The organism is uncultured Agrobacterium sp., from assembly GCA_913777615.1.
Lineage (GTDB): Bacteria > Pseudomonadota > Alphaproteobacteria > Rhizobiales > Rhizobiaceae > Agrobacterium.
In genome coordinates this window covers 288,358-346,028 of record CAJYTK010000007.1, presented here as the reverse complement: position 1 = coordinate 346,028, position 57,671 = coordinate 288,358, and the positions used below count along the sequence as shown (strand labels likewise).

The window sequence follows — 57,671 nt, the reverse complement described above, 5'->3', positions numbered from 1 at the left end:
AAGGGAGTGCGCGGACTGCATGGCGGCGCTCGATATCGGGACCGAAGCAATTGAGCTTTCGCGAGAGGCGAGTATCGCGGCAAGGCTGGAAGCAATCATTATCCAACAGAGGCTTCTCTCGACGTCACTGGAAAATCTGATGCGTGTCTCCACGCAAAGACTTGAGCCGAGACTGCTGGAAGCCAGGGCCGATGCCGGTAACGACCTGCGCTCAAAAATCGAACGCAAGGACTGGCGCGGTATCGTTTCAAGGCCTGACTATTGGGATTTTTACAAGAAGCAATTCGAAGAAAACGGTCGTCAGTTGTCGATCCGGCAATTCCTCCAGCGCGCAGCGCTCGGCGGAGCATACGAGCAGGATGACATAATGCGTGAAAAAGCAAGGTATCAAGGGGTAGGCAAGCAACATGAGGCATGAAAATCGCGTTGCCTGGAGCGAGGGCATGTTCCTTCGCGTTCAACATTTCCAGCAGGCCGATCGCTGGACCGAGCGATTGGTGCGTAATACGACGCGCAACCTTTCGGCCTATCCCTGGGGTGTCGCGGAGATTGGGGTCGACCGTAGCGCCCTTGCAATCGGCCAATTCGCGTTGTCGAATGTCCGTGGCATCCTGCCCGATGGCACACCGTTTGAAGCGCCTGGCGATACGGACCTGCCCCCTCCCCTTGAACTGGATGAAACGGTCAAGAACGCTACTGTTTATCTGGCGCTTCCTGCCCGCCAACCCGGCAAGGCTGATATGTCCTCGGCTTCAAGGCAGGAAACCAACAGCGTGCGTTTCGTCGCCTCAAACTACGAGGCGACTGACGCCAATGTGGATACCGATTTTGTCGCGCCGATCGACGTCGGTCGCCTCAGTCTCAAATTCCTGAAGACCGGCGACGACGTCTCCGGCTATGACCTGATAGGGTTGGCACGCGTCATTGAAGTGCGATCCGATCGTGCAGTCATCCTCGATCCCGACTTCATTCCACCCAGCCTGAATTGCGCAGGATCATCCCGCCTCACCGAGATGATGACGGAGCTTCTGGGTATCGTTCGACATCGCGCCCAGGCAATTTCCGAGCGTATCGGCGACCCGACGATCCGCGGCACGGCTGAGGTCGGCGATTACTTTCTGCTGCAGATTCTCAACCGAGCAGATCCGCTGCTGGCCCATCTTGGCGCAAACGCCACCCGCATCCATCCAATCCGCTTCTATGAGGAGTGCCTGCAGCTTGCGGGTGAGCTTGCCACCTTCACGACGGAAAAGAAGCGCGCAACCGACTTCCCCCCTTATCGCCACGACGATCTTAAAGCGAGCTTCGGCGCGGTGTTCGATGACCTTCGCGCGTCGCTCTCCGCAGTTCTCGAACAGGCTGCGGTCGCAATCGATCTGGTCGAGCGTCGACATGGCGTGCGGGTCGGAACTATTCACGACCGTGGACTTCTGCGCGACGCAGGCTTCGTGCTTGCGGTACGGGCCGACATGCCGGCGGAGGACATTCGTCGCAGGCTGCCAGCGCAGATCAAGGTTGGCCCGGTCGAGCGAATTTCGGAACTGGTCAACGTTGCGCTGCCAGGTATTCCGGTACGCTCTTTGCCGGTTCTTCCGCGCCAGCTGCCTTACCGCTCCGGCACCATCTACTTCGAAATCGATACCAAAGCACCTTTGTGGAAACAACTCGAGACCTCTGGCGCAATCGCTCTGCATCTTGCAGGCGACTTTCCCGGGCTTGAATTGGAAATGTGGGCGTTACGCGAATGAGTGACCAAAAGTCCTCCTCTTGGCAGGATCTGCCGACGGTGGTCGAAATCACCGAGGAAAGCCGTCAGCGCAACCAGAACGCTCGTAATATGGCGGCGTTACTGGACGATATCATCGAGCCGAACGAGGCGAGTGAACGAGCACATGGCCAGATGGGCGCCCTGCCAATAGACGCGCTCCTGACAAATTTCCGTTTCGGCGGCGAAGACGTGCCGACGTTGGTCCAGTCTGCCGCACCACTTCTCAATCTTGCCCATATGCTTCGTTTCAGCGAGGTGCAACCGGATCCGGATCATCTGCGGCGCGCCTGCCTTGAGGCGATTACCCGCTACGAGCGCGACCTTGCCTCCGCACGCATCGGCCCGGAACGGGCAAGAGCCGCCCATTATGTGGTTTGTGCAACTGTGGACGACGTGATCCTTAGCAAGCCTTGGGGCGTCAGGGCGGGCTGGGCTCGCTCGGGCCTCGTCTCCACCTTCCACAATGATGTGACGGGAGGTGACAGGGTTTTCGACATCCTCGATCATTTTCACCAGTCGCCTGGCGCCAACAAAGACCTGCTGCTGCTGATCTATCTATGCCTTTCGCTTGCATTCGAAGGGCGTACCCGCGTTTCTCCCAAAGGCGCGCTTGAGCTCGCCCGCATTCGAGACAGTCTCTACAAAACCCTGATCGGCCAGTATGGCGTCTTCGAACGCGAACTTTCTCCCCATTGGCAGGGTGTCGAAGCACGACATACGCCGCTTAAAACCATGTCGGCACTATGGACATTGCTGTCGGTCCTCGCGCTTGCCTTCGCGCTTGGCTATCTGTTCTTCACGCTGTCTCTCAACGACGCGTCCGATGCAACCTTCGAGCGGCTTGCAAAGCTACCGCCATCGCAAACGCCAAGCGTGCTGATCGCTCCACCGCCCGAACCGCCTGCAATAAAAGAGCAGCCACCGAAGGTTGCAGAAGTGCCTCCTGTGGTGAAGCCGCCTGAGCCTTCCAGACTCCAGAAGCTGATGGAGTTCCTGGAGCCTGAGGTTCAGGAGAAGTTGGTGACGCTGGCCGAAGTCAATGGGCGTCTGCGGGTACGCATCAACAATTCCGGGCTCTTCGAGACCGGCAGCGCCGAAGTCAGCCCGAAGTTCCGAGATCTGATCCAGCGTATCGGCGGCGCGCTGTCGGCGGAGAAATTCCGCGCCGTCGTCATCGGCTATACAGACAATGTGCCGATCAAGACGGTTCAGTTCCCGTCCAACTGGCATCTATCCGAAGCGCGCGCCAAGGCGGTGGGTGATATTCTCTCGCAGTTTACAGGCCCGGAGGCAATTCTCACCGAGGGGCGCGCAGACAGCGATCCAATTGCAGATAACGCCAGGCCCGAGGGTCGCGAGATGAACCGCCGAACTGAAATCATGGTGCTGACCAATCCGGATGAAAAACTGAGCGATGCCGGCATTCTCTCGCCGACCATCACAACGACGCCCGGACAGCAGCCAGGAGCCCAGCAATGAACCCGCTGAGTTACTTTTATACGATCCGAGCTTATGTCGAAAGCTATGCCTCACTCGTCGGGCGTCGCTTCATATCGCTTCTCTGGGCCTTAGCGCTTTGCGTCGTCATCTGGTTTTACGGCTATCTGGTTGCATTCGGTGATTTCAAGCCGTTCGGCACCACGCAGGCGCGGCTTATCGCTATTGGCGCAGTCCTCGCCATTTGGGTCGTCTATATTGCGCTCGCCATGTTCCGTGCCCGCAAGCAGGACAAGGAACTGATCGATAGCCTTGAACAGGAAGCGCTTGCCAATCGCAACGCGGAAGTGGGCGAGATCCAGACGCGGCTCAAAGAAGCACTGGCGCTTCTGCGGCGCATCACCAAAAAGCGCTTCGGCTATATCTACGATCTGCCATGGTACGTCATCTTCGGCGCACCTGGATCTGGCAAGACCACAGCACTGACCAACTCCGGCCTGCAATTTCCGTTGGGCGATGCCCTTGGCGAAAATGCCGTGAGAGGTGTTGGCGGAACGCGCAATTGCAATTGGTGGTTCTCAGATGAAGCAATTCTCATCGACACAGCCGGGCGCTACACGACACAGGACGATCTAGACGGATCTTCGAAGGCCGGCTGGGAAGGTTTCCTCAATCTTCTGCGCCGCTATCGTCGCTCTCAGCCAATCAACGGAGCCCTCATCACACTTTCGATTCACGATCTTATGACGCGCGATCCGGAAGAACAGCGGCAGGAATTGCGTTCACTTCGCCAGCGCCTATCCGAACTCGACGAATATCTCCATGCCCGCGTACCGGTCTATCTGGTGCTGACCAAGGCCGACTTACTGGACGGTTTCGTCGAGTTCTTCGACGGCTTCAACAAGACCGACCGCCAGCAGGTTTGGGGTGCGACCTTCAAGCTCGATGAGAGCTATACGTCCCAGTCTCTGCCCCAACGTTTCCTGGAAGAATTCGAGCTTCTTCAGCAGCGCGTGGATGCCATGCTCATCGAGCGGCTCCAGCAGGAGCAGAATGCGGAGATCCGGGGTCGCATCTTCCGCTTCCCGTCAGAACTCGCCAAGTTAAAAGACCGGCTGCACGACGCCTTGAGCGAGCTTTGCGCCAGTTCGCCCCTCATCGAAGCTCCTCTTCTACGCGGCGTCTACTTCGCCTCCGGTACCCAACCGGAGTTGGACACTGCCACCACACGGGCACGGCGCAGCTATTTTCTTTCACGGCTTTTCAAGGACGTCATTTTCCCGGAAGCCGCACTGGTGATGCGAGACAAGCGTCTTTCGGGTCGGCAGCGGCTAGTGCGTCGTCTCGCCTATGGCGTTGCGGCAGTCTTCATCGCAGTCGTCTTTGCCGGCTGGATCAGTACCTATTACTCCAACACGCAGGCTCTTGCTGAAGCAGACCGAAAGCTCGATACCTACGAGCGGCTCGTACAGGGCATTCCCGTCCGGGATGTATCCGACGCAGATTTTCTGCGCATCATGCCTGCCCTGGACAACTTGCGTGATGCCAGCTCCGGCTTTTCCAGGGAACGCCTCTGGAACGTCGGCTTCGGTCTCGATCAGAAAGACAAGATCGCCGGACGGCAACGCGACGCCTATCAACGCGCCCTCAATGCACTCCTTCTGCCGCGCATGATCGTACAATTGCAAAAACAGCTAGAGGATGAAAAGGACGTCACGCGAACGTTCAATTCGCTAAAGCTTTACGGCATGCTGGGCGGATTGGGCACTTTGGATCGCGATTTCCTGACCGTCCAGGCCGAGGACATGTTCGCGTCCCTTTACCCAGGGGATGGTAGAGCGGCTGCACGTGAATCTCTCAATGCCCATGCCCGAGCCCTTGCCACTGGCAATCTCGCCCCGATCGAACTCGACGCGCGGCTGATAGCCAAAGCGCGTGAAACTATCGAGGGACAGAGTATTGGCGCACGGGCATACGATATTCTTGCAGGGCTGCCACAAGCACGTACGCTGCCGGAATGGACTCCGGCCACGGCATTTGGACCTCTGGGTGAAAAGGCTTTCGAGCGCCGCAGCAAGACGCCCATGGTGGATGGCATCGAGGGATTGTTCACGGCAAATGGTTATCGCAATGTCGTGATCCCGCAAGTCGCTTATGCCTCTCGCGTGGCGCTCTCGGAAGCGTGGGTTCGCGGCTCGGACGATGCCGTGCGTGGCATAAGCGTCGAACAAGTAGCGCAGGCCGCGTTGCAAATCTATTTCGACCGTTTTGAAAAGCGTTGGGCCGACGTTCTGTCGGACATCCGCGTCAAGCCATCGCAGACGCTGGGAGATGCTGTCGAGACGACGCGCATTCTTGCCAATGACCGCAATGTCGTAATGGAGGCCGCAAAATCTATTGCGGACGCGACGGACCTTCGTCCAAATGCCGGCGAAAACATCACCACGCTTGCCTCGACGGCGGATGGCGATACGACTGCGATGATCCTTTCAGCGACGGTTAGTGCCGTGGATCCCTATGCGCAACTGCGCGAAATGCTGGCTGAAAAATCCGCAGCCTCTCAGATCGAGGCGCAATCGCCAGACAATAAGACGGCTGGCTCTCCTTCCGAACAGTTGCTTGGCAACCTCAAGACGTTGAACGAGCAGCTGGCTCGCTCCTCCACCACGTCCGACGAGGTGGCGAAAGTCTTCGATGTCGATAGCCAGTTGACGAAGGCAAATCAGGACCTGTTGCAAAAGGCGCGCCAGCTGCCTGCACCGCTCGATATATGGATCGCCGGGGTGTCGGCGGATGTCGGATCGCTAGCCGTGAAATCGGCAAGGAGCCGGATCGCTGATCTTTGGGCGGCGGACTCCGCATCCCTATGCTCGTCTATCGTTTCCGGAAGATATCCGTTCGACCGCGCATCTCCGCGAGATGTTGCGATGGCCGACTTCACACGTCTTTTTGGACCGAAGGGCGTGTTCCAGACTTTCTTCAAGCAGCGCATGGAGCCATTCGTAGACAAGACCACAACACCATGGAGCTGGAAGGGTACGTTCGGCTCGGCTGGCATTCCCAGCGAAGCCATAGCCCAGTTCGAAAACGCAGATAAGATTTCCCGCGCTTTCTTTCCAAACGGCAGCGAGGTTCCGGCTGTGTCCATCAATGTGAAGCCAGTCTCGCTCAGTGAGCAATCAAGCGCGGTGATGCTGGAAATAGAGGGAGAGCGGGTGGTCTATTATCACGGCCCAATCCAGGCGAAGTCAATTGAGTGGCCATCGAAGGAAAACTCCGCCAGCTTGTCCCGCATCGCCTTCCAACCAGGCGGTTGGCAACAGGCGAAAATCGAGAATGGCGACTGGTCTCCGTTCCGCTTATTCGACGACGCAAAAATCGAAACGCAAACGGGTGATATCATGAGGGCGCGTTTCGAGAATGAGGGGCAGACAGCAGAGTTTGACATTCAGTTCGGATCGGTCCTCAACCCATTCAGACTGGATGCTATCTCGCGCTTTTCCTGCCCAACACAATTCTGATCTGGACGCGCAAGAGCTTATAAGGAGGGGAACATCATGAATAATGGTATGGATCAAAGACAGGTCATGCCCGGCTGATGATCAAGCCAGGCCAGAAGCCTGCCGTTGCGGCGTCAGAAAGCGACCGCATCGGTTTCTTCGGTAAAATACCAAGCCACGGAGATTTCATCTCCGAGGGCATTGATCGTGAGTTTGTCGCGAGGCTCGACGAGTGGTTGCGTGCCGGCATGCATGCCTGTGCCGACCATTACGGTGCGTCCTGGTCTTCGATCTTCTCCAGCTCTCAACCCATACGCTTTATCGTGGAAAGCGGCGCATGGAGCGATAGCGCCTATGCCGGCATCCTACTGCCAAGCCGTGACCGCGTTGGTCGAAAGTATCCATTGGTCGTTCTGGCGCAACTCGCTATGTTTCGACTGCACCCACGAACGCTTTATCTGGATGAAACCTGGTTCATGGCTGCTGAGGCCTTGGCTGAAACCTCGATGAATGAGGATTTCGACATGCACCGATTCACATCTGCGATAAGGCGGCTACGCTTACCCAAGCCAAAAGTAGACGAGGATGCTCCTGCTGCCATTGCAAGACCTGATAAGCCGACGAGCCTCTGGTGGCGGATCGATGAAGAAACCCGTCGACCGAAAGGCGTGAAGCTGGATGGAAGACCTGGCACTGAAGATTTCGTCAGACTTTTTCAGGACAGCGCTCACTCACCTGAAACCGCCACGCACTCGCAAGAACAGCATCGGACAATAGACGCAAGGACCTCAGTTACCAAGCTGAGCACGCCAGCCGCACGAGCCCTGGCGCCTGAGCCGAATGCGCCAGCCTCTATAGTCTATAGCTACGCAACGCATGCGGGAACGAAGTTGTCGAACAACGCCGACTCGCTCTTTGTTTCCAGCAGGCCTGCTCTCTTTGCCATTGCGGATGGGATCGGCGATGGGCAACCGGCGGCTGAAGCCGCCCGTTTGATCGTTAACCTTCTTGCGGATGTGACAGAAAGGGGCGATCAAGACATCGACCCGCAGTCGATTAGAGGAAAACTCGGGACGGCCAACAGCCTCCTTCTTTCGCGACAGGTCGCCGAGGGTGTTCCGCGGCCTGGAGCGAGTGTCGTTACAGCCTTGATTTCAAATCACGCGATCGCGGTATTGTGGTCGGGCGACGCCAGGGCCTATCTTTTGCGGGACGGCACGATGCATTCGCTCACCCGCGACCACGTCATTGTTGGGATGAAGAAAACACTCGCGCAATATATCGGCCATTCCCAGCAGTTCCGGCCAGACATCAGTCGAGAAAGCTGGGGGAGGAACGACAGGTTGCTGTTGTGCAGCTTCCCGCTTGTCCAAAAACTGAAAGAGAGAGCGGTGGCTGAAATCCTGTCCGGGACCGCGCTGGAGGACTGCGCGAATGCGCTCGTCCAGGAAGCGCTGATCGAAAATGTTAAAGACAACATCAGCGCCATTGTGATTGGTCACGACCTTGGCCAGCGATAAGCGCCCCGACCCCACCCTTGTCGCACAGCGCTATGCCGACCTTTGGCAGGCCATCCAATTTGATGACCAGGCAAGACGTGCGCCCAATGAAGAAATGGAGTTGATCGAGCAGGTTCGAAATGCGCTCGACCGAAAGGCACCGAACCTGCTCCCAGAAAGTCATATCCGGATTGCAAACAGCTTTCTTGTCGAGGCCGTTGCAATTGCAAGCGATCAAACGGAAATACTGCATGTACGACACATAGATCTTGGCTCGTCACACGGGCTCAAGACCCTTCGCCAGTCCTGGTGCGACGACATCGTCCTTACGCAGTCGCTCAGGCGAGAGGCAGAAACCGGCCTACGTTTTCGGCATCCAAACATCATCGAGACATCGGCTTTGCTGAGGCTGGAGGACGGCAGACCAGGATTGTTGATGCCATGGCACCCCGTGACGCTCGCTTCGTTACCAAGCGACCAATTCCTCGATGAACAAGAAGCCTCCATGATCCTGCGGAGCGTTCTCCTTGCGCTCCATGCGATACATCAAGAGGGACTTGTGCATTGCGACGTGACACCAAGCAACATCTTCCTGAGAGAAAACCATTTCGAACGATCGATGCTGGGAGATTTTGGCATCACCATACCGATCGGAACAAGGCATAAAGATATTGGCCTGGAACGCGCTGGATCCCCGGAATTCGCCGCGCCGGAGCAATGGCGAGGTGAGCAGGCCCACCCAGCGCAGGACATTTACGCTCTAGGAAAGCTGGCAGAAAAAATCGCAAGCAGGATAGCCGAACGTCGGATGATATGGAGCGAGCTGATTGAGCGATGCTGTCAGACGCGGCGGGAGGATCGACCTCAAAGCGCCTGGGAAGTTCTTCAAATGATACCGGAATGACGGCCCAGCCTCACCCGCTCGCTATCCGAAAACTTTCACACTGGAACCGCATTGTGACCGGTCAAAGTCACACCTAAAGCGGTCGCCCTTAACGCCCATCCATGGTCCGCGCAAAACCGCATCAGTTCTGCGCGAATGGTGCTTTAATTCAAGTTTCCTGGCTGAGGCGCAGCTGCCGTCGGCACGCTCTTCTGGAACACGGTGAGCAGCTTGGCAGCATCAACAAGTGGAGCGTTGCTCGCATAAAGAACATCGCCCTTCTGCATCTGGAACATCTGCATTAAAGCAATGCTGGAAGCGTCACGCATATTCACGCGATAGATCACAGGACGCTTCTGCGTCAGCACTTCGCCGCGCTCCTTCGACGCGGTAGGACCGACAGAGCGGAGTGGAACCTCTTCGCTGCGGAAAACATAGACGTTACGGGAGTCCGCTCGATCGTCGAGGAGGCCGCCCGCGCGACCGACGGCCTGCGCCAAGGTCAACTTGCCGGTTTCGAACTGAAACTCGCCAGCGCTCTTGAAAGCGCCGAGCGCCGTGAAACTGGATGCATCACCGTCGATCATGATCTGGTCGTCGGGCGACAAGCGAACATTCTGCCGGTCCTCACGCATGACCCGATCAAGGGTGGCGCTCGCTCTCTGCTGGCCGCGCACGATCGTGACAGTCGCAGCTCCCGGCGCTACGCCAGCTCCACCCGCCTGGCTTATGGCATCGAGAACACGCTCCTGCCGCGCTGTCAGTGGGATTTTACCCGGAGTCTTAACCGCACCGCTCACCATAACAGCACTCGTCGGCTTGTCGACAACCGTTACGACCGCCTGCGGATTGACCGCAGATCCCTTCAATCCCGCAACAACTTGGTTCTGCAAGCCTTCCGGCGTTGAATCAATGACCCGCTTTTTGCCCACGAATGGCAGATTTACGCTGCCGCTTTGATCGACAGTGAAGCGCCCGAGGTTGAGCGTCTTGCTCTGTGTGGAGGAGAACAGACCGTCTTCGCCAGTGTCGAGCACAGTAATATCGACAACATCGCCGCGTCGCAGACGCTGAGCATTATAACCTGTATTCCGCAACGCCGCGAGACCTGGGCCAGCCGAATAGGACATGATGCTCGCCGTTGACGTCGAAGCTGGCGCATTCGCAAGATCGATGACAGGAATTTTCTCATGCGTATTGGGTAGCGTTGCGGAGCGAATGTTTCCTGCCGTGGGTCCGTCAGAAGGCCTTGCGCATGCGCTTAACACGGCCAAAAGAAGCACACAAACAATCTTCTTCATCCTCAGTCCCCACGAAAGAATCAGCTACACGCAGGAATAGCATCAAAGGAAGAAGCCGCAATATCTTTAAACCCCAAAATTGAAAAAGCCTTTCAATCTCCTCTTGTCTGTGTCGAACACGCAACCTCAAAGTCGCCAGCAGTAACATCGATCTCACAAGGTTGGCCTAACTCCTATTGAGCGCGGGACGAGGAAGATACTCCGCAAGCGGTCCGCGCCGCTGGCCGCTCCACTTGGAGCGACCACGCGGCTGGCACTTTCCAATCAGAATTCGTCCCACCCTGCTTCTGCGACCTGCCTCCTCTGGCCGCCGACAGAGGCAGCAATCTTCGTCACCATCCTGCGGGCTGGTGAAGCGACAGGTAGATCGCTCCTGGATGCCAAGGCGATCGGCTTCTGGCTCATCGCCGCTGGCTGAGCGCCGAGCTGGAAACCTTCTACGAGCCCGCGAAGCCGCGCCGTCTCTTGCGCGAGAGAAGCGCTTGCTGCATTGGTTTCCTCCACCATTGCCGCATTCTGTTGCGTGACCTGATCCATCTGGTTTACGGCAGAATTCACCTCTGAAAGACCGACAGCCTGCTCTTTCGCAGAGCTGGCGATCGCCTCCATATGCTGGTTTACCGTGCTAATGTTCTCATGAATGATGCGCAGAGCGTCGCCGGTCTCGCTGACCAACTTTACGCCGGTACTGACCTCTTCGCTTGAGTTTCGGATCAACCCCTTGATTTCCTTTGCAGCCTGAGCAGAGCGTTGAGCAAGTTCGCGCACTTCCTGCGCGACAACTGCAAAACCCTTGCCCGCCTCACCCGCGCGGGCCGCTTCGACACCAGCATTGAGCGCAAGCAGGTTGGTCTGAAAAGCGATCTCATCGATCACACCGATGATGTTCGATATTTGATTGGAGGAGCTTTCAATTCTCGACATGGCCGCTACGGCATCGGCGACAACCTGTCCCGACCGGGTCGCGTTGCTGCTGGCGACGATCGCCGCATGGCGAGCATCATCCGCACGTTTGGAGGCATTGTTCACGTTGACGGTGATCTCATCGAGAGCGGCTGCGGTTTCCTCAAGTGACGCGGCCTGCTGCTCGGTCCGCCGCGACAGATCCTCTGCGCTTTGGCTGATTTCCCGTGTGCCGCCGTCAATCTGGTCGGTGGAATGCGCGACAGCACTCAGCGCGTTGCGCATCTGGCTCAGCGCTTCATTCATCGTCCGCCGAAGCTCTTCGAAATCGGACGCGAACGGTTCGTCGACATTGAACGACAAATCACCGGCCGCCAACCGTTTCAGTGCCTCACCGATGGTGTTGACGGCATGAACACGGTCAGTCACATCGGTCGCAAATTTGACGACCTTAGTGACCTTCCCCGTCGCATCAAGAATGGGATTGTAGGCAGCATTGATAACGACGACCTTGCCGTTTTTGCCATAGCGGGTGAATTCTGCTGACTGCACCTCGCCTTTTCGTAGCGCTGCCCAGAACTCCTCATATTCGCGTGAATGTCCGTAGGAAGGCTCCACCAGGATCTTGTGTGAACGGCCCTTGATTTCTTCCAGCCGATAGCCAAGCGCTTTCAGAAAGTTTTCGTTTGCAGTGACGATCTCGCCGTCGGTGGTGAACTCGATGATCGCCTGCGAGCGGCTGACCGCTGCCATCTGATTTTGGTAGTCCAGGTTCTGCAGTCGCTGCTTGGCATCTGCCCACTCGACCGCGAAGCCAGAAATCTTGCTGCCGGTACGTAACGGCGTCACGAGCAGATCAAAGGCTCGATGTCCGATCCAGATGGTTGCCTTGTGCTGGTTCTGCAACTGAGCAAGCATATTACGCTGGTGCGCGGGATTCTTGTGAAAAATGTCGATATTGCTGCCGATCAGCTTGGAGAAGTCGAAGCGAGGCAATTCCTTCTTCAGGTCCGACTCCGCCTCTTTCAGCAATTCCTGCACGGCTTTATTCATATACCGGATATTGAGACCAGCATCGGCGATCATGATGTTGGCGCTAATATAGTTGAGCGACTCTGTCTGCATGGTCGTGGTGTTGGAGAAGCCAAACATGCTGTGATACCTTTTCGTGGTTGTAGGAGGCGACTTCGAGCCGAAGTCCTGAGGTTTCATCGATTTATAAAATTGAGCATCCATAAGGGCTGGGCGACGCGGCGTTCGCACCTGACCAGAGGCATGGTTAGCCTGGAGGATGAGATGGGCGCCAAGGACGGCAAAGGCTTTCTGGTCGGCTGATCATCCACCGTCCTAACAGCCAGTTAGCTCCAACCTCATTCAAAGTCGTCTGCGTTATGCCTGCATCATATGCGAGCCAGGCGGCCCCGTTATGTTGGCAGCCGGCCTTCCCAGGAAGTATCCCTGCCCTATGTCACAGCCGAGCTCCGTCAGCTTGCGCATCTCGCTTTCGCGCTCGATGCCTTCCGCCACGATCGTCATGCCGAGCCTCGACCCCAACGACACGATCCCCTGCAAAATCTGGTTCTGCTTCTCGCTATGTTCGGAACTCGAGATAAAGCTTCGGTCGATTTTGATCTTGTCGAATGGATATTGAGCCAGTTGCGACAAGCTGGAGTAGCCTGTGCCGAAATCATCGAGCGCGATCCTGATCCCGGATCGGACGAGACTGTCGAGGACAAAATGCGCGCTTTCCGCATCTTGAATGATGGCGCTTTCCGTCACTTCAAGTTCCAGCCTGTGAACGGGAAAACCCGTTTCATCCAAAATCTTGAGAATACGGAGCCCGAGTTGGCGGTCGTTCAGCTGCGCGGCCGATATGTTGAATGCGAGTGTCGTCTCCGCAGGCCACGATGCGGCATCGCGGCAGGCACGCAGGAGTAGACTGCTGGTTAGGCGCGTAATCAATCCCAACTCTTCAGCGAGCGGGATGAACTCTGAGGGAGGGACGAAGCTTCCGCTTGGCGTCTTCCAACGTGCGAGCGCCTCGTATCCCACGATCGCCCCGGTCTTGAGATCGACAAGGGGCTGATAATAAGGAAGGATGGCGTCCGCATTGATCGCTGCTTTCAGGCTCGCTTCCATCTTTTCACGTTTACGGGTCAGGGCAGCCATGGCGGAAGTGAAAGCAGCGGTGACGTTGGGACCGTCTTTCTTGGCAACATACATCGCACATTCCGCAGCGCGGGAAAGACCTGGTCTGTTGTCGATGTCACAAGGATAGGCGGCGTATCCGAGATTGGCAGCAATCTCGATCGAGGCACCATATTCAACAATGGGCTGCCCGATCGCCTGCATGATCTTATCTGAATGAAGATCTGGCGCTGCAATATTTTTGCTCAAGACGATGAATCGGTCGCCACCGAGGTGAAATACCAGATCTGATGGCTCTAATTGAGATAAACGCGAGGCTGTTGTCTGAATGACAGCGTCGCCTAAACTTTGACCAAGTTCGTCATTGACCTTTTTCAGTCCGGTAAGATCGATACTATAGGCAACGCACGCTTCGTTGTTTGCCTGCCCGCCGGATGGACCAGCCAAGTGCAGATTGAGCATCTGCCTATTCGGGAGTCCGGTCAGACAATCGTGGAGTTTTGCACGATCGACTTTTGCCTCCGCCTCGCTACGTCGGTCCACTTCTTCCAGAAGGTCCCTGACGCGCAATAATGAATAGACCAACCCGAGAGCACCACCGACGTTCAGCGCGACAAAAAGCTCGTCGAGCTGGTAGGCGTCATATTGGAGAAAGAAGGCATCGAGCGTCTCGTGGGCATTTAAAAGGACAGCTAATCCGGCGATCGCTAGAAAAGCAGTCCACCAGACCACGATGGCAACATGGTATCGACTACGAAAATACGCCATGACACCTCTCTACCGGGCTTGGCTTCATGCCGTTTAGAGATGCCTCCATCGGCACCCTATTGGACGCGACAGAGCAACTGGCCTTGCGTTATCGCAAAGTCTCTGTAGGGCGCGGTCCGGGCGATGTGTGAGCAGGGCGCGGAGTGGCAGCGGAAGCAGATCGTCACCTGTCGAGACGCTTTGACTTCGCCTCTCGTACGGCTCCAAATTTAGGGCCAATTCATGAAGAAATGCTTAATTCGAATATTCAGAACACATCATTTGCCCATCAAAGGAGCAAAAAAATCAAATCTTAAACTATCGTCTAAGGTGGAGCACTATGGCCGCGACGCTATACTTGGAAAAACGCCATCTAGGGAAGAAAATTAGAACCTTATTCGATCAGGCCCCTACGGATCGCCTCCGCGATTGCATGACTGCGGTTCTTCGCGCTTAGCTTTTTCGTCGCTGCCTTGATATAACTGTTCACGGTATCCGTGGTGTAACGGCAAGCAGATGCGATCTCTTCGCTGGTCTTTCCCAAGCTCGCTATTCTCAAGCAGTCGAGCTCGCCATCTGTAAGACGCATTTCCTGCGCTGCGAAACGCTCCATGATGGGCTTTGTGATGATCGTATGCATGGTGCCCGAAATATCTCCCAGAAAATCGATCTCTTCTCGATCAAAAGGCGTCGAGCGGGAAAATGTCACTGCACCGAAAATGCGTGAAAGGCGCCGGATGGGAAAGAGCGTACGGTTCAGCACGCCAAAGGTGTGAGCCAGATATAGCAGCCGTTCCGAGGGCGGATCTTGCTTATATATCTCCTGCTCGATCACGACGCCTGTGGCTGTCGATGAAGCCTTGACGAATGGATCTGAAGCCAACAATCCATCGCCATAATAGGCATCGAGATATGCTGGGGGAACGTTGGTGTCGATCGAATGGCCGCTGCCGAACCGATAGCCATCAAGGTCCAGTCCGGAAACGGCAAAAAAGTCAAATGGGACCGCTGCGCGAAGTCGCTCTACGAAGGGATGAGATGGCAAGTGCCGTCGCACAGGCAGTGAGCTAAGATCTACCGCATGATCGAACGAAAGAGTGGAAGCAAGCGTTCGCGAAAATGGCATAGTAAGCTCCGAGATGAACCCTAAATATCAATGCCAAAACTTAACAAAGGGCAAATGATCGCCTTATCCACTTGAAATTGCTCGCGGTGCGCACCACAACTGTTCTTCTCAAGGGCGAGCAGAGGCCACAATACGGGCCGAAACCTTGCGGTTCTCAGCCCTAGCGGTTCTTTATTCCGTTGCTGGGGTTACGCCTGATTATATCGCCGCGCAACAGCAAAGCATCAAATGCGAGCGCTGGCTTAGCCAAAACCACGGACGGTCATACCGGCATAAACGATATCTACGTGAACTGGTTGACTATATCGGTCATTAGACGAGTAAGCGAGGCGCAGGAGCCGAATGGCCAGCTCGGAGCGCCAGTCAGCCGGACATGTCCGTTTTTGACAACGGGAAGCAGGGGCCATAGCGGGGAGTTGCCGAGATCGTCGGGAAGTTTTTCAGATAGAATAGCCAAAGTGCTATCGCCATCCAACGCCGCCAGGCCTTCAAGATCGATCGTCGTAAAGCCAAATGGCTCGGATGGCAGATCCATGGGGTCTGCAAAACCGAGTCTCTTGAGTATCCCGCAAATTGCAGCATTGGGCGCGAATATCCGCAACCGCGGAACACCCGGTAATGGTTGCGCAACAACCAGTTTTCTACCCACGATGCGTGATGCATAGCGCGACTTTAGGTTCTCGATGTCGTCGTCGAAGCGCATGAGAAGGTCGTTTGCATTCGAAGTTCGAGAAAGCGCTTCCCCGACTTGCCGTGTACTCTGGTAGACACTCGCCAGCATTCCGCCATCCTTCGGCTGATCATCGATCAGATGAGTGGTAGCGATTGAGCCAAGAGCCTGCTCGATAGATGCATGCCGGTAATGTGATGTCAGAATGATATCCGGCCGCAGCCTGCGGATCGCTTCGAGGCTCGGCTGCTGTCTCCGGCCAACGTCGACCGCATTGGAAAGGCGCTCCGCAGCGATATCAACCCAGGTTTTGTACCCGCTAATCTCGGCGCAACCGACCGGTGATAGTCCCAGCGAAAGCGCAATTTCGGCAACAGTCCATTCGAGCGTGACGATACGAGCCGTTCCAGCAGACGCGAACGCCCTTGGCGCTGCGATCATTGCCGCAGCTCCACCCAGAAACGACCGCCTGTTCGAAGTGCCTACCACTTGACGCTCAGAGTTCCCACGACCGTCAGACCCTGTCCGTAATAGCATTGGGTCGGCGTGTTACAACCAGCGACATAGGTCTTGTCTCCGAGGTTATATCCATTGAGCTGGAACGCGTAACGGTCATGGTCGTAACGGGCGAAAGCATCCACCAGCGTATAGCCTGGCACGAAGAAAGTGTTTGCCGTGTCGCCTGCTGTCTTGCCGATGTGGCGAACACCTGCTCCGACGGTCAGCTTGCCCTCCCAGTTGTCCGGCGTCGGCATGTCGTAGCTGACGAAAAGTGACTGCTGCTGCTTGGGGACAGTATAGGGCATCTTGCCCACCTGAGCCGGCGTCCGGCTTTCGGTGACCTCCGGCTCCTGAAAACTTGCCGCCGCGGTCAGGTTGATGCGATCCCAAAGCGTCGCACTCCCCTCCAACTCTATCCCGCGCACCCGCACTTCATCGGTCTGGTAGTACACACCCGACACGCGATTGACGACATTTTGCTGTGTAGCCTCAAAGCCGGAAAGTGTGATGCTGAAATCCTCGCCATCTGGCGCATATTTGAGGCCGATCTCCTTCAACTCGCCCTTCGTAGGCTTAAGCGGCGTTGGTGCGAGCGTCAGCACTGGCGCAAAAGACGTGGAGTAGAGGGCATAAGGAACGAAGCCGTTATCGAAAACATAAGCGGCGCCGACTCTACCGGTGAAGGCAGAGTGGTCCTGCTGGTAACGCGTGGTAATACCTGAGCTTATAGCCAGACTGTCGGAATCATTGCTCACGAAGTCCTGGCGAGCACCAAGGGTCACGCGCAGGCCACCCCATTCCATCTGGTCCTGGAGGTAAACTCCGACTTGCTGCTGAGTTTGATCGAGATGAGTGGTGATTGGCGCTGGCTGCACGCCGATGCCGTAAACCGGATTGAAGAGGTCGAGGTTAAGCGTCGTATCGGTCCGCGAACCCGTTCTATTGACTAGATTCTGCCACTGGAGATCAATCCCACCGAGAAGCTTGTGAGCAACCGGCCCGCTGTCGAATTGATATTCGAGGTTCGTGTCGAGTGCCAGTGCGTTCAAAGTTGGCTGTGCATTGTAAGCGAGGCGAGAGAGCGTACGCTGGTCCGCACCAAGACCATTGCTGAAAAGATTCTGGTAATTCACATCCAGATAGGAGTATCGAAAATTCTGCCGAAGAACGAGATCCTCATTCAGCGCGTGCTCAAAGCGGTATCCGATATAGGCGGTTTCCTTATCATAGATTGCCAGTGAGGGATCGCCGTCTGAAAAGTTGCGCGGAATTTTTAGTCCGAGGCTATTGGGAAAGATCGTTCCGACAGCGGGAAGAAGCGATGGTACCTGGCCCGCTTCATCCTTCATGTAAGCGCCATATATCGTCAGGCTCGTATCTTCGTCCGGTGACCACTTGACGGTTGGGCTGATAGCCGTTCGGTCATTCTTGCCGAAGTCGTTCATAGTTTCTGCATTGCGGACTACCCCTTCCAGGCGATAGGTAAAGTCGGAGTCCGCCCCGAGAGGGCCAGTTAAATCGAACCCTAATTCCTTCTGCTTATAGCTTCCAAAGCGGGTGTAGACTTCTCCTTTAGGGGTTTCCAACGGGTCCTTGCTGACCATGTTCACCACACCGCCGACGTTTGTTTGCCCGAACAGCGCTGAGCTCGGCCCGCGCAGCACTTCCACCCGGTTCAGGAAATAAGGTTCGACACGAAAGCCCGCGTAGCCGCCTGTCTGGTTGGCGATTTGCGGAACGCGTAGCCCGTCCAGATAAAGATCAGCACTGAAACCACGGATACTGAAGTAGTCAGAGCGCGGGTCGTTGCCGTAACGCTGGCCGTTGACATTCGCGCTGTAAAGCAAGCTATCGGCCACCGTTTGCACCGCCCGATCGGTCATCGCACCACGCGTAATTACGGATACCGATTGCGGCGTTTCGGCAATCGGCGTGTTCGTCTTGGTGGCGGAAGCGGAGTTGCTTGCCACATAGCCGCGCTGTTCCACGCGAGCACCTTTTTCTGCAGCACCTTGAATAACGATTGTCTTGAGGACTGTTGCACCGTCAGCGTCTTGCGCTTTCGCATGCTGAGGATGGAATGCGATTGCACCCACGGCGGCAGTCGACATCATGAACAGCAAGCCCCTTACACTAACCTTGTGGTGAGGCGTCATGGGGAGGCGGAGGGCGGCGTTATGCATTGCGGGACCTGTTATAAACTGTTGCCGAAGCGGGACGCTCCGGAAAGTCCGTTTTTCATCACATCCCGCGCGCTCGGTGGCTTAAGTAGACTTTTTTTATCAGCATTGTCAGGTCAAAATCGAACTTCGATGGGCCACTTATTGACCCGTTTTCTATTTTCATGCCTTTAGGCATGAAATGGGCCATTCTTTCGTTTTGAAAAACTGACATGATGTGGCTATGGCTCTCCCGTCACCATCCATTGAAGCGTCCGCGCAGAGAACCGACTTGCACGAAGCCGAAATCCGAAAGCCGCAAAGAGCAGCCGATCTTCAAAACGTGCAGCGGCCGATCGCCGCCATGGCACGGACTTATGAACAGAGCGTCGATTTTGGCTGGCACAGCCATCGTCGCGGCCAGCTTTTGCAGATCGTCGACGGCTTCATGACCGCACGAACACCTGACACGTCATTCATCATTCCCAGTGGCTACGGCTTGCTGATCACACCGGAAATCCCCCACGCGGTCCACTCTCATGGGAGGGTATCAATGCAGTCGATTTACATTGAACCGCACCCCGGCGTTTCGCTTCCATGGGAACCGGTTCGCGTGATCGCGACATCCCCACTTCTATCCGCCACCGTCAGCGCGTTTCTGGAACAGCCGACGCTTTATGACGAGGATGCTCGTGGTGGACACCTGGCTGCATTGATCCTTGAAGAGATCGCTCTTGCCCGCGAGGGACCGTTTGCTCTACCGATGCCGAGCGACAGGCGGTTACAGCGGCTTTGCCGCGATCTGACCGAAACCCCATCAATCGATCTCGATATCGATCAATGGGCAGACAATCTCGGCATGAGCCGACGAACCATGACACGGAAATTCCGAACTGAGACCGGTATGAGTTTTGCCGAGTGGCGGCGTCGCTTGCGCACAGCGCATGTCATGCGCCGTCAGGCGGAGGGAGCCAAGCTCGAAGAAGCGGCGGCCGATGTCGGTTACCGCAGCCTGTCCTCTCTGCGCAAAGCTTTGCGCGAGGCGTCGGTGTGACGATCCTCATGAGTCATGCGCCAGCCGACCCAATTGCGGCCGAAGCCGTCGACGTGAGCGTAACCTTTGATGAAGCCACGGCGCTGAAAAACGTGTCCGTCGCCATGGTTAAGGGACGCATTACCACGATATGCGGCGCAAACGGCTCTGGAAAAAGCACTCTTCTGAAATGCCTCGCGGGGCTTGAAAGACCGACTTCTGGGCACGTGCGTCTGGCGGGACACTCGCTGGAAGCGATGCCCCGACGCGAAATCGCCCGACATATCGCCGTGATGAGCCAAACGCCGGAAACTCCAATAGGCCTGACAGTCGAAGAACTTGTCGAGCAGGGCCGGTACCCTCATCGTCCCTGGCTCGGGCGGCTCTCTGATCACGACTTCACGATTGTCGACAGCGCGATTTCGCGGGTCGATCTTCACCATCTGCGCCACCGCCAAATAACAACTCTCTCTGGCGGCGAAAGACAGCGAGCCTGGCTGGCGATGGCTCTTGCGCAGGAGCCGCGTGTTCTGTTTCTCGATGAACCGACGAGCTTCCTCGATATCAGACATCAGGCGGAACTTCTGACGCTCCTTCGTAGCCTCAATCGAGATGATGGGCTCACGATCGTTGCAGTCCTCCACGACCTCAATCACGTAATGGATATATCTGACGACGTCATACTGATGCGTAGAGGTCAGGTTCTCGCAACAGGTTCGACCAACAACGTGCTTCAAACCAGCCTTTTGCGGCAAGCTTTCGAATGCAGGGTCGATATCGTTGCGCACCCGGATGGAACGGGCAGACAGTACTGCATGGTCGACTGGATCGATGCGCGCTATCGCCCGAACAATGCGGTCTCAACGTGACGGCGAGTTTGCGTTTCATCTCGCCGTCCGCAATGGCATCGGCGATCGCGTGGCCGGTAGCCTTGGCATTTTTTCTGGTGTTGGCGGCCCTTGAACTTCGGGCGGGAAGCAGTCTGGTCAGCTGGCGCGACATCCTGGTGTTTCCATCACAGCCAACGACGCTGGCGCAAGCAATTCTGGAGACTGTCCGTGCGCCTCGTCTGATCGCTGCCGTTCTGACCGGCGCTGCGTTGGCAGTCGCGGGCTCTGTCCTGCAAAGCGTGCTGCGAAATCCTCTGGCCGCGCCGGATATATTGTCCGTTACAAACGGCGCACAGCTTTTCCTCGTGATGGCCACTTTATTGCTGCCTGTGGCCATGCCGCCCCTTATCGCAACCAGCGCCGGCGGTCTGACGGGCGCAATCGCATGCCTCATTCTGGCCGGTGGATTTCGTGCGCCTGCCGGACGACTGGCCCTTGCAGGTGTCGCGATTTCCCTCTGCTTCTCGGCCTTGTCGTCTGCAATCGTGCTTCTGGCCGACGAACGTTCCTCGGGCTTGCTGCTTTGGTCGTCCGGCATTCTGGACCAGACCGGGTGGGGAAAGGTGTTAACGACAGCGCCGGTCATTATCATGTGCGCCGTCACCTTGGTGCTGTTGGCCCGTCAACTCGATCTCCTTGGACTGGGCGAGCAGACCTCCGCCAGTCTGGGCATGACACGGGCTGTCACTCTTATTAGCCTTGCATGCGCCGTTCTCCTGTGCGGCTGCGCCGTAACCCTGGCTGGGCCTGTCGGCTTTATCGGGCTTGCTGTCCCGAATATGCTTCGCGCACTCGGTCTCGCACGGCACCACCGCCACTTACCGCTATCGATGCTTTGGGGTGCCAATATGTTGGTTCTTGCCGATGTGATCACCCAAACGTTGGCAAGCGGTGGCACCATCGTTCCAACAGGTGTGACGGTCGCCTGCCTCGGGGCGCCCATCATGCTGTTTCTTCTGCGCGCCGCGAAGATCGGCGGGGAACGTCGCATTGGTTTGCCAGCGGGAACGACACGCCCGCCCCTCTTCCGCGTTCTTGTCGCTCTGGCCGTGGCAGCTTTTATCAGTGCAACTGCCGGCCTCGCCGCCGGTAACAGCCTTTCCCTCTCGATGAGCGAGATCGTCATCAATCTCGACCTTCGTCTCCCCCGCCTCCTCGTCGCGCTTGGATGCGGGGCATTGCTGGCTGCCGCAGGCAGCGTCATTCAGGCCGTCACACGCAATCCGCTTTGCGGACCGGAAACGTTAGGAATCACACAGGGAGCGGCCTTTTGCAGCCTTCTGGCACTCCTTTCAGGACTATTGCCAGCAACCTTGCCTTTTCAACTCGTGACCTTGGCGGGCGCCTTGGCCGTTGTCCTGAGCTTGAACGTCCTTGCCCCCAAGCAGGGGCCTGAAAAATTCGTTCTGGCGGGGGTGGCTATCGCTGCAAGTATCGCTGCGGCGTCAACGATCGTCGTCGTTGAAGCGCGCTTGCAAACTGCGCAGGCGCTTTCCTGGCTGGTGGGCTCCACGCATGCGCGCGGCTACGACGACGTATTCATGTTGATGCCCTGGGTCGTCGGCCTCCTGGTGATCGGCACACTATACACACGCCACCTCGACACTTTTTTGCTTGGCGATGAAAAAGCCAGATCGCTTGGCCTAATGACAGGCAACGCTGGCCGCTACGCCATGGTCTACGCCGCTGGTGCAGTGGCAGTCGCCGTATCGTCCATTGGCGCTATCAGTTTTATCGGCTTGCTCGCTCCCCATGCCGCCCGCCTTCTCACCGGACCGCGCCATACAAAGAGCCTGCCCGTTGCAATGGCGATCGGTGCTGTTGCCCTTGCGCTGGCAGATACCGTCGGTCGCAGCATCATCGCCCCACTCGAACTCCCAGCCGGGATCGTCACTGCGATCATAGGGGCGCCGGCCTTCACAGTGTTGTTGCGCAAAACGCATAACGACCATGTCCGACGACCGACCGTTCGGAGGTTACGGAGGTCGAATGACATTGAGCCGAAAACAGCTGCAAGAAAACGCCCCTGAGAAAAGGGAGCTTTCGGCTTCGCCGCAGCACTTTACTAACATCAAAACAAAACATCGTAGTCGGAAGAGGAGACAAGTTTGAAACGGCTTTTGAAACTGCTGATCGGACTAGCATTCGTCATGGCGTTCGTTCCGAGAGCCTCGGCGCAAACAACAGAAGAAGATCATAACGCGACCGTTGTGAAGATGAATGCCTATGTTGCCTTCATGAACCGTGCGATCCGCGCATCGGACTCGCTCGCTCGATATGAAAGTTGGGTCAACATGAAGAAAGGACCAACTGGAAAAGAACGCATCATCTACGGCCTCTATGCGCCGTATGACGTACGCTCCGAAATCGCAGAAGCCGAAAAAGTCACGGGTGCCGATCCGAAAATGCCCGAGCTGGATACTGCGATGACACGGTTCATCACTGTCTACAAACAGCTAGCGCCCGTCCTCGAAAAGGCCAGCAAATATTATGATCGCTCGGACTACAAGAGCGACAAGATGCAGGGTGGCAAAGAGTTTCACGCCGAAATCATCAAACATGCCGACGAATTTTCCAAGGCACGGTCGGAAGCCGACACGCTCCTGGCGAAGGAGAAGCGAACGATCGATCTGCAGGAATTGGCCGCGCTTGAAAAGGCCGAAGGCAAGACGTCCCGCTGGCATGTCCGCAATATCATGATCAAGGCTCAAGCCGTCATGGAGACATTGCCGAGCGGCGACAAAACGAAGGTCGACCTCGCGGCCTATGATAGCTCGCTCAAGGACTACGCGGAGGCCGTCAAAACGTTCGACGACTACGCAACCGAGCATCCAGGCTCATTCCACGTCTTCGAATCCAGCCCTGGAACTCTTCTTAGTAAACTCAGGGATTTTCAGGAGAAACTGGAAAAGTACAAGGGCGATGCGCGTAAAGCTGCAGACGATCTCGAATGGATTTACAACGACTATAATATGATGGTTTCGACGTCTCAGAGTGCAACCATATTCTCGAAAGACTGAAACGCTTCCCAGGTCCACAATGACTTTCCCCGCGCGTCTTCATGGCGCGGGGAAATCCGCGAGCAACCGGCAGAAAATCGCATCAGCCTTGATCGGCGTCCACCCGGTCGCCCTTGCTGTCAAACACGTGGAGCTTCGCTTCCGGCAAGCCAACGCTGATCGATGCACCAGGCTGCAAAAGGGCGCGGTCCGAAGAGAAGAGCTTGAAGGGAAGCCCGTGAACCGTCAGGTGCAGAATGATCCCGAGACCCGTCGGCTCAACGAGGTCAACCTTGGCAACCACGCCACCCGTCTGCGGGGCGACGAGCACATGCTCGGGACGTATACCAAGGGTCATCACCTCACCATTCTTTAGCGGGATTGTCCGACCGAGTGGCAGCTCGCTACCATCCGGCAGCGCCATTGCGCTTCCATCTGGCTTCTGGACACAATGGCCCTGAAGAAAGTTCATACCCGGTGAACCGATGAATTCTGCAACGAAGAGATTGGCTGGACGATCATAGAGGTCGAGCGGCGCCCCAATCTGCTGCACATATCCGGCATTCATGGCTACGATGCGCGAAGCGAGCGTCATCGCCTCGATCTGATCATGGGTCACGTAGACAGAGGTCGCTCCAAGATCCGCGTGCATCCGCTTGATCTCGGCTCTCATCTGCTCGCGAAGCCGTGCGTCAAGGTTCGACAGGGGTTCGTCAAAGAGGAAGGCTTTTGGCTGGCGAACGATGGCACGGCCCATCGCCACGCGCTGACGCTGGCCACCCGAAAGCGCTTTAGGGCGTCGTGCAAGATAAGGGTCGAGACCGAGCTTGCCGGATGCCGCAGAAACCGCCGCAGCAATGGCATCCTTGGGCCTTTTCCTCAGTCGCAGGCTATAGCTCATATTGTCGGCAACACTCATATGAGGATAGAGCGCGTAGGATTGAAACACCATGGCGATGTCGCGATCCTTGGGCTTGAGATCGTTGACCAGTTGGCCATCAATGGAAAGCGTTCCCGAGGTGATCTCCTCCAGACCCGCAATCATGCGCAGCAACGTCGATTTCCCGCAGCCTGAGGGACCGACGAGCACGACGAACTCGCCATCTTCAATTTTCAGATTGACGCCGTGCAGGACAGGATGGTCGCCGTAGGACTTGGCGACGCGGTTAAGCTCTATGGAAGCCATGGAATTTATCCTTTCACTGCACCGGCCGTCAGGCCCTGCACGAGATATCTTTGAATCAGCAGGAAGAAGAGACAGGCCGGAATGAGCGCCAAAACGCCAGCGGCCATCATCTGCCCGAAATCGACGGAGAATTTCGAGACGAATGTCAGCAGCCCCACGGGGAAGGTCGCGCTCTGATTTCCAGAAATCAGCATTAGCGCAAAGAGCAACTCACTCCAGGCCGCTGTGAAGACGAAGCCGAGCGTTGCTGCGATCCCAGGCAGGGTCAGGGGCAGAATGATCTGGCGGAACGCGGTGAAGCGGCTGGCGCCATCAATCATGGCTGCCTCCTCGAGGTCCTTCGGAATGCCATCGAAGAACGACTGCATGAGGAACGTCGCGAAAGGTACGTTGAACGCCGTGTAGACGATGACGAGGCCCGTCAGACTGTTGGTCAGCCCCAAGGGCGATAGCATTTTGAAAATCGGTGCCACCAGCATGACCAACGGAAACATCTGGGTGATCAGCATCAGGGCGATGATCCAGTATTTCCCGCGAAACTGAAAGCGAGACAGCGCATAGCCGGAGAGCGATGAAAGCACCGTCACGGCAAAGGCGGTCGATCCGGCCACGATGACGCTGTTCTTGAAGAATGTCGGAAATGCACTGTTCTCGATCACGAAGCGATAGTGGTCGAAGGTCGCGCGCGACGGCCAAAGGCGCACGCCTTCGCTATAGAGCAAGTCGTTCGGAGTGACCGAGACTTTAAGCAGCCAGAAGAGAGGAAAGAGCGCAAAGGCTATGTAGACGAGGATCGCCAGACGGTGCGCGACGGTAAGAAAAATTCGGCCGGTCACGGATCAATCCTTCTCGATAAGGCGCTGGCGCATGATGACGATCAGCATGGAGTAAGCGAGGAGAAGGACCAGAAGAACCAGCGCGATTGCCGAGGCATAGCCAAAATCCAGCCGCTTGAAGGCCTGGGTGAATATGTAGCTCGCAACGATCTGCGTGCGGTCGGCTGGCCCACCATTGGTCATGACGATGATAAGGTCGGCAAAATTGGCGATCCAGACGGTACGAAGCAGAACGGTAATCGCGATCGTCGGCGCGAGAAAGGGCAAGGTGATCGACGTGAAGCGCTGAAGCGGGCTCGCGCCATCGATGGAGGCAGCTTCGTAAAGATCCCGCGGAATGGCCTGCAAGGCAGCAAGCAAAGTGATGGCGAAAAACGGAATTCCCCACCAGACATTGGCGATGATCGGACCCCACATGGCCAGGTGCGGATCCGCCAGAATATTGTTCGGCGCAGAGAGCATGCCGAGCGATGTCATCCAGTACGGCAGCGGCCCAATCACCGGGTTGAACAACCATGCCCAATTCAGCCCAGCGAGAAAGGTAGGAACGGCCCAGGGAAGGAAGACCAGTGCCTGAGCAATGCCACGCCCGGCAAAAGGTTTGTCGAGCAGAAGGGCCAGAATGAGGCCAAAAAAGAATTGCAGGAATACCGAAGCGCCTGTCCACCAAAGCGTGTTCTGCAGCGCGCGGTAGAAAGCGGCATCCTGGGACAGGGTCTTGAAGTGCTCAAGCCCAACGAAGCCCCCGGAGAACGGCTTGAGCAATTGAACATCGCGGAATGCGTAAGAAAGCCCGAGCACCAATGGCACCATCATCACCGTGACGATAAGAACAAGGACTGGCGCGCTATAAAGCCAGGGTTCGGCTGCAGCAGCGAGTCTTCGCGACATGGGTTTGCGCGACATCGCAGGTGCGGCGCTTGAAAATGACGACATCAATTGCTCCTCAGCGTAATGATTTCTAGGCCGATGGCCACGCGCTGATCTCAGCTTTGAAACACGTCGCAAATGCCCACTCTTATTTTGCGACAAATGTTTCAAATAAAACAATAGGTTATTACACTATAGTTAATCTAGTTTAGCACGAGACTATATATAGCTGACTTGGGAAGCGGCGCGCCATTTAGCGGCGCACCGCCAGCCCTGTTACTTGGATTGCATGAACTTCTGCTGAGCCTTCGTCATGTAGTCGGCCCACTGCTTGGCGAGGTCTTCAGGGGTAATATCACCCAGAAGAGCTTCCTGAGAGGTCTTGATCACGAGCGAATCCTTGAAGAAAGCAAACTCTTCGAGATAGGTCGGCATGGTTGTCGGCACCGCGTTCTTGTCGGCCAGTTCCTCGAACCAGCCCTTGAACTGCTCGCTGGCGTAGAAAGGATCTTTCTCGGCGGAGGTATGAACCGGAAGAGCGCCGGTTTTCTTGTTCCACTCGATATTGCCTTCAGGTCCTTCCAGCGTCTCGATAAGCTTCCAGGAAAGATCCTTGTCCTTCGAAGAGGCCATCATCGACCAGCCGGCGAAACCGATCGTCGGGAAGGTCTTGCCATCCGGTCCCTTCGGCATGGTCATGACACCGAAATCTTCGCTTTTCATGCGCTGTGCGATGGCGATCAGAGCGTCCGGATCCTGATCGAGAAAAGCGCAGGTGCCGGAGTAGAAGCCAGCGACGATTTCGTTGAAGCCCCAGTTGACGCTATCCTTCGGTGCATAACCGTTCTTGTAGAGATCGACGAGATAGGTCAGACCCTTGACCCAGCCGGGGCTGTCAAATGTGGATTTTCCATCCTCGGTGAAGAACTCGTTGGAGCCCGCCATGGAGGCACCGAACATAACCCAGCCGTTTAGACCGCCCGGCCCACCGCGCAAGCAATAGCCATACTTGCCGGGAATGGCCGAAATTTTCTTGGACGCGTCCGCGAACTCTTCCAAGGTCTTTGGTGGCTCCTTCACGCCGGCCTGTTCGAGCAGCTTCTTGTTGTAGAACATGGCGCGCAAGTAGAAGCCGTAGGGCAGCATGTAGGCGGTATCTTTGACATCGCGGCCAAGCTCCAGGGCTCGCGGTGTCAGACCGGGTGTATATTCCCACTTGGCCAGATAGGGCTCAAGGCTTTCGAGCATGCCATTGTTGGCATAGAGGGACAGCCAGGTGTCAGGCATTTCCATAACGTCGGGAACATCGCCTGCCGATACCATCGTAGCGAACTTCTGGAACGCTTCGTTCCAGGGAAGCGAAATGATGTCGACCTTAGTGCCAGGATTGGCAGCCTCGAATTTGCTGACGAGGCTCTTCAGCGTCTCGGTGCGCTCGGGGCTGGTGATGACCTCCACAAGTTTCAGGGTCGTGTCGGCAAGCGCCGTTCCTGCCATCATCGCGGTAAAGAATGCTGCTGCTACCAGTTTTTTCATGTCGTTCTCCCTTTTTGTTGTCGTCAAGATGCGTCAGGCTGCGGCAGACGCCGCTCTGATTGCTGGTTCAAGATCGTTCCAGAGAGCCTCGGTGCCCTCCAGACCCACATGCAGGCGTACGGAGCGCGCGCTGATGCCGAAAGTATGCGCGGAATTCGGCTGCGCCTTCTGCTCAAGCACCACTTCGCCAGGGACGATCAGGCTTTCATGCCCGCCCCAGGAGACCCCCAATTTGAAAAGCTGAAGTTTGTCGGCGAAAGCCCGCACATCCACCCCTTCACGGAAAATGAAGGAGAAGAGTCCGGACGTGCCGTTCAGCCCGGGCGGAAGCCGGTTCGCGAGTCCCGGATGGCAAACGGTCTCCACAACATCGAGCGCCTGCAGACGAGAAGCGATCGTAAGCGCCGATTCCTGATGCGCCTTCATCCGGATGGGCAGCGTGCGAAACCCTCGGATCAACAGCCACGCATCGAATGGAGACATCTTGCCGCCGAGATAGGGATAGGCCTCAGCCCGGATGCAGTCGATCATGGCCTTTGAACCGGCAACGACACCGGAAACCACATCGCTGTGACCGCCAAGATATTTCGAAGCGGAATGCACCACCATGTCGACACCAAGCGCCAAGGGCGTCTGGAAAATCGGACTTGCCCAGGAGTTGTCAATCACGGAAATCGCACCATGGCGTTTAGCAATCGCAGCCAATGCACCGACATCGTGGGCCTCCATTACCCAGCTTGTCGGACTTTCCATGTAAAAGAGCTTGGCGCCCGGCATAGCCTTCTCGACAGCGGCCTCATCGCGACCATCGACATAGATCACCTCGACCTGCATTCGCTTCATCAAGGTGCCAAAAAGGCGAAACGCATCAGGATAGACGTGGCGTACCGCAACGATGCGATCGCCAGGAGAAACGAAAGACAGAACGGTGGAGGAAATCGCTGACATGCCACTGGCAAAGCCAAGCGCATCTTCAGCACCTTCGAGCTTTGCGAGCATCTCTTCAAACATGCGAACAGTCGGGTTCAGCCCGCGGGTGTAAACAGGACGGCTCTTTTCGCCGCGATAGGTTGCGACCATCTCATCGTAAGTTGAGAACGTGAAAAGAGATGTCTGGACCAGAGGTGGCACCACAGCTTCGAAAGCGTGAGTATCATCATGGGCAACGATCAGCGATGCAGCATCGAAAAAATCAGAGCCTTGGCTCATTTGGACATGTCCTTGATATCTTCCTCGACAATGGCGAGAATTTTCAGTGTTTCCTGCCGCGCTGCCACGGGGTCTGCGGCAACGATGGCGTTGAAGAGGGTACGGTGAAAGGGAAAGGAGCGGGATGCAAAGTCAGGCCTATCAAACGGCTTGGACCAGAAGCGCTCGAAACCTTCGCGCATCTGTTCGAGCAACTGCTTGAACAGCGAATTATGAGTGGCGTCATAGATGGAGAGGTGAAAGGCAAGATCCGCCTTGCCGGACGTTCCCTCGGCGAGATGAACACGCTCCATCTCCTCCAAGCGCAGACGCATGGTTTCGATGTCGTCGTCCGTGCGACGACGAGCCGCCGCCATCGACGCCTCGACCTCGATGCCGCGCCGCACTTCCAGCGTCATCAAAAGCGCATCGCGCAGGCTCTCTGCCTCGATGGAGATGGGCATATGCACAGTCGCGGTGGAGATCGGCTTTAAAAGATAATTGCCGCTTCCCTTGCGGGAGTCGATAATCCCAAGAGCTTGGAATTTGCGGATCACTTCACGAATGGTGGAGCGCCCGACGCCAAGTGCCGACATCAACTCACGCTCGGCAGGAAGACGGCTCCCCGGCTTCAGGTCAGCCCGCTCGACAAACTCGACAAGCGCGCCCTCGACCTGCCGCACCCGGTCCATGACCGGTAGAGGAGCCATCGCGTGCTTTTCGAGTGTCTGATCCATTTGCCCCCGCAATATCAGCCCATCTAAATTGGTCTGACATCTTACCGATTAACATAATCTTCATTTTGTCAGGGCGTCAAGCGTCGACAGTGCGAGTTTTTGCCGCCTGAATTCTAAAGAAGCAGACTTCATGCTGGGTAGATTTGGGGAGGGCTTATCACCGCATATGCTAAAGGAATGTAGGTAGCTTAAATCCGCAGAGCTTTACCCACCTCCCATCAGAAGAGACTGGTACTTGCATGAGTCAATGATCCACAATGTGGCTCAGAACGGGTTCTCGCCGCATCAGTGTCAGTTTCCTGAAATCTTCGAACTCGACTGATTGCGTTGCTCAATCATAGCCAGCACCTCGGGTCGCGGTATCGCTTTAGAGAAGTAATAGCCCTGCGCGAAAGCACATCCGAGGCTTTTCACCATATGGAGATCTTCTTTCGTTTCGACACCTTCGGCGACGACTTCAAAGCCGAGCGCGTCTGAAAACTTTACCATCGCCTTCATCAGTGAACTGTTTGTAGAGCCAGCGCGCGTTCCCGTGACGAATGATTTGTCGATTTTCAGCCGGGTAATCTGCAATTGCTGCAGGGTCGCCAAGGAAGAGTATCCGGTCCCGAAGTCATCGATCGCCAACCTGACATTCTTCTCCGACAGAGAGTTTAGACGCAATTTGACATTTTCCTGATCGATGGTCGCGTCCTCGGTGATTTCCAGTTCGATCCTGCTCAGTGCAATCCCGTCAGCACTGAAGCACTCCATGATCAGGGCCTCGACATCGTTGCGCGCAAGCTCTCGAGGAGAAATGTTGATAGCGATCATGACGTCGCTCTCGCCAAGCGCACTGAGGGTGGTTGCAACATCCTTGAATATATATTTTAAAAGTTCACCCGAGCGCCCAATCGATGAGGCAGCAGATACGATCTTGGGTGGCGAAATCCACCCCAGTCGAGGATGATGCCAACGCAGCAAAGCCTCAAGGCTTTCAATCTGCTGCGTATCGCTGCGAACAATCGGCTGGTACCAAACCTCGAGGTTCTGCTGGGCAAGAGCTTCTATCAGACCGATTTCAATATCGCGGCGCCTTTCGATTTCATCGCGCAGATCGGCATCGAAAATCCTGAATTGGTTGCGACCGTCTTTCTTGGCCGCATACAAGGCAATATCCGAGCACATTAAGGCATCGTCCAAGGCCGCGCCTGAGCCATGGTAAACACCGATGCTGAGGCCAAGCGTCAGAGGCTCGATCCCCAAATAAGGGCGAGAGACTGCGCTGATCAAAGTCTTTGCCAGAAACCGGAAGCTGGAATCGGCACAGGGCTGCGTCAAGACAATGGCAAATTCATCACCACCAAGACGCGCTGCAAATCCGTGCTGGCCGATAACTTCCTCTATCCGTTTGGCGGCTTCGATGAGAACCCGGTCGCCAGCCTGATGCCCGAAAGCGTCGTTGATCGACTTGAACCCGTCGAGATCCAGCATGAACATGACAATGTCTGCCTGAAGGGCAAAAATAGGCTCTGCTCGATCCGAAAAGCCGTGCCGGTTGAGCAGCCCGGTCAGTTTGTCGATCCCCATAAGTTCAGAGGCGTTTCGCGCCAGCATCAGGGCCTGATTTGTGGTCTTCTCCAACTGACCAGAAAGAGCAATCGCTTCATTTCTCTTCCTGCTGTCATTGCAGAACAGTCTCTCGTTCACTCTGGACCCACGAATGAGAGCAAAAAGGTAAAGGCCGACAGTGATTGAGATCAGCAGTTTGTCGAGGCCGCCCGACTGTTCAAGCCAATATGCGCTGGTGACCAGTGGCGGCGTGATAAATGCGGTGGGCACATTGGCGAACGAGTACCCGTAGGTCACTGCCCCAGCAGTGAGACCGCACACGATCAGCGCGTAGAACAATGTCTGAGGAGATGTGTACCAGTCGCAAAGCACTGGAACCCACGCCCACACAAGGCCCGATGCCAATGCGAGAACGATATGCAGGCGCAGATAGTTTTGGGTCGTTTTGTATGAGGCCTCGAGGTCACCGGCGGAGTCTCCGCTTGGCATCGTCGGCAACGGAAACTTGCAGGCAACCAGCCTTGCAGCGTTCGCCACCGTTGACAGGACAAACCAGATCGCGCCCGCTCGACCGTTGCCATAATAGGTAGCCACTACCAAGGCACAAAGTCCCAGCACGATGTTGATCGGTATCGATAGCGCAACCATTTTGCGTAGAGTGACCAGCTGATCTCTCTTCACACTGGCATCGAAAGTTACCGAAGTCATGGAGCGGCAATATCCTTAAATGAGAATTGCCTAATGTTATTTGCCACAACCTACGGAAGTGTAAACATTCGAGAGTGGGAACGGTCATACCGCGCGTGCGGCATAGCCAGCGTCATCCACTCTGCCAGAACGGCTACTTAACGGACTAATCTTCCAACTCGATCCATACCGGTGCATGGTCACTGCTGCGATCCCACCCTCTCACATGCTTGTCGACTTCGGCGGCGACGAGGCGGCAAGCAGCCTCCGGGCTAAGAAGGAAGTGATCAATTCTGAGACCAGCATCTCGGCTATAAGCGTTCCTGAAATAATCCCAGAATGTGAAGACGCGCTCGTCAGGATGAAGAGATCTCAGAGCGTCAGTCCATCCTTGGTCAACGATCGCCTTGAACGCGTTTCGCACCTCGATGCGAAAGAGCGCATCGTTCTTCCATCGCTCCGGTTTGTAGACATCGAGTTCAGTCGGCATGACGTTGTAATCGCCGACGAGGATCGAAGAGACGTTGAGCTCGAGAAGCTCTTCAGCGTAAGCCCGCAACCGCTTGAGCCATCTGAGCTTGTAATTGAATCTTGGACCGGGATAGGGATTGCCGTTAGGAGCATAGAGACAGCCGATCAACATCCCATCGACGATCGCTTCGATGTAGCGGCTTTGATCGTCCTTGCTACCGCCTGGCAACGTCCGTCTCGTGAGATGCGGCTGCTGGCCTTTGGCCAGGATTGCTACACCATTCCAGGATTTCTGCCCCAGCCAAACGGCACCATAGCCGGCCGCCTCTATCGCCTTGATCGGAAACTTGTTCTGCGGGGCTTTCAACTCTTGAAGACAGACAATGTCCGGCGACGCCTCATCAAGCCAATGGATGAGGTTCGCCAGCCGCCCGTTCACACCATTGACGTTGTAGGTCGCAATTTTCAAGTTTTGACCTCGTCCATACCGTGCAACGCCGTACGAGCCTTTAGCACCGGCGGCGCAGAAAGACCGAGCGTCAGACGCTCGGCCTTGCCATTTCAAATTTTGCGATCCACCGCATATTCGGGCGCTCTACACAGGCTCATTTAATGAGAGCTCGCACCTCAACTGCGGTCCGTATCGCCATTTTGAAATGTCCGGCGTCCATTGTTCTGAGGCGGCTCGAATTCGTCAACGGGGGACGGCACGGGTTCAACAGGATCGTGCTCAACACCCTCTGCAGCAGGCCAGTCGTTAGATGGCTCGTGGACCTGCTCCTCGTCGACTGTCCCAGTCGACGTTGGCGGCGATACGCCACCGCCATGATCTGCCGACCATGTCTGCGTGTCGTTTTTGTCGTTCTGATTGGATTTGTCGTTCATCACCAAACTCCCAAGTTGCGAAAGCTAACCCGATAGAACAAGAGTTGTTCCGCGCAAAAGGTTCTGCTCTGCCAACTCGCTCAAGATGCAGGTTGCCATGACCTGCCGGCACAAGCGTTGATCATTCTCTGATCTGTTGCTGCGCGTCGGATCTTCCTAAAGGCTACGCGGAAGCTCGCCGCTCATCGTTTGAGCCGCAAGCCCGTGTGCCTTTATCTCTCCCACGGGGGAACGAAGCGGCGATCTTGGTAATCCGCGAGGTATCCCGAATGAATCGGGTTCAGCCAGTTATCACCCTTGAAGAAACCGATGGCGGACACGACCATCCCGCCATCGACCGGCGTGACGTCAAGAGCTGACCGAAAGCTTCCTTCCGTGCCAACGTTTTCCAAGGCGTCGAGTACACCAAGCCTCTCGTCATCGATCTCGAACAATTCGCCGCGAACGCGAAGCCCCTGCCCGGGTCGATCCAGCATCATCGGGCCGAAAAAATCGGCAGCAATGTAAAGTGGATAGGGCTTTAGCGTTTGCACATCGCCAATGTAGCGAGCGCCGGACAGACCCTTATCGTGGAGAGCAAAGCCTCGTTTTAATGTCCCATAAATAAATACGTTCAATGCGAACTCCTACAATGCCGCAGGTACGAACGCAGCATTTGGAGAAGTCGTTCCGGTTGGATTGCGCACAACCAAAGGCTTTGAGCGATCAATGTCAATTCTCAGCTACGAGATGACCCTTCGAGACTTCACGAAACCGCGCAGGCATAACCTTGTACTCTACCGGGCGTATGGGGCTCTTCAGTTCCTCGACGACAGCCGCGCCCTTAACCCGGCGACGCTCCGGGTCGGGAACCGGCACCGCAGCCATGAGGCGCTTCGTATAGGAATGCTGCGGGTTGCCGAAAACGGCAGCGCGCGGCCCGATCTCGACAATCTCGCCGAGATACATGACCGCTACCCGATGACTAACGCGCTCTACAACAGCCATGTCGTGGGAGATGAACAGGAACGACAATCCGAGGCTTTGCTGAAGGTCAAGCATTAGATTGATGACCTGCGCTTTGACCGATACATCCAGCGCCGACACGCTTTCATCGGCCACGATGACCTTCGGCTTCAGGGCCAATGCGCGCGCGATACATACGCGCTGCCTCTGCCCGCCGGAAAACTCGTGCGGGTAGCGTCCCGCCATGTCCGGTGTGAGGCCGACCTTTGTCAGCATGTCCGCGACGACGACCTTCGCCTCTTTCGCATTTCCCATCTTGTGCTCAAGGAACGGCTCGGCAATTGCCGCACCGACGGTCATGCGCGGATTGAGCGAGGCAAACGGATCCTGGAAAATCATCTGGACGGATTTTCGCATCTCGCGCATCTCTCTTTTGTCCAGCGCCAGTACATCGCGCCCCTCTACGATTACAGAGCCACTATCCGGCTCGATCAGGCGCATAATTGCGCGTCCTGTCGTCGACTTGCCGCATCCGGATTCGCCCACGAGCGAGAGCGTTTCACCCGCCTGAAGATCGAAGGATACATTCTCTACCGCGTGTACGCGTCCGGTCAACGAACCGAAAAGGCCGGAATGAATGTCGAAGCGCTTGGTGAGATTGCGAACTTCCAACACGGGACGACCTTCAACAACGGTGTCCTTCACCTCGACAGGCACATCAGACTTACCCGTCCCTACATCCACCACCGGAAAGCGTAGAGGTTTCTGGTGTGCTTGCATGGAGCCTAAAACCGGGACGGCAGACAGAAGAGCGCGGGTGTAGGGATGCTGTCCGCGGTGGAAGATATCTGCCGTCGCGCCAGTCTCAACCTGCTCCCCACGGAACATGACCACAGTGCGGTCCGCGATTTCGGCAACGACTCCCATGTCGTGGGTAATGAAGAGAACGGATGTCCCTTCCTCCTCCTGCAACATCTTGATGAGATCAAGGATCTGGCCTTGGATGGTAACGTCGAGTGCAGTGGTTGGCTCGTCGGCGATCAAGAGAGCGGGTTTGGTTGCCAGTGCCATGGCAATCATCACGCGCTGGCGCATGCCGCCGGAAAAGCGGTGGGGATATTCGTCGAAGCGAGACGCCGCAGACGGAATGCGCACTTTCTCCAGAATACGGATGGTCTCGGCACGCGCATCCGCCTTGCTCATCGGCAAGTGCGAAAGCAACGCCTCGGAGATCTGATCACCGATGGTGAGCAACGGATTGAGGCTCGTCATCGGTTCCTGAAAGATCATCGCAACATCGTTGCCGCGCACCTTGCGCATCTCTTGCTCCGAGAGAGCAAGAAGATCGCGCCCGCCGAGCAAGACCTTACCCTCTATCCTGCTCATATCCGGCTGCAACAGTCGCATGATGGAGAGCGATGTGACCGACTTGCCGGAGCCGCTTTCACCGACGATGGCAACCGTCTCGCCGGGCATCACCGTAAAGGAAATGTCACGCACCACCGGTTTCCAGGCGCCATCGACAAGGAAGGAGGTTCTGAGCTTTTCCACCGCCAGAACCGGGCCGGTCGCCGGCTCGGTTACGGTCTTGTTTAAGGTGCTGGACATCATCATCGTCATTCCTCATCAGACTTCGTGGAAGCGGCAGGGCGTTACCGCCCTAGCCGATCGAAAGGCTCAGTCGGGCCAGCGCAAGGCGCCATCGAAACGATGGCGGCTCAAGTCCTCGAACGGCGTGGCGATCACCTCGTTTGAAGCGCGTGCAGTATCCAGTTCCTCAGCAAGCCGGGCTGCGACAATGCGTTCCTGGCCGGGGTGGAGATTGCAGGGGTCCAGGTAGAAGTAATGATGCTCGACCTCATGGTCGCGCACGATGATCGGTGTCGGGCCACTGCGAAGACGTGCGGCAAGATCCCACGCGGTGATGTGGGCTTCCTGCGGCGAGACGATCACGCGCATACGATCGAGCGGATTGTTGGTCGGGTCCGGCTCGATCAAGGCGGTGATGCCGGGGCGGTTGGCAAGCGTTTCCTTCCAGAGGTTCAGATAGCCGGTCTCCCGGTCGCGAATGCCGGCGTGGTCCCGCTTTTCCCAAGCCTCCAAAGCCGCCATGACGCCGAAGATGCTTTCCTTGCCAACCTTCATGCCCCGACCGATCCCCATATTCTGAAGGAAGGCGTTGCGCACGAGTTCTTTCTTGCCGGCCACGATGCCGGAGGTTGGGCCACCAAGGAACTTGTGGCCGGAATAGAGCGCGATATCGGCGCCCTGTTCCAGGAATATCCGCAGGTCGTATTCGGATGCGGCATCAACAATGACCGGCACGCCATTGGCATGCGCGATCTCGACGAATTCCTTGAGATTGAGCAAGCCGTAATCCACCACATGATGCGACACGACATAAACGGCAGCCGCTGTCCGATCGGTGATGGCATTTTCCATGTGATAGCGATGCGTGGAGGTCGCCTGGCCGATCATCACCACCTTGCCGCCTGCAAGCCGGATCGACTGATCAACCGGCGCGCCATAGCTGACGACATGCCCCATCTGCACCAGAACCTCGTTCTTCGGCGACGAGGTGTCCGGCAGTTTTTCGATCGCCAGAAGGTCAGGACCAGTGATTGTGGCAGCCACCGCAAGGCTGATGCCGGCCGAGCAGGACGCCGTAACGAAACCAGCTTCGCCGCCCGTTAAACGCGCAATGATGGTGCTTGCCTTGCGTTGAAGGTCGTTGATCTCCACGAATTGCGGCAGGATCGCCGCCATGGCCTCGATCGCTTCCGGAACCACAATGGACGCACCGAGGCTCGTCATCGTGCCTGAAACATTGATGACGGGGCGAAGTCCGATCTTCGTGCGGATATCGTCTGACATTCTCTTTCTCCAGTCTGTCGGCCTGTCTGGCCGTGATTTCTATTGCCCCGTGAGAGCCTATGCCATAATAACGCAATAGGTTCTTTGATCCGCGGGAGCGTGAATTGGATATGACGTCTTCATCTGCTGAAGCCTCCGAGCTTTCCTCGTCCGAGGACGTCGGAAAGGTGCGCCGCTCGCGCGTCAGCGGCATCGACCGCGCCATTCAGGTCATCGACTATCTGTATGAAACCGGCGCACCGGCGGGTGCCTACGCCATCGCCAAGGCAGTGAAGGCGCCGCTTTCCACGATTTATGCCATCATTGATGACCTCGTGGACAAGAACATGCTTGCTCGTAACGACGACGGCAGCATCTGGCTTGGCGCCCGCCTCTATCATTACGGCCTCGCCTATGCGCGCTCGCTGGATTTCATGAGTGTCGCCATGCATGAGATGCACGATCTCTGCCGAGCTGCTGGCGAAACCGTCCAGGTGTGCGGGCGCGACGACGAGCATATGCTCGTTCTCGCCATGGCCGATGGCCCAAGCCATTTCCAGGTGGCGTCGCGCGTTGGAACGCGCGTGCCGCTGAACTGGACGGCCTCTGGGCGCCTTCTGGTGGGCCACATGCCGGAAGAGCAACGCATCGACCTCTTCAAACGTGGCGCGCGCATATCGCCGACCGGACGCGCCACAATCGATGCCAAGAGCCTTTCGGACGCGGCGCGCAAGGCCTTTGAGGAACGCCTGTCGATCCAGGCAGGCGAATCCGATTACTCGGTTGCCTGCATCGCCTCGCCGATCGTCGACAGTCGCGGAGACTGCGTTGCGACGATTTCCATCGTCCTTCCCGAACAGAAAATCGTGGCCGACAAGACCGGCTATGCAGACCGGGTCAAGGCGTCGGCCGCACGGATCGAACAGTTGATGGGATGGCGCAACCACTAATCGTCTCCTTGCCGGTCAATCCTGCAACGCGATGATCGCTTCGATCTCAACGGTGATGTTTCCCGGAAGCGAACCGAAGCCGACGGCAGAGCGGGCATGGCGTCCCGCTTCGCCGAAGACAGCATTGAACAGGTCAGAGCAGCCGTTGATGACCTGCGGATGATCCTTGAAGTCGGGTGAGGCATTGACCATGCCAAGAAGCTTCACCACCCGTTTGACGCGGGAAAGATCGCCCAGCGCCTCGTTCATCACCGCCAGTAGATTGATGCCCGTCAACCTCGCATCCTCATAGGCCTGCTCGACCGAGACATCCACGCCAACCTTGCCGGTATGCATGAAACCATTTGCTTCTCGTGGGCCTTGCCCGGACAGATAAAGCATGTTGCCTTCAACGACATGGGTCACAAAGTTTGCGATGGGCGGCGGTGCGGGCGGCAGGTCTATGCCGAGCGCGGAAAGCCGATCGCGCGGCGTCTGCGCCTTGGCTTCGATCTTGATCGGGGACTGTGTCACGCGAACTCCTGTCATCTTTTCATTCATTCCAGCGGCAATCCGCCATCCTATCGGTACGAGTAGCCGTGGCTGTGCCGCACAAGCTTGCGCGCGCGGGGTATGTAACGGCTAGCAGCAACGGCCTCTCCGCCGATGACCGCGTAGCGTGGCTCGAAGAGCTGCTTCAGCACCGAGACATCGCCATTGGAGTCGGTTGCTTCCAGATCGGAATCGACGAGATCGAAAATGGTGAAATCGGCGCGCGCGCCAACGGAAAGCCGGTTCTGCATATCGAGCTTGATGACCTCAGCCGGCGCATGGGTCACGGCGTTCACCACCTTGTCGAAGGGCATTCCGACCGACAGCAGCTTGGACATGGTGGTGGCCAGATCCCAGACCGGGAAGTTCATCGAGTGGCCGTGCAGGTCGGTCGAGATCGAGTGCGGCAGAAGCCCGCGCGCAATCGCCGCTTCCGCCACCTTGAAGGAGAATGATGCTCCCCCATGGCCTATATCGAGCCTCACACCTTCGGATGCGCAACGCTCCGCCAGATTGAACAAATCCTCGTCCTCCATGATCGAGGAGCCGGATTTGCCGTTGAAGCAGTGGGTTACGACATCGCCGGGGCCTAAGATTTCCAGCACCTCATCATAGAGTGCTGGTGGTTCGCCGACATGAACCATCATCGGCACCTTGAGGATCTTCGCGATCTTCTTGCCAAGCTTGACCGGTGTCACGCCCCAGGAACCGGTGATGACATGGCTGGCGCGAACCTTGAGGCCGACGATATGCTCGCTGTTTTCGGCGTAGCATTCGAGAATGCGGTCGAGATCGATGTCCCTGATATCGCGCAGTTCTGCTACGCGGTTGCAGGCCACAAGCCCGATCGAACCGAGATTGAGGAACGCCTTAATGCGTTCTCTCGACGGCTCGATGATGTACTCCCTGAAACCATGGAAATTGGCTTCACCCGCCGAACCCGCATCCACCAACGTCGTCACGCCGCGCTCAGCACCACACTCGGAAGGCCGGATCGAGATATCGGTTCCGCCGTGCCAGATGTGAACATGAAGATCGACCCAACCTGGCGAAATCCAAGCACCTTTGCCGTCGATCACGGTCGCATCGTCAGACGCAAGCGCCGGTCCAATAGCGGCAATCTTGCCCTCGCCGTTCACCAGAATATCGGTGGCGACATCTTTATCACCTGCGCCAAAAGCCATGGGCTTGACGTTCTTGATCAGCAGCGGCTTTGCGTGTTGACCGGTCATATTACAAATCCCTTCGTAGTCTTGGATCGAGCATGTCCCGCAACCCGTCGCCGACCATTTGCAGCGAAAGGACGGAGAGAATGATGGCAAAGCCGGGGAAGTAGGTCATCCAGTCGGCTTGCCCGATATATTGGCGGCCAGCGGCAATCATCGTGCCCCAGGTCGGAATTTCCGGGCTGACACCCAGCCCGAGAAAAGACAGGCCCGCTTCCGCCAGCATGGCGCTGGCAAACAGGAACGAGGCCTGCACCAAGATTGGCGACAATAGATTGCGCAGCACATGCCGCGTCATGATGTGAAAGGTGGAGATGCCCAGCGCCTGAGCGGCCTCGACATAGGGAAGCTCCCTGATGACGAGCGTAGAGGCGCGCACGATACGGGCAAGACGCGGCGAATAGACAATCGACAAGGCGATGATCACGGTGGTGAGCGATGGCCCCAATGCTGCGACAAGCGCAATGGCAAGAAGAATGTCCGGGAAAGCCATCATCGCATCGATCAGCCGGGCAATCGGTGTGTCCAGCCGCTTGAAGAAGCCGGCGAGCAGCCCGAGCGTCACACCGATGATCGCCGACAACGTCACAACGGAAGCACCAACGAGCAGCGACAAACGGCCCGCGTAGATGGTGCGCGAGAAGACGTCGCGGCCAAACTCATCCGTGCCGAACCAGAAGGTTTCGCTGGGCGGCTTGAGGCGATTGACGATGGACAGCTTAGATGGCGAGTAAGGTGCAATCCAGGGCGCGAGCGCGGCCAGAAGTACGAAGATGACAAGCACGAACAGGCCAAAGGCCACCGTCTTGCGTTTCAGAAAGCGTTTCAGAAACTTCGTGCCTTCGCTCGCTGCAGGCGTTGGAGTGGTCGTGGCAATATCCGTCATCGGTTCCCGCCCCCTTTAGTAGCGCACACGCGGATCGATCAGCAGGTAGAGCATGTCGATCGCGAAATTGATGAGGACATAAAGTGCTGCAATGACGAGAAGCGCGCCCTGAATGACGGGATAGTCGCGCCTCAGAACCGCCGAGACAACGAGGCTACCCACACCCGGAAGACCGAAGACGGTCTCCGTCACAACGGCGCCCGAGATCAGCACCGCCGCCGTCAAACCAATGACGGTGAGTATGGGGATGAGTGCGTTCTTCAGCGCATGCTTCATGACGACGCGGCGTTCGACGACACCCTTCGCCCGGGCGGTTCGAATATAATCGTCACCCAGAACATCGAGCATCGACGCGCGGGTGAAACGCAGGATCAGAGCCGAAGACACTAGTCCAAGCGCGAAAGCCGGCAGCGTCAAATGATACATGCGGTCAATGAAGCTCGAGCCCGGGCCGCCGTAGCCGGAAACCGGAAAGAGGTTCAGCCGCACAGCAAAGAACTGCATGAGAATGAGGCCAAGCCAAAAGCTTGGGATGCTGGCCGCCAGCATCGCAACCGTCGTTGCGGCCTGATCGATGAAAGAGCCCCGGCGATAGGCGGCATAAATGCCGATCGGCAAGGCAATGACACTGGCAATCAGCAGCGAAAACAGCGTGAGAAAGAAAGTCGGCTCAGCGCGATCGAACAATGCCGCGGTTACAGGCATGTTGAGGAAGATCGACTGACCAAGATCGCCCTTCAGCATTTGGCCTAGGTAGTAGAAATATTGCACCGCCAGCGACTGATCGAGCCCTAGCCTGGTTCTCAAGTCCGCGATGTCTTGCGCAGACGCATCCGGTCCAAGCATGACGGCTGCGGGATCGCCCGGTGTGACGCGCACAATGATGAAGACGATCGTGACGACGAGAAACATCACGACGATCATGCCGATGAGGCGCTGGAGGATATATCGGATCATGGGCTTCGTTTTCCCTTGTCGCAGGGTAAAGGAGTCTGCTCGGACACGCTGTGATGAAATGCGCTTCGGTATCGCGCCAGCTCTCTACGCGTTCCACAGAACACGAGGCGATCACTGGCGCGATGCCGATCAGTCGAACCACTACTTCTTGATGGAAGCGTTCCAGAAGTAAGGCCAAGGTGCCGCTTCAATACCTTCGATCTTCTTTGACTTGGCGGCGACCGCATTGAAGTCGCCGATCTTCATGTAGGGAATTTCCTCATACATGGCTTTCTGCACATCGGCCCAAAGAGCGATGCGCTTCTGCGGATCGGATTCCGCCGAGAAAGCCTCAACCGTCTGCTTGCGCAGAGGCGTGTCCCACCAGCCGGGCGATGTCGGAGCAAGAGAACCGATCAAAGCGGGTTCGGGAAGGAATGGGCTATGGGTAATGTAGATATCCCAAAGCGCCTTGTCGGCACGGCGCTGGGTCAGCGTTGCCCAGTCCACCACCTGCATGTCCACCTTGAAGCCTGCAAGCTTGAGATATTCGGCAGCGACCTGCGCCATCTTGTAGTGGAACTCATACTGGCGGCTGGTGAGAATGCGGATCGGCTTTTCGCCGTCGTAACCGGCAGCCTTGGCGGCTGTGGCAGCGCCTTCCGGATCGGCAATATTGTAGTTGCCCTCAACACCCGCATCCGTATTCCAGATAAAGTTCTTCGGGTAGATATCGCCGTCAAGCGCGTAGAAGTCCGTGCTGCCGAAGGCTGCAGCCAGCATATCTTCCATGCTGAGTGCCTGGCGGATCGCCTTGCGCATGGCAACATCCTTCGCCAAGCCTTCGGCCGTGTTGAAGACGAAGACAGGATAGCCGAAGGGCTTCAGTACCAAGGGTTCAGTGGCGGAGGAGGATTTGATTTTGTCGAAGGACTCCACCGGAATGGAATCGATATAGTCATATTGCCCGGAGACCGCTGCCTCGACGCGAGTATTGGCGTCCGGCACCGGAACGAAGCGGATCTCATCGAGATATTGATGCCGCGCGCCGCCATAACCATTGCCTTCGCCGTCGCGTGACTTGTAGCCATCGAAGCGAATGAGCTGGATATATTGATCCGCCTTGCGCTCTTTCAGCATGTAAGGGCCAGTACCGATGAACTCCTTCATAGGCTCTTCCTGCTTTTCAGCTGGAAGAATAATGGCGGCCGAATTGTTGAAGGCGAGAAGCGAAACGAGTGGCGCGTAAGGCTGCTTCAATGTGATCGTCACGGTCGAGGGATCAGTCGCTTCGATCTTGTCAATGAACGACGCAGCCTGCTTGCCGCGAGAGGCAACCTTAACCCAACGATTGAGAGAGGCAACGACATCGTCCGACGCCATATCGGAACCGTCGTGGAACTTGATGCCGGAGCGCAGCTTGATCGTGTAGGTTTTACCGTCCGCGCTGATTTCAGGAAGGCTTTCCGCCAGAAGCGGTGCTGTCTTCCACTCCTTGTCGAAGGTGTAGAGCGTTTCGAAGATATGCTGCGTGACGATGCCGACGAGATCGGCGGTGGAGGCCATGGGGTCAAGTGTTGGCGGCTCACCAATCGTTGCGACATTGATCACCCCGCCGCGATCCTGCGCGAAGAGAACCGATGGGCTAACGATTAACGCGGTGGCGAGAAGAAATGCGAGCTTCAGTTTCATATCATACTCCCAGCTTCATTGTTCCGTTATTATGTTATATAAGCTTTTATAAGAGAATAACCGAAAGGGAGAGGCTGTCAATCTGGTTGTTGCTGCTGAGAAACGAGAAAGCTGATAAAGAGCGGACGCACATGTTGACCACGGCGAGCGCCGGCCCCATCTAAGCCTCCATGGCGAAGAAGAAATCCACCTGCGTACCGCACCTGAGAGAGTCGTGGACGCTGCAGCCCGCAGCAACGCTAGGGTCGTCGGTTCGCGCCAAGGGTATCTTGATGGAGTTGCGGGCCAAATTGCCTTTGGCGGTTCGCAAGGATTTGGATATTGCAGGCGTGGTTCTGACACTGTCGGTGCCGGAAGACGACGAAAACGACTTTAAGGCAGCAAGCGCCAAAATCTCCAAACTGCTGGAAACCATGGACAGCCTGCCCGTTTTACCGCGCGAGATCGAAGATATCCTTACAATCTCCACGACAGAGCGTCGTCGGTGGCTCGAGGATGGTCGCTTACCAAGCGGCGGGATCAGAACAGTGAGACTGCGTGGCCGGGCGAAACGGATCACCTTTCACGTCTTCGAACCGAAGGTTGTCGAAGAACTTCTCAACAGCGGCGTCATCGACGAATGGCGAGAACACGATATTGCCGCGAAGGCGGAGAACAGGAGGCGTGCGGCGCATCAAGCCAAGCTGACGCGCTCGCTCAAAAAGGCGAAGTTGGCTCGCCCGGCGAAACGTAACTCAGCCGAACTCTCCGGGTGGGAAGAGTTCGACCGCGATGGCCTTCTCAGATAACGCAAAGTTACGCTGAGACGCGGGCGACAAGCGGCGCCTGATGGACGACAATACGGGCGTGGTAGGGTACGCGCTGGTATAGATCGATCACGTCCTGGTTGACCAGTCGAACACAACCAGATGACGTCGCTTTGCCGATCGACTGCCATTCTGGCGAACCGTGGAGGCGGTAAAGCGTGTCCTTGCCATCCTTAAAGATGTAAAGCGCGCGCGCACCAAGCGGGTTCTTGATGCCGGGATCCATGCCTCCATTTTCGACCGAGAATCGTGCCAGTTTGGGCTGGCGAGCAACCATTTCGGCCGGAACCTTCCAGCGTGGCCACGCCTGGCGCCAATGAACGATCCCCTCACCTTCCCAGGCAAAACCGTCACGGCCGAGGCCCACACCATAGCGCATAGCCGTGCCGCCGGGTTCGACCACATAGAGGAAGCGGTTTGGCGTATCGACGACCACGGTACCGGGCTTTTCGCCTGTCGGATCCAACACACGCTGACGGTAATATTTTGGATCGATCTGCTGGTAAGGGATCGCGGGAAGCATGTGCCCGCCATCCTCCAACGCCGCATAGCGCTGCTGCAACTCCGCCTCATCTGGCGGTACGATGGGCCGCCGAGCTGCTTGCGGCACCACGGCCGGCGTAGAGTTGGTTTGGCAGCCTGCGAGAGCGGCTGTTGCGGAAAGCGCTCCAAAGATGAAGCCGCGACGGGATACGCGCTGAAGAAGTGTCATGTGGGAGATCCATAGAAATTGCGCCTCCTTCTTGCCGATGGAACACCATGTGGCAAGCGGTGGAGGATCACATCCATGGCATCACACTCATATAGAACAAACGCTGCGCCAAAAGTGTCACGGTCATCGTGAGTGAGCTTGGATCACCTCAAGAAATGCCTCGCCGAAGCGCTCTAGCTTGGAAGGCCCGACACCGGAAATATCCAGCATCTCGTCCTCGTCCGACGGCCGTTCCGTCGCAAGTGCAACCAGTGTCGTATCAGGGAAGACGACATAGGGTGGAACCCCCAGCTCCTTGGAGATTTCCATGCGCACCGCTCGCAATGCCTGGAAGAGTTCGAAATCGGCGCCTTCCAATCCAGACTTTGCATTTGCAGAACTCGCCGAAGATGACCGAGCCGCTTTGCCGGTCGTCGGTCGGTCCTTGCGAAAGCGGACCTGGCGTTCCTTCTTGAAGACGGCGCGAGAGTCGGGCTCAAGCTTCAAAGCGCCGTACGCGGTATGATCAACGCTGATCAGCCCCGCCGCCAGCAGCTGGCGGTAGACCGATTGCCAGGTCTTTGCCGGAAGATCCTTGCCGGCGCCGAAGACTGGCATATCGACGTGACCGAAGCGGATCGTCTTGTCATTCTCATTGCCAAGCAGAACATCGACGAGGTGACCGGTACCGAAGCGTTCACCCGTGCGATAGATCGCCGCCATCGCCTTGATCGCGGCTTCCGTCCCGTCCCAGGTTTCAACTGGTTTCAGGCAGGTGTCGCAATTGCCGCAACTGCCGCCGTGAGATTCGCCGAAATGCTTGAGGATCGCCTGCCTGCGGCAGCCGGCCGTTTCGCAAATGCCGAGCAGCGCATTGAGTTTGGCGCGCTCGACGCGCTTGATCTCTGGGCTTGAATTGCCCTCGTCGATCATTCGACCGCGTTGGATGACATCGGCCATGCCATAGGCCATCCAGACGTCGGACGGTAGTCCGTCGCGCCCAGCGCGTCCCGTCTCTTGGTAGTAGGCCTCCACCGATCCCGGCAGATCAAGATGCGCCACATAGCGCACATTCGGCTTGTCGATGCCCATGCCGAACGCGACCGTCGCCACGAGGCAAAGGTCTTCTTCTTTCAGGAACGCGTCCTGATGGCGGTCGCGCATCTCTCGCTCCATGCCTGCATGGTAGGCAAGCGCTCTTATGCCCTGCGTGTTCAGCCACTCCGCCGTTTCCTCCACCTTGGCGCGGGAGAGACAGTAGACGATACCGCTCGATCCTTTATGGCGCGAGAGAAAGCGCAGCAATTGCTGTTTCGGCTGGTCACGCTCGACAATTTCATAGGCGATGTTGGGGCGATCAAAGGAGGTGCTGAAAACCGCAGCATCTTGAAGCTGCAACCGTTCTATTATGTCATCGCGTGTATGAGGATCGGCCGTCGCCGTCAGCGCCATGCGTGGAACGCCAGGATACTCTTTTGCGAGGCGACCAAGCTCACGATATTCAGGCCTGAAATCATGGCCCCACTGTGAAACGCAATGTGCTTCGTCAATCGCAAAAAGCGCTATTTGCGTGCGACCAATGAATTCCTTGAAACCCGGCGTTACGATGCGCTCGGGTGTAACGTACAGAAGATCGAGTTCCCGGTTGTTCACCGCATTGCGCACGTCCATGAACTCTTCGCGCGAAAGGGACGAATTGAGAGCCGCGGCACGAACCCCGAGTTGCTTCAGCGCTTCTACCTGGTCGCGCATCAGTGCGATCAGGGGCGACACCACAATGCCCAGCCCCTCCCTGCACAGCGCCGGAACCTGGAAGCATAGCGATTTGCCCGCACCTGTCGGAAACAGGACCACAGCGTCGCCGCCTGCCATGACTTGGTCGACGACCTCGTGCTGGCGCCCACGAAAAGACGCGTAGCCATAGACGCGTTTCAGTAGCGAGAGTGGTGCTTCGCGGGCTTCATCGACAAAAAGGCGGCTGGTCGGACTCTGAGATGGCGGCATGGAATCGCTCATTACGCTAAAATCACTCTATGCCATAGGTCAGAAATTTTGCGATCAAAAGCCTGAGGCCATTCCAGAACGATACCTGCGAAAAAAAATCCATCTTGATTGAGACTGCCAGAATGGCAGGAACCTTCACTCAGCCCCCGGCGTTCCTCATTTTTACGAGGAGCGCTATTTTGACACCCATGCCAATCCGCTATCGCGCAGATCTGGAAAGCATTCGAGACGATGAGGCGGAAACCGTTTCCGGACTAATTGACCAGTTCGATGTCATCCTTGAGAAAACCGCCGAAGACTACGGCCACGCGGTGAGGTCCGTACACGCCAAATCGCACGGAATCATCGAAGCCGAGATGACGATCAGGCCGGACTTGCCGCCGGAGCTCGGACAAGGTCTTTTTGCGACAGCCGGCACCCACAAGGTTTATATGCGCCTGTCCACCAATGCGGGAGATATTCTTCCAGACGCAGTATCCCTTCCTCGCGGACTGGCAATAAAGGTCCTGGATGCGCAGGGGCCGCGCTTACCTGATGCCGAGGGTTCTACCCAGGATTTTGTGATGGTGAATGGGCCGGTCTTCCAAGCACCCGACTCAAAGAAGTTTCTCTCCAGTCTAAAACTTTTGGCCAAGACAACTGACAAGATGGAGGGCACCAAAGTTGTTATGTCCAGTGTCCTTCAAACCGTCAACAAGGGCCTTGAGGCTGTGGGTGTTTCCAGCCCCACCGTCCAGTCGCTCGGTGGCGCACCGAACCTCGATCCGCTTGGCGAAACCTATTTCAGCGTTACGCCGTTCCGCTACGGAGATTATGTCGCCAAATTCCGCCTTAAGCCCGTCTCAGCGGACCTGACCAAAAGAACCGGAACCGAAATCGACGCAAGCGTTCGTGAGGATGCCATTCGAGAAACGGTGCAAGCGGAAATGCAGAACACCTACGCGACTTGGGAGTTTCAGGTCCAGCTCTGTCGCGACATCGAAAAGCAGCCGATCGAAGATCCAACTGTCGAGTGGAAGGAGGACGAAGCGCCTTTCTTCACGGTTGCGACCATCACCGCGCTCCCACAGGACAGCTGGAGCGATGGCAACGTCAAAAAGGTCGACGAGGAGATGCGCTTCAGCATATGGACGGGTCTTGCGGATCACCAACCACTGGGCAACATCAACCGCGCTCGCAAACAAACGTACCGCCACTCCGCGGAGTTTCGCGCGAAGTTCAATGGCTGCCCGTTTCACGAGCCAGCACAATAAGCTTGCCAACTAGCATCCATAAGGTGCTCGTCACAGAGCGCCTTTCTGTCGCATGATTGGAAGAACGCCATGACCGATACGATCCCAAATCCCGAGTCTGAAGGTCCCTCCGGTGGTTGGGGATCAGTCAAGTCGATTGCGCGCATCCTGGGCGACGACAAACCATCCCCAATGGTGCTTGAAGAACTGGCCCGGCAAAACAAGCCGGGTGGCGTCATGTGCGTATCCTGCGCCTGGCCGAAACCGGTCAATTATCACCCATTCGAGTTTTGCGAAAACGGTGCAAAGGCAACAATATCCGATTTGACCAGTGCCCGCTGCACACCAGACTTCTGGACCGATCACACGGTCAACAACCTTCGAGAATGGAAAGACTATGACCTTGAGCAGACTGGGCGACTGACGCATCCATTGCGTTACGACAGCACGAGCGACCGTTATGTGGAGGTGTCCTGGGAGGAAGCATTCAATGACATTGGTCAGACTTTGAAATCGCTTCCGCATGAAAGCGTCGTTTTCTACTCCTCCGGACATGCGGGACTTGAGGCATCTTACCTGTACGCCCTCCTTGCCAGGACGTATGGAAACAACAACCTGCCTCAAAGCTCGAATATGTGCCATGAAACGACGTCCGTAGGCCTGAATAAGGTCATCGGTTCGCCTGTCGGCACGATTGTCTGGGATGACCTCGACAAAGCCGACGCTTTTTTCTTCTTCGGCCAAAACCCTGGATCCAATAGTCCGCGCTTCCTTCATCCTCTACAGGAAGCAAAGAAGCGGGGCGCCAAGATTGTGACGTTCAATCCCGTCGTCGAACAGGGGCTTGTTTCCTTCGTCAATCCGCAAAGCCCGGTGGACATGCTGACGGGTCACGAAACGCAGATTTCGGACGAATATCTTCAGGTCAGAGCGGGAGGAGATATTGCCGCGATCCTGGGTCTCTGCAAAGTCGTTGTCGAAGCGGATGACGCAGCCCTCCGCGCTGGAACTCCACGCATCCTCGATATCACCTTCATCGAGGAGCATACCGTCGGACTGGAAAGCTTCATCGATCTCGTTCGAGACACGCCATGGTCGGCAATCGAGCGGGAGAGCGGACTGACAGAGGCAGCCTTGCGCGGCGCGGGTGAACTTTACATCGCCGCCGAACGCGTGATCGGCGTCTACGGAATGGGCTTGACCCAGCACTCCCAAGGCGCTCTGAACATCGCGATGATCGTGAACCTGCTTCTGCTGCGGGGAAATATTGGTAGAGAGGGCGCAGGATGCTGCCCGGTCCGCGGCCACTCCAACGTCCAGGGACAACGTACAGTCGGAATAGCAGAGAAAACCAAGCTTATTCCGATGGACAAGCTGAAAACCCTGTTCGACTTCGATCCGCCAACCGAAGACGGCACGACGATCGTGGATGCGGTCAAAGGCATGATGGCTGGGAAGATCAAAGCGACCATTTCACTTGGGGGAAATCTGGTTCGCGCAGTCCCGGACCAGAAAGCGATGGAAGCGGCATGGGCAAGCCAGGATTTGACGGTCGTCGTGTCCACCAAGCTCAATCGCAGTCATCTGTTTCCCGGCCGGAAAGCATATATTCTGCCGTGCCTCTCCCGTCTTGAACGCGACGAGCAGGCCTCTGGTGCGCAGTCCGTGACCACCGAAGACAGCTTCTCGCATATCTCAGGCTCAGTTGGCAAAAGAACGCCCGCCTCGAAACATCTAAAAAGCGAACTGGCCATCGTGACAGGGATTGCAAAGGCGGCGGTCGCCCCCAATCCGAAACTCAAATGGGATGAATGGACGGGCGACTACGGCCTCGTCCGGGATCTCATCGAAGCGACCTACCCAGAAGAGTTCCGCGCCTACAATGAACGCATGTTCGAGCCAGGAGGCTTCTATCGCGGCAACGCAGCACATAACCGCATCTGGAAAACCGAAGAGAAAAAGGCGGTCTTTACAACACCAAAGCAGTTGAATGCATTGGCCTTCGATGATGCCGATGGTCGCTATCGGCTCATCACCATGCGGTCGAACGACCAGTTCAATACGACGATCTACGGCTATTCGGATCGCTTCCGCGGTATCGAAGGTACCCGAGACGTGCTGTTGATGTGTCGGGAGGACATCCAGTCAGCCGGGCTGTCCGAAGGACAAGTGGTCACCCTTGTCAGCGACTTTAACGACGGCGTGGACCGTGAACTGGCAGGGCTTAAGGTCAGGGAACACAATCTTCCGAAGGGAACGATTGGTGCCTATTATCCTGAAGCTAACGTGCTTGTTGCTATCGATCACCATGACGAGCTTTCCAAAACGCCTGCGTCGAAGGCCGTTCCAGTGCGCATAAGAGTTTGAGACGTCTTGCGCTCGCAGGCTCCGAATAACGCAAGACCGCATAGGGACAGGCGGTCTTCGCCAAGCGCTACTCCAATTGCCCGCAGGCAAAAACAGGTCGGCTTCCACACGCTACATGATTGCATAGTCTAGCAAGGGGTAGGGTGACCGGCGTGTGTCGAACCAGTCCAGAATGTCATACATAGCACAAGATAAGAGCGAGCAACTTCGCACTTGCGCGCAGGCGCCGATCTTGGGAGAACAGCCCTCACTGCCCGTTCGAATGCATCACGGACCAACTTGATCATGGCTACATCTCATCATGAGTTCCCTGCCCCGGAAAATCTGGGGGACGCAGGCTCAGCCATTCGCAGTGAGCGGATGATAATTCTTGGCAGTCTGGACACGGCGAGCTTTCTGCCCTGGATTAACCGCCACGCCGCTAAGCTGGGCCTGAGACAGACAATCCATCATGCTGATCAGACACGCATTGACCTTATACTCACCGGGCCGCTCGAACTAATCGACGCCATGGAAATGGGATGCTCTCTGGGTCCGATCAGCGTCTGGGTAGACGATATTCAGCGCGTGGAAGCTGTAAACGAAAGCGTCTGAACAGCCGTTGATGGAAAACTGTACGGCTGCTGCAAAATAGCTTTTGCGTAAATATCAGTCATAGTTGCGCGTGCGAAAATTTTATGCAAACGTGTCGAAGATGCCGTACGATCCTGTGCGCTGTCACCACCTATACTCTGAGGCTAAGCCTCTAAAATCATTCGGAAGTTTGAAATGCCTCAGGATATCTTCCCGGCCTGGACGCCCGTCGCGCTATCGACGGATTTGCCGGAGGCATCCGTCATTCCTGCACGTATCGCCACAGCTGCATTGGCCCTTTGGCGATCGCAGGGCGGTACGGTTTCAGCGGTTGCCGATCGCTGTCCACATCGCGGAATGCGGCTTTCCCATGGCTTCGTTCGCGGCGCGGCGCTGTCGTGCATCTACCATGGCTGGCGCTACGGCAAGACCGGTCAATGCCTTGCCATCCCCGCACACCCCAGCCTCGCCCCGCCCGACGCCATCCGTGTCGCGACATATCAAACGGGCGAACGCGATGGAGTGATCTGGGTGTCGGCCAGCGACGAACGCGGTGACGTGCCCGCACATGACGGCATGACGGGACTGCGAAGCATAACAGTTTCCGCAAAGCCGCAGACGCTCGCCGCATGCATTGGCAGCATTCCGGTAGGCGACGCTATCGAGTGGGCGGTCGATGGAACAAAGGCTCGCCTGTTGCTGGCGCCATCTGGTGAAGACGGTACGATCCTCGTTCATCTGCTGATCGAGAGCGGCGCGACGATGGTTCAGAAAGTTGCCGCATCACATGCTTTGGAGGCAATCCGTCGCCATGCCGAGGCCCTCGAACACCAGGGAGAGACCGCATGAGCCATTCCGCGATGATCGATCAATGGTATCCCGTCGGCCTGATCAGCAGGCTTCAGCCTGAGGGGCAGGAAACCCTGTTAATGGGGGAGGCAATCCGCGTCTCCGGCACCGCCGACGGCAAGGCGTCGGTCATGACCGCTGACGGGCGCGCTCTTCCTGTGACGGAGCGGTACGGGCATGTCTGGTCCTCTCTCGGCACACCCCAAAAACCACTTTTCGACATTCCCGAGGCAGAACAGCCTGGCCGTCGACTGGTCGATGTCGGCGTCGTGCGCGTGCGCTGTTCGCCATTGCGCGCTGTCGAGAATTTCCTTGATATCGCGCATTTCCCTTTCGTTCACACCGACGTTCTGGGTTCGGAGCCTCATACGGAGGTGGAGAATTACAAGGTAGAAATCCGAGAGGATGCTGACGAAGTCTGGGCAACGCAGGTGAAATTCTACCAGCCGCAGGCGGCAAAATCAGCCAGTGGTGGCATCACGACGGAATATATGTACCGGGTGCCGGCGCCAACGTGCTCGGTGCTCTACAAGACCTGCCCACCGAAGCCTGGTGAATGGGACGTGATCACGCTGTTCGTTCAACCTTTGACGGAGGAGCTCTGTGACGTGTGGCCGTGGATGGCGCTCTATGACGATGAGACGCCGATGACCGATCTCATCCATTTCCAGCAAATGATCTTTCTGCAAGACCGCTCGATTCTAGAAAACCAGATTCCACGCCGCCTACCTCTCGATCCCGGCAGGGAAATCCCCACCCGCGCCGATCTTACCTCCGTCGCTTACCGCCGCTGGCTGAAGCGCCACGACTTCACCTATGGCGCACAGCTGGTAGCCCAATGATCCTTTACGACTATATTCTCTCGCCGAGTTGCTACAAAGCGCGCCTCATGGCCGCACTCACTGGCATCAAGCTGACGCTTCGTGCGGTCGATTTTCATCCGGGTGCAGAACATCGCAGTCCTGAATTGCTGGCACTGAACCCGGCAGGCTCGATTCCGATCCTCGTGGACGGCGACCTCGTTCTAACCGAATCCTCCGCCATCCTCGTCTACATCGCAGGCAAGGCGGCACCCGCATGGCTCGGCAGCAGCGAGCCCACGATAGCTGCCCGCATCCAGCAATGGCTTTCCTTCTCCGCTCGCCTCACCGCAAGTCTCGGCGGAGCGCGCTTGCATGAAATGCTGCATCGTCCGGGCGATATAGATGCCTTGCGTTCAAGCGGCGTCATCGCACTCAGGGAGCTGGAAGCGGCCCTCTTCGAGCAACGGCTGAAGTGCGAGGCATTTGTGGTCGGCAACTCACCCACGATCGCCGATATCGCCTGTTTCCCTTATGTGGCACTCGCCCCCGATGGCGGCGTATCTCTCGATGCCTATCCCTCCATTCGCCTGTGGATGCGCGCCATCAGATCATTGGACGGCTTCATCGAGATGCCCGGCATCCATCGCCTGCACGAGTTGAAACCTGATCCGCATGAGATGCCAGCGGTGAGCGAAACGGCAGAGGCGTGACGAGCATGGCTGGGCATTTGCTGAAAAATTGCGCTGCGGTGATTGTCAACGACGGCAATGGCATGACCGTTCGCCGCAATGTCGATCTCTTGTCCGAAGGTCCGACGATCAAGGCCATCGGCGAGAACCTTGCGCACGGTGTCCTTCTTGAAGACACCGAGATCACCGATGCCACTGGATGGTTTGTCTATCCTGGCCTAGTCAACACGCACCACCACTTCTTTCAGTGCTTCGTGCGAAATCGTGCCGAACTCGACTGGACGAAACTCTCGGTCATCGAATGGCTTGATCGAATCTACCCGATCTTCGCGCGGCTGACCGAGGACTGCTTCTATCATTCGTCGGTTACAGCCATGGCCGAGATGATCAAGCATGGCTGCACGACGGCTTTCGATCACCAGTACAATTTCCCGCGCCATGCCGGCAAAAGGCTGATCGACCGGCAATTCGACGCGGCTGATCTGTTCGGAATGCGCTTCCACGCCGGTCGCGGAGGCAATTCGCTACCGAAATCCGAAGGCTCCACCATTCCCGATGAGATGCGGGAGACGACGGACGAATTCATCGCCGACTGCGCCCGGTTAATCGACACATATCACGACGCCGCACCCTTCGGCATGCGCCAAGTCGTGGTTGCACCCTGCCAACCGGTGAACGGCTACCGCGAAACTTTCGTGGAATCGGTTCGCCTTGCGCGGGACAAAGGCGTGAGACTGCACACCCATGTCGGCGAAGGCGAGAGCGAAGTGATCCGAGCACGCAACGGCCTTCGCACGGTCGATTATCTGCACGAGATGGGGTTTGCCGGACCGGACACCTTCTACGCTCATTGCTGGGAACTGAGCCATGACGAATTACGCACCATGGCAGCATCCGGCACAGGCGTCGCCCATTGCCCTGAGCCCGTGTACCTCGTCGGCGCGGAGGTCACCGACATTCCGGCTATGAGCGCGTTGGGAGTACCTGTTGGCCTCGGCTGCGATGGCGCTGCCTCGAACGACAATTCCAACCTCATGCACTGCATCCATTCCGCCTATATGTTGCAATGCCTCGCCGCTTCGACGCGCGCTCATCCTGTGCCGGCACCGGCCGATTTCCTTGGCTATGCGACGACAGGCGGCGCTCAGCTCCTCGGTCGCACCGACATCGGCCGTCTTGCGCCCGGCATGGCCGCCGATCTTTTCGCCATCGACACCCGCCGCATGGATTATGTCGGCACCCGCCACGATCCTCTGAGCCTGATTGCCAAGGTCGGCATCGGCATGCCGACGGACATGACCATGATCAATGGACGTGTCGTTTGGGCAAAAGGCGAGTTTCCCGGACTGGACGAGGGAAAACTCTTTGCCGACGCAGAAGCGGCGTTGGCGACAATCGATTTTTGAAACGACACAATCAACAAGGGGAACCCACCATGATCAACTCGCTTAACCGCCGCACGCTCCTAAAAGGCGTCGCACTTTCAGGTCTTGCCAGCGCGATCGGCGCGCGCGCCACATTTGCGGCAGACAAGCCGCTCGGCATTGCGCTCGTCGTTCCTTCGCCAATCGGCGATGTGGGTTGGGGCCATGCATTGGCCGCCGGCCTCGAGCCGATCAAGGCGGCCTACGGAGACAAGGTGAAGGTGACTGTTCTGGAGAACATTGCCGAAGGTCCCGATGCAGACCGCATCATGAACAAGACAGTGGCCGACGGAAACAAGTTCCTGATCGCTGGCTCCTTCGGCTATCAGAACGGCGCACTACAAATCGCTCGCCGCAATAAGGACGTAACCGTCCTGCATGCATCCGGCTTCCAGGTCGCGCCAAACTTCTCGCCCTTCGCAGCGAAATATTTCCAGGGCACATATCTGATGGGAATGGCAGCTGCCGCACTGACAAAGTCAGGCAAGCTCGGTTCAGTTTCGGCTTTCGCCATTCCGGAACTTATCACTTCCATCAACGCCTTCACCCTCGGCGCACAAGCGGTCAAGCCCGATATCGAGGTTTCCGTAGTCTGGGTGAACTCCTGGTTCGACCCTGCAAAGGAACAGGAAGCGGCCAAGGCGCTGATCTCGCAAGGTTGCGATGTGATCTTCTCTAACGCACAGGATACGCCTTCCGTGATCTCGGCCTGCGAGGAGGCCGGTGTCTACGCGTTTAACCTTAACTCGTCGATGAAGAGCTACGCGCCGAAGACTTATCTCGGCTGCGTCGCGACCGATTGGTCGCCCTTCTTCAAGGCATCCGTCGATTCTCATCTTGCCGGAAAGTTCAAAGGTGCCAATGCCTTCCTCGGCATGGCTGATAAAGTCGTCGAAGTCGTCGATTGGAATACCAACGTACCGGCAGACATGGTGACGAAGATCAAGGCAACTGAAGCGAAGATTGCAGATGGAAGCTTCTCGCCCTTCACTGGCCCGATCACGAAGGCCGACGGCAAAGAAGGTGTGGCAGCTGGCAAGACGCTGACAGATGCGGAGATCGTTGCCATGGACTGGCACGTCAAGGGCGTCAAGACGCCGCTGCCGAAGTAATCGGACATGCCTGAAATCGCCCTCACCGCGTCGGGCCCTGGCGATCAAGCGAAAGCTCCACTGCTGTCGCTGCGCGGCCTGTCTAAAAGCTACGGCCAGATCCGCGCCAATCAGGCGGTCGATCTGGATGTGGCGGAGCATTCGATCCACGCCATTCTCGGCGAAAACGGCGCTGGCAAATCCACGCTGATGAAGCTGATATATGGTGTGGAAACGCCGGACGAGGGCACAGTAACATGGCGCGGCGAGCCGATCCGGCTCGCCTCACCCGCCGATGCTCGCCGCCAGGGCATCGGCATGGTCTTCCAGCATTTCTCACTATTCGAGACGCTGACGGTTGTCGAAAACATCTCACTCGTCGTCCCTGGAAGGAAGAGCGACCTCATCGCGCGAGTGCGATCACTCGGACGTGATTTCGGCCTCGATGTCGATCCGCTTGCCCATGTGCATGCGCTTTCGGTCGGCGAGCGGCAGCGTGTGGAGATCATCCGCTGCCTGATGACGGACCCGAAGCTCATTATCCTTGATGAGCCAACGTCGGTGCTGCCGCCGCAAGCGGTCGAAAAACTTTTCGATACACTGAAGCGTCTGCGCGAGCGCGGCGTCTCCATCCTCTTTATTTCTCATAAGCTTGAGGAAATCCGCGCCATCTGCGACCGCGCCACCATTCTGCGCGGCGGGAAAGTCACCGGCCATGTCGACCCGCGCGAGCATGACGCGCATGATCTGGCCCGCATGATGATCGGTCGTGACATGCCGGAAATCAAAACCGCGACCGTCGCCGAAACCGGCGAGAAGCGTCTCGAGTTGATCGGTCTCGACCATACGCCTGTCGACCCGTTCGCTGTGCCGTTGAAGCGTGTGACCCTCGAAGTAAAATCGGGAGAAATCGTCGGTATCGCAGGCATTTCCGGCAATGGTCAGTCAGAACTATCTGCCATCATTTCCGGAGAAACCCGGCTTGGGCGCGAGGCAAAGGATCGCATCTTCATGATGGGGGTGGATGTCGGCCGTCTTGATGCCGCGGCCCGCCGCACACTAGGCTTCGCCTTCGTGCCGGAAGATCGCCTCGGCCGCGGTGCCGTGCCGGAACTGTCGCTTACCCTCAACGCTCTTCTGACCGCTCATCCACTCGGCTTGCTCAAGTCCGGTCTTATAGATCAGGCTGGCGCAAAAGCCTTCGCCGAGGTCTGCATTCGCGATTTTGATGTGCGCACACCGGGGCCCGAGGCGGAGGCCGGCGCGCTATCCGGCGGCAACCTGCAAAAGTTCATCGTCGGCCGCGAGATCATGCTCGGACCAAGACTCCTCTTCGTCGCTCAACCCACCTGGGGTGTCGATATCGGCGCCGCCATGGCCATCCGACAAAAGCTGATTGCCTTGCGTAATGCCGGCATGGCGATCCTGGTCATTTCCGAGGAAATCGAAGAGCTTTTCGAAATCTGCGACCGCATTCAGGTGTTGAATGCCGGAACGCTCAGCCCCTCGCTCACCACCTCCGAGACCCGCGTTGAAGATGTAGGGCGCTATATGATCGGCGCAGATCCCGTTGCCTCCACCGAAATCACCTCTGCCGGAAAGCTATCCGCAT

Annotated in this window: 47 protein-coding genes (3 of these 47 cut by a window edge); 22 read left to right on the top strand and 25 right to left on the bottom strand. The window is 56.9% G+C overall.

What is annotated here, in order from left to right; translation table 11 throughout:
- The 6 genes from QZ862_RS07205 to QZ862_RS07180 form a co-directional block, all read left to right on the top strand.
- Nucleotides 1-418 carry the end of an FHA domain-containing protein gene (locus QZ862_RS07205; protein ID WP_296098547.1) on the top strand. Its footprint begins 776 nt before the window's first position, so 418 of the gene's 1,194 nt are visible here — the last part of the coding sequence; its start codon lies off the left edge, out of view; its stop codon occupies nt 416-418.
- Complete coding sequence (tssK, locus tag QZ862_RS07200; protein ID WP_296098544.1) at nt 408-1,748, top strand: type VI secretion system baseplate subunit TssK; 1,341 nt, start codon at nt 408-410, stop codon at nt 1,746-1,748. Before QZ862_RS07205 ends, tssK begins: the two co-directional genes overlap by 11 nt.
- Complete coding sequence (gene tssL / locus QZ862_RS07195) at nt 1,745-3,247, top strand: type VI secretion system protein TssL, long form (protein ID WP_296098541.1); 1,503 nt, start codon at nt 1,745-1,747, stop codon at nt 3,245-3,247. Before tssK ends, tssL begins: the two co-directional genes overlap by 4 nt.
- The gene (gene tssM / locus QZ862_RS07190) at nt 3,244-6,726 is read left to right on the top strand and encodes a type VI secretion system membrane subunit TssM (protein WP_296098538.1); all 3,483 of its coding nucleotides are present in this window, start codon (nt 3,244-3,246) and stop codon (nt 6,724-6,726) included. The genes tssL and tssM overlap by 4 nt, the downstream gene beginning before the upstream one ends.
- A gap of 77 nt (nt 6,727-6,803) precedes the next feature.
- Nucleotides 6,804-8,225: a type VI secretion system-associated protein TagF gene (gene tagF / locus QZ862_RS07185; RefSeq protein ID WP_296098535.1), complete on the top strand. Its 1,422-nt coding sequence runs from the start codon at nt 6,804-6,806 to the stop codon at nt 8,223-8,225.
- Complete coding sequence (locus QZ862_RS07180) at nt 8,212-9,108, top strand: protein kinase (protein WP_296098532.1); 897 nt, start codon at nt 8,212-8,214, stop codon at nt 9,106-9,108. Before tagF ends, QZ862_RS07180 begins: the two co-directional genes overlap by 14 nt.
- A 143-nt stretch (nt 9,109-9,251) precedes the next feature.
- On the opposite strand, the gene QZ862_RS07175 is transcribed toward QZ862_RS07180, so the two are convergent.
- The 6 genes from QZ862_RS07175 to QZ862_RS07150 all read right to left on the bottom strand — a co-directional run bounded on the left by QZ862_RS07175 (nt 9,252) and on the right by QZ862_RS07150 (nt 18,597).
- Nucleotides 9,252-10,388: a polysaccharide biosynthesis/export family protein gene (locus QZ862_RS07175; RefSeq protein WP_363315907.1), complete on the bottom strand. Its 1,137-nt coding sequence runs from the start codon at nt 10,386-10,388 to the stop codon at nt 9,252-9,254.
- A gap of 264 nt (nt 10,389-10,652) precedes the next feature.
- The gene (locus QZ862_RS07170) at nt 10,653-12,443 is read right to left on the bottom strand and encodes a methyl-accepting chemotaxis protein (protein ID WP_296098526.1); all 1,791 of its coding nucleotides are present in this window, start codon (nt 12,441-12,443) and stop codon (nt 10,653-10,655) included.
- A gap of 237 nt (nt 12,444-12,680) precedes the next feature.
- Nucleotides 12,681-14,207, bottom strand: coding sequence for a bifunctional diguanylate cyclase/phosphodiesterase (locus QZ862_RS07165; protein ID WP_296098523.1), 1,527 nt, complete (start codon nt 14,205-14,207; stop codon nt 12,681-12,683).
- 373 nt (nt 14,208-14,580) lie between these two features.
- Complete coding sequence (locus tag QZ862_RS07160; RefSeq protein WP_296014140.1) at nt 14,581-15,312, bottom strand: LuxR C-terminal-related transcriptional regulator; 732 nt, start codon at nt 15,310-15,312, stop codon at nt 14,581-14,583.
- Between the two features lie 283 nt (nt 15,313-15,595).
- Nucleotides 15,596-16,423 carry an iron-siderophore ABC transporter substrate-binding protein gene (locus tag QZ862_RS07155; protein ID WP_296098521.1) on the bottom strand — a complete coding sequence of 276 codons (828 nt, stop codon included), beginning with the start codon at nt 16,421-16,423 and terminating at the stop codon, nt 15,596-15,598.
- Nucleotides 16,424-16,464: 41 nt separating this feature from the next.
- Nucleotides 16,465-18,597, bottom strand: a complete 2,133-nt coding sequence (locus QZ862_RS07150; RefSeq protein ID WP_296098518.1) for a TonB-dependent siderophore receptor — start codon at nt 18,595-18,597, stop codon at nt 16,465-16,467.
- A gap of 352 nt (nt 18,598-18,949) precedes the next feature.
- Between QZ862_RS07150 and QZ862_RS07145 the strand changes: the two genes are divergently transcribed.
- The 4 genes from QZ862_RS07145 to QZ862_RS07130 all read left to right on the top strand — a co-directional run bounded on the left by QZ862_RS07145 (nt 18,950) and on the right by QZ862_RS07130 (nt 23,585).
- On the top strand, nt 18,950-19,696 hold the full coding sequence (locus tag QZ862_RS07145) for a helix-turn-helix transcriptional regulator (RefSeq protein ID WP_296098623.1): 747 nt from the start codon (nt 18,950-18,952) through the stop codon (nt 19,694-19,696).
- A gap of 8 nt (nt 19,697-19,704) precedes the next feature.
- Nucleotides 19,705-20,544: an ABC transporter ATP-binding protein gene (locus QZ862_RS07140; protein WP_363315909.1), complete on the top strand. Its 840-nt coding sequence runs from the start codon at nt 19,705-19,707 to the stop codon at nt 20,542-20,544.
- 62 nt (nt 20,545-20,606) lie between these two features.
- Nucleotides 20,607-22,595, top strand: a complete 1,989-nt coding sequence (locus QZ862_RS07135; protein WP_296098516.1) for an iron ABC transporter permease — start codon at nt 20,607-20,609, stop codon at nt 22,593-22,595.
- Between the two features lie 78 nt (nt 22,596-22,673).
- Nucleotides 22,674-23,585, top strand: a complete 912-nt coding sequence (locus QZ862_RS07130) for a YiiG family protein (RefSeq protein WP_296098514.1) — start codon at nt 22,674-22,676, stop codon at nt 23,583-23,585.
- 82 nt (nt 23,586-23,667) lie between these two features.
- Here the strand turns inward: QZ862_RS07130 and ugpC are convergent, their stop codons facing one another.
- The 12 genes from ugpC to QZ862_RS07070 all read right to left on the bottom strand — a co-directional run bounded on the left by ugpC (nt 23,668) and on the right by QZ862_RS07070 (nt 37,330).
- Nucleotides 23,668-24,750, bottom strand: a complete 1,083-nt coding sequence (ugpC, locus tag QZ862_RS07125) for a sn-glycerol-3-phosphate ABC transporter ATP-binding protein UgpC (RefSeq protein WP_296098512.1) — start codon at nt 24,748-24,750, stop codon at nt 23,668-23,670.
- A gap of 5 nt (nt 24,751-24,755) precedes the next feature.
- The gene (locus tag QZ862_RS07120) at nt 24,756-25,586 is read right to left on the bottom strand and encodes a carbohydrate ABC transporter permease (protein ID WP_062426774.1); all 831 of its coding nucleotides are present in this window, start codon (nt 25,584-25,586) and stop codon (nt 24,756-24,758) included.
- A gap of 3 nt (nt 25,587-25,589) precedes the next feature.
- Nucleotides 25,590-26,492: a sugar ABC transporter permease gene (locus QZ862_RS07115; protein ID WP_296037871.1), complete on the bottom strand. Its 903-nt coding sequence runs from the start codon at nt 26,490-26,492 to the stop codon at nt 25,590-25,592.
- A 240-nt stretch (nt 26,493-26,732) separates the two neighbouring features.
- Nucleotides 26,733-27,992, bottom strand: coding sequence for a sugar ABC transporter substrate-binding protein (locus QZ862_RS07110; protein ID WP_296098509.1), 1,260 nt, complete (start codon nt 27,990-27,992; stop codon nt 26,733-26,735).
- A gap of 33 nt (nt 27,993-28,025) precedes the next feature.
- Complete coding sequence (locus tag QZ862_RS07105; RefSeq protein ID WP_296098506.1) at nt 28,026-29,201, bottom strand: PLP-dependent transferase; 1,176 nt, start codon at nt 29,199-29,201, stop codon at nt 28,026-28,028.
- Nucleotides 29,198-29,890, bottom strand: coding sequence for a FadR/GntR family transcriptional regulator (locus tag QZ862_RS07100; RefSeq protein WP_296098618.1), 693 nt, complete (start codon nt 29,888-29,890; stop codon nt 29,198-29,200). Before QZ862_RS07100 ends, QZ862_RS07105 begins: the two co-directional genes overlap by 4 nt.
- A gap of 318 nt (nt 29,891-30,208) precedes the next feature.
- A complete protein-coding gene (locus QZ862_RS07095) occupies nt 30,209-32,176 on the bottom strand; it encodes an EAL domain-containing protein (protein WP_296098504.1) in 1,968 nt (655 codons plus the stop codon).
- A gap of 145 nt (nt 32,177-32,321) precedes the next feature.
- On the bottom strand, nt 32,322-33,095 hold the full coding sequence (xth, locus tag QZ862_RS07090; protein ID WP_296098501.1) for an exodeoxyribonuclease III: 774 nt from the start codon (nt 33,093-33,095) through the stop codon (nt 32,322-32,324).
- Nucleotides 33,096-33,253: 158 nt separating this feature from the next.
- A complete protein-coding gene (locus QZ862_RS07085) occupies nt 33,254-33,511 on the bottom strand; it encodes a hypothetical protein (protein ID WP_296098500.1) in 258 nt (85 codons plus the stop codon).
- A gap of 212 nt (nt 33,512-33,723) precedes the next feature.
- Nucleotides 33,724-34,128, bottom strand: coding sequence for a gamma-glutamylcyclotransferase family protein (locus QZ862_RS07080; protein WP_296098497.1), 405 nt, complete (start codon nt 34,126-34,128; stop codon nt 33,724-33,726).
- Nucleotides 34,129-34,222: 94 nt separating this feature from the next.
- Nucleotides 34,223-36,064: an ABC transporter ATP-binding protein gene (locus QZ862_RS07075; protein ID WP_296098493.1), complete on the bottom strand. Its 1,842-nt coding sequence runs from the start codon at nt 36,062-36,064 to the stop codon at nt 34,223-34,225.
- 69 nt (nt 36,065-36,133) lie between these two features.
- Entirely contained in the window at nt 36,134-37,330 is a 1,197-nt protein-coding gene (locus tag QZ862_RS07070; RefSeq protein WP_296098490.1) for an aminotransferase class V-fold PLP-dependent enzyme, read from the bottom strand.
- A 110-nt stretch (nt 37,331-37,440) separates the two neighbouring features.
- On the opposite strand from QZ862_RS07070, the gene QZ862_RS07065 reads away from it, so the two are divergent.
- Nucleotides 37,441-38,259, top strand: coding sequence for an IclR family transcriptional regulator (locus QZ862_RS07065; protein ID WP_296014115.1), 819 nt, complete (start codon nt 37,441-37,443; stop codon nt 38,257-38,259).
- A 15-nt stretch (nt 38,260-38,274) separates the two neighbouring features.
- On the opposite strand, the gene QZ862_RS07060 is transcribed toward QZ862_RS07065, so the two are convergent.
- The 5 genes from QZ862_RS07060 to QZ862_RS07040 form a co-directional block, all read right to left on the bottom strand.
- Complete coding sequence (locus QZ862_RS07060; RefSeq protein ID WP_296014114.1) at nt 38,275-38,787, bottom strand: RidA family protein; 513 nt, start codon at nt 38,785-38,787, stop codon at nt 38,275-38,277.
- A 32-nt stretch (nt 38,788-38,819) separates the two neighbouring features.
- Nucleotides 38,820-40,022 carry an amidohydrolase/deacetylase family metallohydrolase gene (locus QZ862_RS07055; protein WP_296098488.1) on the bottom strand — a complete coding sequence of 401 codons (1,203 nt, stop codon included), beginning with the start codon at nt 40,020-40,022 and terminating at the stop codon, nt 38,820-38,822.
- Between the two features lies 1 nt (nt 40,023).
- Nucleotides 40,024-40,902 (bottom strand): ABC transporter permease, encoded by an 879-nt coding sequence (locus tag QZ862_RS07050; RefSeq protein WP_296014111.1) that lies wholly within the window; start codon nt 40,900-40,902, stop codon nt 40,024-40,026.
- A gap of 15 nt (nt 40,903-40,917) precedes the next feature.
- On the bottom strand, nt 40,918-41,859 hold the full coding sequence (locus QZ862_RS07045) for an ABC transporter permease (RefSeq protein ID WP_296014110.1): 942 nt from the start codon (nt 41,857-41,859) through the stop codon (nt 40,918-40,920).
- A gap of 141 nt (nt 41,860-42,000) precedes the next feature.
- Nucleotides 42,001-43,530, bottom strand: a complete 1,530-nt coding sequence (locus QZ862_RS07040; RefSeq protein WP_296098486.1) for an ABC transporter substrate-binding protein — start codon at nt 43,528-43,530, stop codon at nt 42,001-42,003.
- Between the two features lie 170 nt (nt 43,531-43,700).
- Here QZ862_RS07040 and QZ862_RS07035 point away from each other — a divergent pair, with 170 nt between their 5' ends.
- The gene (locus QZ862_RS07035; RefSeq protein ID WP_296014108.1) at nt 43,701-44,318 is read left to right on the top strand and encodes a hypothetical protein; all 618 of its coding nucleotides are present in this window, start codon (nt 43,701-43,703) and stop codon (nt 44,316-44,318) included.
- 7 nt (nt 44,319-44,325) lie between these two features.
- On the opposite strand, the gene QZ862_RS07030 is transcribed toward QZ862_RS07035, so the two are convergent.
- Nucleotides 44,326-45,048, bottom strand: coding sequence for a L,D-transpeptidase (locus tag QZ862_RS07030; protein WP_296014106.1), 723 nt, complete (start codon nt 45,046-45,048; stop codon nt 44,326-44,328).
- A gap of 123 nt (nt 45,049-45,171) precedes the next feature.
- Nucleotides 45,172-47,031 (bottom strand): DNA helicase RecQ, encoded by a 1,860-nt coding sequence (gene recQ / locus QZ862_RS07025; RefSeq protein WP_296098484.1) that lies wholly within the window; start codon nt 47,029-47,031, stop codon nt 45,172-45,174.
- 188 nt (nt 47,032-47,219) lie between these two features.
- On the opposite strand from recQ, the gene QZ862_RS07020 reads away from it, so the two are divergent.
- Nucleotides 47,220-48,284 (top strand): catalase family protein, encoded by a 1,065-nt coding sequence (locus QZ862_RS07020; protein WP_296098616.1) that lies wholly within the window; start codon nt 47,220-47,222, stop codon nt 48,282-48,284.
- 69 nt (nt 48,285-48,353) lie between these two features.
- Nucleotides 48,354-50,630 carry an FdhF/YdeP family oxidoreductase gene (locus QZ862_RS07015; RefSeq protein WP_296098481.1) on the top strand — a complete coding sequence of 759 codons (2,277 nt, stop codon included), beginning with the start codon at nt 48,354-48,356 and terminating at the stop codon, nt 50,628-50,630.
- A 360-nt stretch (nt 50,631-50,990) separates the two neighbouring features.
- Nucleotides 50,991-51,224, top strand: a complete 234-nt coding sequence (locus QZ862_RS07010; protein ID WP_296022180.1) for an acylphosphatase — start codon at nt 50,991-50,993, stop codon at nt 51,222-51,224.
- Between the two features lie 174 nt (nt 51,225-51,398).
- Nucleotides 51,399-52,052 carry a Rieske (2Fe-2S) protein gene (locus QZ862_RS07005; protein ID WP_296098478.1) on the top strand — a complete coding sequence of 218 codons (654 nt, stop codon included), beginning with the start codon at nt 51,399-51,401 and terminating at the stop codon, nt 52,050-52,052.
- Nucleotides 52,049-52,894 (top strand): aromatic ring-hydroxylating dioxygenase subunit alpha, encoded by an 846-nt coding sequence (locus QZ862_RS07000; RefSeq protein WP_296098477.1) that lies wholly within the window; start codon nt 52,049-52,051, stop codon nt 52,892-52,894. The genes QZ862_RS07005 and QZ862_RS07000 overlap by 4 nt, the downstream gene beginning before the upstream one ends.
- Nucleotides 52,891-53,565, top strand: coding sequence for a glutathione S-transferase family protein (locus tag QZ862_RS06995; protein ID WP_296022106.1), 675 nt, complete (start codon nt 52,891-52,893; stop codon nt 53,563-53,565). The genes QZ862_RS07000 and QZ862_RS06995 overlap by 4 nt, the downstream gene beginning before the upstream one ends.
- A 5-nt stretch (nt 53,566-53,570) precedes the next feature.
- Nucleotides 53,571-54,950, top strand: coding sequence for an amidohydrolase (locus QZ862_RS06990; protein WP_296098474.1), 1,380 nt, complete (start codon nt 53,571-53,573; stop codon nt 54,948-54,950).
- Between the two features lie 32 nt (nt 54,951-54,982).
- Nucleotides 54,983-56,080, top strand: a complete 1,098-nt coding sequence (locus QZ862_RS06985) for a BMP family ABC transporter substrate-binding protein (RefSeq protein ID WP_296098609.1) — start codon at nt 54,983-54,985, stop codon at nt 56,078-56,080.
- A gap of 6 nt (nt 56,081-56,086) precedes the next feature.
- Nucleotides 56,087-57,671: the 5' portion of an ABC transporter ATP-binding protein gene (locus tag QZ862_RS06980; RefSeq protein ID WP_296098470.1), read on the top strand. Its footprint extends 2 nt past the window's final position; the window shows 1,585 of its 1,587 coding nt (coding positions 1-1,585); its start codon is at nt 56,087-56,089; the stop codon is cut by the window's right edge — 1 of its three bases falls inside, at nt 57,671.
- A protein-coding gene (locus tag QZ862_RS06975) for an ABC transporter permease (protein WP_296098468.1) crosses the window boundary here: on the top strand, nt 57,670-57,671 show a 2-nt sliver of it. Its footprint extends 1,084 nt past the window's final position; a 2-nt sliver of its 1,086-nt coding sequence is all that appears in the window; its start codon straddles the right edge of the window (only 2 of its three bases are visible, at nt 57,670-57,671); its stop codon lies beyond the right edge, outside the window. Before QZ862_RS06980 ends, QZ862_RS06975 begins: the two co-directional genes overlap by 4 nt.

What these genes read in the sequence shown, in the direction of transcription:
- QZ862_RS06995 (WP_296022106.1), top strand. Translation starts at nt 52,891, where the DNA reads ATGATCCTTTACGACTATATTCTCTCGCCGAGTTGCTACAAAGCGCGC.
- QZ862_RS07105 (WP_296098506.1), bottom strand. Translation starts at nt 29,201, where the DNA reads ATGAGCCAAGGCTCTGATTTTTTCGATGCTGCATCGCTGATCGTTGCC.
- QZ862_RS07170 (WP_296098526.1), bottom strand. Translation starts at nt 12,443, where the DNA reads ATGTTTGGCTTCTCCAACACCACGACCATGCAGACAGAGTCGCTCAAC.
- QZ862_RS07085 (WP_296098500.1), bottom strand. Translation starts at nt 33,511, where the DNA reads ATGAACGACAAATCCAATCAGAACGACAAAAACGACACGCAGACATGG.
- QZ862_RS07020 (WP_296098616.1), top strand. Translation starts at nt 47,220, where the DNA reads ATGCCAATCCGCTATCGCGCAGATCTGGAAAGCATTCGAGACGATGAG.
- QZ862_RS07110 (WP_296098509.1), bottom strand. Translation starts at nt 27,992, where the DNA reads ATGAAAAAACTGGTAGCAGCAGCATTCTTTACCGCGATGATGGCAGGA.
- QZ862_RS07045 (WP_296014110.1), bottom strand. Translation starts at nt 41,859, where the DNA reads ATGATCCGATATATCCTCCAGCGCCTCATCGGCATGATCGTCGTGATG.
- QZ862_RS07060 (WP_296014114.1), bottom strand. Translation starts at nt 38,787, where the DNA reads ATGACAGGAGTTCGCGTGACACAGTCCCCGATCAAGATCGAAGCCAAG.
- tssL (WP_296098541.1), top strand. Translation starts at nt 1,745, where the DNA reads ATGAGTGACCAAAAGTCCTCCTCTTGGCAGGATCTGCCGACGGTGGTC.
- QZ862_RS07005 (WP_296098478.1), top strand. Translation starts at nt 51,399, where the DNA reads ATGCCTCAGGATATCTTCCCGGCCTGGACGCCCGTCGCGCTATCGACG.
- QZ862_RS07035 (WP_296014108.1), top strand. Translation starts at nt 43,701, where the DNA reads ATGGCGAAGAAGAAATCCACCTGCGTACCGCACCTGAGAGAGTCGTGG.
- QZ862_RS06990 (WP_296098474.1), top strand. Translation starts at nt 53,571, where the DNA reads ATGGCTGGGCATTTGCTGAAAAATTGCGCTGCGGTGATTGTCAACGAC.
- QZ862_RS07030 (WP_296014106.1), bottom strand. Translation starts at nt 45,048, where the DNA reads ATGACACTTCTTCAGCGCGTATCCCGTCGCGGCTTCATCTTTGGAGCG.
- QZ862_RS07050 (WP_296014111.1), bottom strand. Translation starts at nt 40,902, where the DNA reads ATGACGGATATTGCCACGACCACTCCAACGCCTGCAGCGAGCGAAGGC.
- QZ862_RS07175 (WP_363315907.1), bottom strand. Translation starts at nt 10,388, where the DNA reads ATGAAGAAGATTGTTTGTGTGCTTCTTTTGGCCGTGTTAAGCGCATGC.
- QZ862_RS07095 (WP_296098504.1), bottom strand. Translation starts at nt 32,176, where the DNA reads ATGACTTCGGTAACTTTCGATGCCAGTGTGAAGAGAGATCAGCTGGTC.
- QZ862_RS07055 (WP_296098488.1), bottom strand. Translation starts at nt 40,022, where the DNA reads ATGACCGGTCAACACGCAAAGCCGCTGCTGATCAAGAACGTCAAGCCC.
- QZ862_RS07150 (WP_296098518.1), bottom strand. Translation starts at nt 18,597, where the DNA reads ATGATGTCGACTGCCGCCGTGGGTGCAATCGCATTCCATCCTCAGCAT.
- tssK (WP_296098544.1), top strand. Translation starts at nt 408, where the DNA reads ATGAGGCATGAAAATCGCGTTGCCTGGAGCGAGGGCATGTTCCTTCGC.
- ugpC (WP_296098512.1), bottom strand. Translation starts at nt 24,750, where the DNA reads ATGGCTTCCATAGAGCTTAACCGCGTCGCCAAGTCCTACGGCGACCAT.
- recQ (WP_296098484.1), bottom strand. Translation starts at nt 47,031, where the DNA reads ATGCCGCCATCTCAGAGTCCGACCAGCCGCCTTTTTGTCGATGAAGCC.
- QZ862_RS07040 (WP_296098486.1), bottom strand. Translation starts at nt 43,530, where the DNA reads ATGAAACTGAAGCTCGCATTTCTTCTCGCCACCGCGTTAATCGTTAGC.
- QZ862_RS07100 (WP_296098618.1), bottom strand. Translation starts at nt 29,890, where the DNA reads ATGGCTCCTCTACCGGTCATGGACCGGGTGCGGCAGGTCGAGGGCGCG.
- QZ862_RS07115 (WP_296037871.1), bottom strand. Translation starts at nt 26,492, where the DNA reads ATGTCGCGCAAACCCATGTCGCGAAGACTCGCTGCTGCAGCCGAACCC.
- QZ862_RS07070 (WP_296098490.1), bottom strand. Translation starts at nt 37,330, where the DNA reads ATGTCAGACGATATCCGCACGAAGATCGGACTTCGCCCCGTCATCAAT.
- QZ862_RS07015 (WP_296098481.1), top strand. Translation starts at nt 48,354, where the DNA reads ATGACCGATACGATCCCAAATCCCGAGTCTGAAGGTCCCTCCGGTGGT.
- tagF (WP_296098535.1), top strand. Translation starts at nt 6,804, where the DNA reads ATGATCAAGCCAGGCCAGAAGCCTGCCGTTGCGGCGTCAGAAAGCGAC.
- QZ862_RS07160 (WP_296014140.1), bottom strand. Translation starts at nt 15,312, where the DNA reads ATGCCATTTTCGCGAACGCTTGCTTCCACTCTTTCGTTCGATCATGCG.
- QZ862_RS07010 (WP_296022180.1), top strand. Translation starts at nt 50,991, where the DNA reads ATGATAATTCTTGGCAGTCTGGACACGGCGAGCTTTCTGCCCTGGATT.
- QZ862_RS07140 (WP_363315909.1), top strand. Translation starts at nt 19,705, where the DNA reads ATGAGTCATGCGCCAGCCGACCCAATTGCGGCCGAAGCCGTCGACGTG.
- QZ862_RS07000 (WP_296098477.1), top strand. Translation starts at nt 52,049, where the DNA reads ATGAGCCATTCCGCGATGATCGATCAATGGTATCCCGTCGGCCTGATC.
- QZ862_RS07065 (WP_296014115.1), top strand. Translation starts at nt 37,441, where the DNA reads ATGACGTCTTCATCTGCTGAAGCCTCCGAGCTTTCCTCGTCCGAGGAC.
- tssM (WP_296098538.1), top strand. Translation starts at nt 3,244, where the DNA reads ATGAACCCGCTGAGTTACTTTTATACGATCCGAGCTTATGTCGAAAGC.
- QZ862_RS07075 (WP_296098493.1), bottom strand. Translation starts at nt 36,064, where the DNA reads ATGTCCAGCACCTTAAACAAGACCGTAACCGAGCCGGCGACCGGCCCG.
- QZ862_RS07165 (WP_296098523.1), bottom strand. Translation starts at nt 14,207, where the DNA reads ATGGCGTATTTTCGTAGTCGATACCATGTTGCCATCGTGGTCTGGTGG.
- QZ862_RS07155 (WP_296098521.1), bottom strand. Translation starts at nt 16,423, where the DNA reads ATGATCGCAGCGCCAAGGGCGTTCGCGTCTGCTGGAACGGCTCGTATC.